The sequence below is a fragment of the Azonexus sp. genome (assembly GCF_047638095.1).
In the GTDB taxonomy this organism is placed as follows: domain Bacteria; phylum Pseudomonadota; class Gammaproteobacteria; order Burkholderiales; family Rhodocyclaceae; genus Azonexus.
In genome coordinates, this window is sequence record NZ_JBLJBW010000019.1 from 1 (window position 1) to 47,697 (window position 47,697).

Here is a 47,697-nt window from a genome sequence, read left to right on the forward strand (position 1 = left end):
GTCAGTGTCATTTCTACCCCCGACAAAAATCGAGAGTAGACCCGATTTGCCCAAGGTCCACAAGCCCCTGTCATAACTAATTGATTGTGAACGACTTTCTTTTAGGGTTTACGACATCTGCGTATGCGATAGCCCTGAAGCCATCATCACCCAGGCACAGTGGGATGCCGTGCACGCCCTGATCGCCACCGATGGCATTGAGCGGCGGCGCGACACCTGCGACCACCAGCGGGAACCGGTGTTATTGCGCGGTCTGCTGTTCACGCCCGACGGTGAACGGCTGGTGCCCAGTTACACGATCAAGAAGGGCAAGACCTACCGCTACTACACGCCGGTCAAACACCGGCGGTTTGGTGCGTGGGCCAGCCAGCACGGGGCGCTCCCTGCCGTACCGATTGAAGAACTGGTCACGCGGCAGATCGTGGGCGCGCTGTCGGCCCCGCACGTCGTGCAGTCGGTGTGGGATCGGATGCAGCAGATTCGGCCAGACCTCACCGAGCCACAGGTCGTGCTGCCGATGCGCAATCTGGCCGGGATGTGGCGGGAGCTGTTTCCGGCGGAGCAATGCCGACTGGCGCAATTGCTGATCGAACGTGTGGTGATTGGGGGCGGCGGGCTGGAGATCATCTGGCGCGATCAGGGTTGGCAGGAGCTCGCCGGTGAGTTGGCGCCCGGCACCATCGGCGCGGAATTGCAGGAGATGGAGGAAACCGTATGAAGCCGAAAGTGCAGGCCTTGGGTGCAGCCATCGCCCGTGAACGTAACGACGGCGGGCAGGTCAAGTTGTCAATCTTCATCCCGCTGAAGATCAGGAAGCGTGGCGGTAGCAAGGTGGTGGTGCGCCCAGACGGGGTGCCCGAGTCGCCGGGCAAGGTCTCCACCCAGATCGACCAGCCCTTACTGGTAGCCCTGACGCGGGCCTTCTACTGGCAGCAGCTATTGGATGATGGCGTGGTTGGCAGTGGCAGCGAGATCGCGCAGCGCGAAGGCCTGCACCACTCGACGGTCAACGAGCTGCTGCGTCTGACCTTGCTGGAGCCCGCCATCATCCAAAGCATTTTGGCCGGGCAACAGCCCCGATGTATGAGCCTGCTGTGGTTCCAGCGCAACCCGCTGCCGACCGACTGGATGGCGCAGCGGGAGGTGGTGGCGGAGTTTGATGCCTGAAATCAGGCCGTCACGATCTGGGTGTGAACCTCGACCTTGAGCGCACGCTTGATGGCGGCAAAGACCGCTGAGATGTTGCTCATGGTTGGGTTGCCCGACTGCGACAGCATCCGGTGCAGGCTCTTGGCGGGCTTGTGAATTTCTTCGGCCAGCGCCTCGAAGCCTACGGTGGCGTTCACGAGGTCACGCAGGATCAGCTTGGCCGATTCAGGTTCACCGTTGACAAACAGAGTGATGGCCTCGTCCAGAAGCGCCTGCGCGAAGGCCGGATCGTTCTGCACGCGCGCGGCCACGGTTTCTTTGAAATCACGGGTCAGTGCCATGTTCACTTTCCTTTTTGGGTTGAGGCTTTGCGGCGTTTGTAGTCTTCCCACAGCACCACCGCGTGGTCGATGTCCTGCTGCTGACGCTTCTTGGTGCCGCCGCCGATCAGGATGATGATCTTCAGACCATCCTTGGCCAGGTAGATGCGCAGCCCCGGGCCCCAGTCGATCTTGTACTCACCAATGCCGCGAAACCACTCGACGTTGGACAGGTTGCCCTGTTCCATTCGGCTGACGGCGACGCGTACCTTGGCGGCAGCCACTGCGTCCAGCGACCCAAACCACTGCGCAAAGGGGCTGTCGCCATCGTCCAGCAGGAGTTCGTTGATCTGGTAGCTCATAGATTAAATGGTAACGTATAAGTTCCCATTGTGCCAGTGTGGAAGGTTTGATGTTTGACAGCTGGCCTTGGTTGACGATGAACCGCCGCGCGTAAGTTGTTGATTTTTCAGGGCCGCCATCTGCGCCTACCCGCAGGCGAAACAGAGAATAGAGACGGCTCTGATCGAGAAAGTGGGCGATTCGGGGCGCTTTTTGTAAGCGCGCACGATATTTGGCACAGGTTTGAAAGATATTTGGCACAAGCCTGATGCAATTAAATTGCACTGCAGCGTAGAGAAAATAGCCAGCACTGCTGCCCTGATTCTATAGACTACCACTGCCCGTCCGGGAGAATCACAAGGCGCAGCGTGCCGACTGTTTTGCCGGCGCAGGACGCGGTGAGGATGGCTGTACCCTGGTTGTATTCCTTGACACCTTCGATTGTTCGCACGTGAATGATGGCAACCGGGCCGTCCGCTGAAAACTCGACATGCCGATTCGGCTTATAACCTTTCCATCCGAGAGACCATGTGAGTCCGCAGGATGGTCCGACGGGGATCGCCAGCATTGCCGCCGTCTGCACGACTTCGATTTTCCATTCGCTGCCTTCTGTTTTATAGCGGTCGTGGTTTTCAGGGGTTGTCCATGCAGTTCCGCTTTCTGTGAATTCAGTGCTATTCCACTCTTCGTCGTATCTTGTCTGGTACAGGCTGTAATCTGGCTCCCAGTTTTGGTACTCGCTTCTTTCCTCATATTTGCGCACTAAAAACGCTTTGCGCGACCCCCAGAAAAACCCAGTTGGCGCGCAAGGTGCCTTTCCATCTTTTTTAAGCTCCACCTCCACCTCCACCCTCTGCCCCGGTACTTGCTGGACTGTTTTTGCCGGGAAGAATCGCCTGCGGTCGGTCATAGAATCACCACGGTTTCTGAGGGCGGGTAGCCAGCTGCTTCGACCAGCAGGACATGACGCCCGCGCACGGTGGGGAAGCTGACGCGGCCGTTCTGGTCGGCGACGCGATGGATGCCGCCGTCGAGGGTGACTTTTGCGCCGGGTAGCGGTTTTCCGGTGTCGCCTCGGGCGGTGAAGATGATTTCGTTTTGGGCGATTTCGACGGTGATGCCGGCCTGAATGAGCGGGTCGAAGGCGCTGGATAGCTGGCCGGTGACCGTTTCCGGCACTGCTCCGGCGGCCGCTTCGACCATGCAGGCGATGGACTGGCCGGTGAAATTCATCTCAGCCTCGCTCAATCTGTGGCGGCCGGACACGGGCAGCAGCGGGTGCTGCAGATCGGCCCAGTCGCCGGGGGCAATGTCGGTGAGCGGCTGGTTCCAGGTGATGCGCCAGCGCGGGCGGGCGATGGCTTGCAGGATGCGGTGGCCGAGTTCTTCGGCGTGACGCGGGCTGCGCAGCCATCCGGCGTTCCACTCCATTTCGATGCGGCCGTATTCGCGGATGGCGTCGGGTGCCTCGATCTGCACGGCGCGGCTGGCGCGGCCGGCGGCGTGGTCGTAGTCGTAGAGCACGCGCAGGACGGTGTAGATGTCGTCATGCTGGCAGGTGGCGGTGGGCGATTCGGCGGTGAGTGGCGTGACCAGGTAGGCGGGTGCGGCGGGGTCGGCGGCGCTGGGCCACAGGTGCGCGATGCCGGGCATGGCGGCGGACCAGGCGCTGCCTGTGGATTGCAGCAGGGTGTCGATGGTGGCGCGGATAGTGGCGGTGGCGTCGTCGATCAAGCCCCCCAGCGTCAGCCCGGCGGTTTCGGCGCGGTAGTCGTCAAGATCGGACCACGTGACATCCATGCCGGCCAGGTTGGTCATGATGTCAAACAGGATCTCGGCGGGGGTTTCGATGGGGCGGGCGGTGTCCGGGTGCAGCCGTCCGCGCAGGGTGACGGCAAGCTGCTCGCCATCGGCCAGCGCCTCTGCCAGCTCCAAGAAAGCCACGGCGCGGCCTGTGCTGTCGAGGCCGTTGCGCCAGGCGTAGGCGGGAGTTTCCACGCCGTCGCGTTTGACGACATCAACGCCGGAAATGGGATGATCGAGCAGCACGAACATGCGCTGATCTGCGCCGTACTGGATGGGCGATACGGTGACGCGGCCATAGCCCCAAGGCAGCGTGCGGATATCACGCCAGCCGCCCCAGACGGCGCTGGTGCGCAGCGGCATTTTGTCGGAGAGCGGGCGGTCCAGGCCGGCGACGATGTCCAGTGTGGCGGCATTGGCCAGCGACAGGCCGGTGACGATGCCGGAAAACACCTTGCCGGCAGCGGTGCGTACCTCGGCGCGGCGGCGCATGGGTGGCGCGGCGGCATAGGCGCGGGTGATTTCTCCGTCGGCGTTTTCGAGGTCGGCGGAGAGCGATGCGGCGGGTGCGGACGATAGGCCGGGGACGGACAAGGCGCGGCGCATGGCGGATATGCCAGTCAGGCGCGAGAGCGTGACGGCGGCGCCGGTGGGCTGCGCGGCGCGGGCGAAGGTGTAGGCGGTGGTGTAGCCATCCTGCCCGCCATCGATGACCAGCCAGGCGCTCATGCGATCACCGCGTCCAGTGTCAGCGTGGCAGAAAGCAGACGGCGGGCGGCGTCGTTGGGCTGGTATTCGTGCAGGTCGTCAATTTCCAGCGCCTCTGGGCGGGCGGCCACCAGCGCGGCATCGGCCAGGTGCAGGTGGTGCGGGATCAGCACCAGCGGTTCGTCGTTGCGCTGGGCGTAATCGATGACGGCGAGCAGGTTTTCGGCGTCGTCGTTGGAGAGACAGTCTTCCCACGTCAATTTCCAACCGTCGCCCTGGCCGGCGTAGAGTCCGGATGGGTTGATGCCGCCGGAGCGGGAAACGCCCCAGCGCCGCTGGCGCGATGCGGCGGCGGAGAGGCTGGTGGCGGCGGGCACGCCGGCCCAGATTGCGCCGATCTCACCCGCGGGCGCATCGGTCAAGGTGATGCGCAGGTAACGGGTGGTAACCGGCTCGAACAGGTCAGCAGCAATGCCGTGGGTGATATCGAGCAGTGCTGGCGCTGACCACGTTGTGCCGTTGATCGATGTTTCGTAGCTGACCGCTGCGCCGACGGGCAAGCGGTAGCGCGCAAGGACGATGCCGCCGACGGGCTTTTCGCTGCCAATGTCGATCACGATGGATGCGGCATTGCCGGACCACTGCCACGCACCCTCGCGCATGTGACGCGTCTGGCTGGGTGCGTGCGGCTGGTGGGCGCGGAACGTGCTGGCGTCGCCATCCACCCAGCTGGGCGCGGCGCCGGGGTCGAAATGGGCGGCCACGCCATCGGCCAGCGCGGCGGGGCCTGAGACTGGGATATCGGTCGCGGCTGACCATGCGCCGCCATCGCGCCGCCATTTGTACTGCCCGGCCTCAATCGCCAGGCTGAAGGTGTCGCCAAGCGAGAACGGGATGCCGCCCGGCTCGATCTTGATCTCGGCACCGGCGCCAGACCATGCCGGCACGGGGCCGGAAATCGGCACCAGGTATTTTGCCAGAGGGCCGGAATCGCTGCCGGTGACATCCCAGGCGAGCCGGTCTGTGCCGTTGATGCCGCCGGCAAGATAGGCCGGGCCAGCGGCAACGGTTTGCAGCACCGCCTCATCGCCGACGGAATACGGGCGCTGGCCGTCGGTCTGGTTGATGTTTATAACGATGGTGTCGCCGATTTTGAGGCGGTCCGGGCAGGCCACGACCAGGCCAAAAGCGAACTCCTGCGTGCTGTAGGTGGCGCCGGTTTCCGTATCCATGCGGGTGGAAACGTAGGCGCGGTTCGTGAATGCCGGGCGGTAGTATCCCGCAGTATCTACCCACCAGTGAGTAGCCTTCGGGTCGTCTTGCCAGCAGCCCCCGGCGGCTGTGCTGCTGGCGTCAGATTTTGGGAAAATACCGGCCTCTACGCGGGCGTGATTGCACTGCGCGCGCACGCGGTCAAGGAAGCGGCTGGCGTCGTATTCGACCGTCGTCTGCTCCGGGTTGATGGGATCGACAGCGGGGCGCGCTTGCCATTTGTAGTCTTCGCGCATTTGGGCGGCGAGCTGGGTGACTTCGATGGATGCGTCGTTGTAAAACAGGGTCCATTCGGTTCGCTGCATTACGCCGGCATTCGGCCCTGATGTTACGGTAGCAACGCCAGAGTAGTGTTTTGTGTACACACTACTTCCTCCGACGGTTCCTACTCTGTTTTCAGACTCAATCGACGTTGATACGCTTGGGTACTCATTCCCGTCATCCCCCGGCACGAATCCGCTGATCGAATTGACTGACTCAACCAGTCGGAACGATCCAGATGCGTAATCCTGCACGGCCACCTTGACCGAGTTGATGTAGCCATCAAGCAAGGTCAGCGCGGTCGGGCTGTCGGCGATTTCGCGGATGCAGCCCGAGAATTCGCGGACGATGCCGTCGAGTAGGTCAAGATCGACGGTGTCGGCCTTGACGATGCCGGTGGCGTCGTCAAGTGCCTCAATCGGCGTGTTACTGGCTGCGGACTGTGCGTGCCATTGCATCAGCGCCAGCAGCCGCGTTTTTACTGCGGGTTCCATGTTGTCTGCTCCTTCGGGGTCGAGACCAAGGCAAGCCAGGTCGATGGTGGGGGTGGGCATATCGCGGCAGTCGCAATCTGCCGGCGGGCGGGCCTGGTAGCGGAATGACACCTGCTTTGCGCGGGCGTTGGGGCCAAACCGGAACGGGCGCACGCAAATAGCGGGAAAGCCCTCGCTGTCGGCACGGGCGGCAGCCTCGAACGTGAATGACCATTCCCCTGCGGCATCGTTGGCCGGCTTGATAACGGGAATGGTGAAGTTCGCGGCGGCGCTGGTGTAGGGAGTACCCGTGGTGGCGCTGGTCAGTACGCCAGAGACGCTGCCGGCGACTTCCCATCGCTCGGCGCCGACCTTGTCGGCATTGACGCATTTTGCGGTGACGGTCTGCGTCGGCGCGGCGGCGGGGACCGATACCGATGTCAGCGCCACTTTCCCGCCTTGCGACAACAGCCAGGCAGAGGTGCGCAGCGGCACATCGGTTGCGGCCTGCCCGCCCGGCTGGCGGTCGGCGACGACTACGCCGGCAACTTCGACCAGGGCGCTGGCCGCCAAGGCGGTGAGCATGTCGTAAAACGTGACGATTGGCGCTGCTGGTGTCACGCCATAGACTTCGGTGGAAACGCCATTGGTGACGGTGATTTCATAGCCGCCGGTGACGGCAAATGCCTTGGTGCCAGCGGTAATCGTGCGCTCCGGAGCGGGCGCCAGACCGTGCAGCCACTGGCCGTCCTTATACACACGGTACGGGCGGAACACTTGCGGATCGCCGCCGAATTGAATGCGCGGACTTTTCGCGTCGACTTCGCCGGCGGCGGTCATGGGCAGGCCGCCGAAATTCCACTGCTCGCCGGCCTGGGTGGCTTGACCAGCAGGCCAGTCGGCAATGAGCGAATAGTCGGTCGCGGTGCGGGTCAGCGCAGGCGTCACCACGATGTTGATGGCGTTGCCGGATTCGCCTGCGGTGCGGGCGCGGATTTGCACATCGCGCACATCAAGCCGCGCGGCTTCGGTGAGGATGCCCAGGTCGGACAGAGTGAAGGTGAGCGACTGCAGGGTGGCGCCGGCCGCCACCGACTGCACGGACATCTTGCCATTACCCACCCCGGCAAACACCGGCGCACTGGCGCGCGGGATGCCGCCGCTGGCCACAATCTCGATTTCAAAATCCGACGACTCATGGCCCATGTACTCGCCGGCCAGACGCACCCTGCCGCCACCCTTGCGCCGCGACGACGTGCGGCTGATGGCGGTGGATGGCGCCACGCTGCTCGCAGCCAGCGTGGCGTTACGGACGAGGTTGTCGCGGCCGGAGATGAGTCGTTGCACAGAGGTCATTTGGCGAGTCTTTCCAGTTTCTTTAATTCGGGTTCGACCAGGCGGGCGAGTTTTACCGGGTCGGTGACGCCATTGACGTTGATCGTGACGGCGTTCTGATTCAGTCGCGCTGGGCTGGCTTTCTGGTCTGTGGCAGTCTTTGCCGCCGATTCAGCGGCTTTTTTCTTGGCCTCTTCCTGTCGCTTTTTCTCGGTGGCGCGGGCGAGCTGGTCGGTCAGCTTGATCTGTTCTGCGAGATAGCCCAATTCGGTCTGGTAGTAGGCGGTTTCGGTGGCGTCGTTGTGGAGCTGGGCGCGGTGCAGTTCGATTTGCAACAGCGCCTTCTTGCGCTCCAGCTCGGCGATATCGCGGGCGGCGCGGGCGCGGGCAATTTGCTCTTCACTGCCGCTCAGTTCCAGCAACTTGAGGCGCAGTTCTTCCACGCCGGATGCGCCGGAGGATGACAGTGATTTCTGCTGCTCGTCCAGGCGCTCCATTTGGCTGGCGTAAGATCCAACTGCGCCCGCCAGGCCTGTAACTCCGACTACCGCGCGCGCTATTTCAGTGGTAAAACTTCCGCCGATTCGGTCAGTAGAGCGACCTGCGGCTTCTGCTGCGGCCACCACCTTGTCGGCAGAATCGGCTGCCGCGTCGCCGATCTTGCCCATGCTACCGGCGGTCTTGTTGGCCTGCTCTTCCAGCCGCTTCGTTTCCTCGCGGGCCTTGAGGAAGCTCTGCACGGTGACTTTTCCGGCTTCGTCGGCGCGCACCTGCAGGCCACGCATGGCGGCTTCGCTGCGCAGCGCGCTATCGACCACGCCACCGTTTGCGGCCACGGCTTTTTCGGCGTAGGCGGTAAAGGCAGCTTCGATTTCGCGGGCGCTGGCCTTGCCGCTCTCGGCAATCTGCCGGAAGGCATCGCGGGCGGCGGAGGCGCTTTGTTTCAGCGCGGCATCGGAGACCACGCCCAGCGCCTTGAGCGCCTCTTCGACAGAATTGATGCCTGGCGTCAGCTCGTCAAGCCTGCTCTTTGCCGCCGCAAGCCCTTGGGCCAGCCGCTCCCCCGCCACCAGGCCCGCCCGACCCAGCGCCTCCCATCGCTCAACAACTGCTTGCGCCGCAGCCGCCGTAGTTGCCGCGCCCGCCGCCTGATCAAGGCTTGCCGCCAAAGCGATGCCAGCATCCACCCCCCGCTTTTTCAGCTCAGAGTAACGCTCCAGCAGCACATCAAAGTCATTGATCGCCTGCTGCGCGGCCTGATTAACGCCTCCAGCCAGCGCGCCCGCGTCCAGTTTTGTGCGCCGCAATGCCTCACCCAGCTGCGCATCAAGCGCCGCCGCCAGGCGCCGCGCACCCAGCTCAGTATCACCAAAAGCAGCGCGGGCGTTCGCTTCGAACACCTGCAAGTCCATACCATCGAGCGCGCGCCGCCAGGCCTCCCCCACCTGGTCGGCGCCTATCTGCCCACGCACCGCCAGCGCATCAAGCGCAGCCCCCGCCTCGGAAATTCCGGCAACATCAGAAAGGTCAAGCGCCTCGGCAACTTTCTTTATAGCCTGCGCAGTGGTATCGCCGCTTTCTTTCAGCTTGGCAAAATCGGCAATAAGCCGCTGCGCCCGCGCCGACAACTCAAGCTTGGCATCGGCCGCCAGCCGGGCCTGTTGCGCCAACGCGGCGTCCGCATCTTTCTGCGCCTGCGTCGCCGCATCCAGCGCCCGCATTTTCCCCTCGGCATCCTCCAGCGCCTTGCCGTAGCCCATCGCTTTGGCAGCGGCCTCGCCAAGCCATTTGCCAATATCAACAAGATTGGTCAGCAAAAAGGCGAGGCCCAACCCCTTCACCAAAGCGAGCGCGCCAGCAAACCGGCCAACCGCAACCGCCGCCGCATCAGCCGCGCCAGCTACCTTGCCCGCCGCAGCGGCTGCGCCGGCTTTTGCCAAATTATTAGCCGCCTGCGCCGACGTATTGGCAGCGGTAGCTGCCGTATTCGCCACCGTCGCCGCAGTGTCGGCGGCCTTGGCTGCGGCGCTGGCGGCTACAGCGGTCTTTAGGCTCAAGAACTCAGCTGCGATGTTGTACGCTTTCCAGCCCAACCATGCTTGGCCGGCATTCATCAACGCAGACGCCAGCAGGTCAAAGTTGTTGGCCAGCAAATCAATCGCCTCTGCCGCCAATGAGCTGGCCCCGGTCGCCCCATCCAGCGAACCAATAAATAACTGCCACTGACTTTCGAGGTTCGTTAGCGCCCTACCAATGGTTGCCGGCAACTGCGCAAACTCGCCCTCAATCGCCAACGCCTGGCCGCGCAAGGCGCCAATCACAACCTCCGCGCTCAACTGCCCGGCCTCTGCCATTTTGCGCAGGCCACCCGTCGTCACGCCCAGGCCGTCAGCCATCGCCCTGGACAGGCGCGGCGCCTGCTCCATGATGGAATTGAACTCATCACCGCGCAAAACGCCGCTCTGCAACCCCTGTAGCAGCTGAACTATCGCCGCATCCGCAGCCTGTGCGCTCGCCCCGGAGAGCTGGATTGACTGATTCACCGTCTCCGTCAGGCGCAGCGCCTCTTGGCTGCTCATGCCAATCAACTTGCCCGCACCGGCAATCTTGGCAAAAAGAGTGCCCGTGGATTCGAGCGCGGAATTCGTGGCCAGTGCCACCTGCTGCACTCCCGCAAACGCCTCCTGAAGCGCCTGCCCGTCGCCCACCACCAATTTCAGCCGCGCCTGCAGATTGGCGTAGGCGTCCGCCGTGGCTGCAACGCCAGAAACCGCAGACAGCGCCTGCTGCGCCACCTGCCATGCCAAATAGAGTCTTTTAACCTCCGCCAGCTCGGCGCTGATCGACTTAACCCCGTCAGCGATACCGCGATGCGCGGGCCGCGCCGTCGCCTCGGCGCGCCTGGCGGCCGCGCCCATGCCCTCTATTTCAGCGGCGCCGGCGCGCCCAGATGCGGCTACATCAGCCGCGGCCTTGCTTATTTCATCAAGCCCATCCGCAGCACCCTTGATTGCTTGCTTTGCGCCGCCCGCATCAGCCTCGATGCGCAGCTTGACCTTGAGATCATTATTGGCCATGCTTGAACCTCTCAAACAAGGTCGTGCGCATGGCACTGATTCGCTTCGCCTGGCTATCCTGGCTGCTTGCTGTGATGCTGTTTTTTTCCGGCGTTCGTGGTAGCGCGTGGCTAGTCCTGCTGCTCCTGCTTGCCGGGTTTGCGCTGACGGCGGCGTATTTCATACGCGCGGCCGCCCGGCTGTTTTCACCCAGGCAATAACCCACCAGAAGCGAGCGCATCGCCAGCCCCGCCGCGCCGCCGGCCGGGGCAAAAACCTTGCTTTTACCTTCTGTCTGCGCCTTGATACGCAGGGCCGTTTCTGGCTGATTCATTGCGCGAGTCTGGTGGTGTAATCACCGCCATCTTCCGCGCCAGCAGAGTTTTAATCAGCAGGCAACGCTGCACCTGAGCGCAGCCTGTGTTTCACAAACAAATCACAGCCCCAGCGCCGCTCGTTGCTGCCGGCCCCACTCGCGTACCGACTCGACGTAAGCGCCATAGCTCGCCAGCTCCTGCATCTCGCTCTCGCTTGGCTGGTACAAGCCGGGCAGGGAGGCGATGCCGATGCGAGCAAAGTACAGCTCTTCGTCGATTGGGTATTTTGCGCGGATGTTGTCAATGATGGCCTGGCTGATAAGCTGGCCGGCGCGGCTTTCTGCCAGTATCCGGTCACGCAATCCGGCATCCACAATCACCGGCTCCAGTGTGATTTCTGCGTGCTGCTCCGGCATAGGGCCAGCATCATCAGGTACGGTGACGTAGGTCGCGCCGTCCAGTTCGCACAGCTCCATCCCGTGCTCCGGCAGGCGGGCGTAGATGGTGTATCCATTCGGCCCAGGCTCAACGACTTTGGTGTAGCGGTAAATTTGTGCAGGCATGGCGATGGCGCTCCGGTAGTTGATGGATGAGGTCTGGCCGCTCCGTTCTCATGCGGCGGCAAAAGTGGTTGTAGCTGGCGCTGTGCTTGGCGTTGCCCATGATCGAGACAATGCTCTGCAAGGCGCCCTTGCGAAGCGCCCTGGAAAAGTTGTGCAGGCTGCGCCTGCGCACGAAGCGGGTTTTGCGCCAGGTGCGCATCCCAACGAAATTCACACCGCGCTTCGATGGCGCAATCGTCCATTTGGAAAGCTCAAGCGCCAGGCGGTCTTTCAGCCACGCCTCGATTTGCACCTTTGCCTGACGTGCCTCACGCTGCGTCAGGCCAAACAAGATGAAGTCATCGACGTAGCGCACATAACGAGCGCAACCCATCTCGCGCTTGATGAACTGGTCGAGCGGATTGAGATAGACCAGTGCGGCCAACTGACTCAGCAGATTGCCAATGGGAATACCAACCGGGTCCGGGTAGCCGGCAAAGCATTCGAGCAGCGCAAGCACACGGGAGTCCTTGATTTTCTTGGCCCAAAGGGACTGCAGAATCGTTCGGTCAATGCGATAGAAAAACTTGCGGATATCGAGCTGCAGTGTGTAGCTATCCGCCGGCGACTGGCGCAAGAAGTGCTGCGCTCGATCAATGGCACGATGTGTGCCCATGCCGACGCGGCAACCATAGCTTTCGCGACTAAATGTCGCATCAAAGATCGGATAGAGCACGGCGTACATGGCGTGCTGCACAACAACATCCCGGAAGTGCGGCGCATAGATCAACCGGCGCTTTGGCTCGAAAACCTCGAAGGTTTTGTACGGACGTGGCACATATGAGCCGTCGTGCAACTCTTCGTGCAGCTTGTACAGGTTCGCGCCCAGGTTGCGCTCAAACTTTGCCACGGCGGATTTCTTGCGCTTGCGGCGCCGCGCCTTCAGATAGGCCGCATAAAGCGATGCCGTGCTGAACATTGATTCAAACAGACCACCCTGGCGTTTAGGCATGGCGGATGCTCCCTTTCGGTACTAAAACGCCATGCCTTGCAGATTTCGCCATGATGCAGGACGGGACCACCCCTATGTCGCCAGTGTTTGCTGTATGCAATATCAGGTCAGCGAAAGCGAAATAGTCGGCGGCACGAAAGCCAACGTTGTTGTTGTCATTCGACCGGTTGTTGTTCCAGTTACGGTAGAACACACCAGCCTTCGCGGCGTCATTCCAGTTGCCGGAAGCCATCGGAAAAAGCATTTTGATGGCCCGCCCTATTCGAACTGCGGGCTGCCCCGCAGACTCCGAATCCAGCCGCCGATCATCGCGCCAAGTTCATTGACCAGGATCGAGACGGCGGTGTAGCGACGCAGCGACTCTGCAGAGCTGCGCGCCCGTTTGTGATGCTCAAACTCAAAATACCCCATCTCAAAAGCGAGATTGATAAAGACTCGCAACTGCTCATGCGTCACGTCGAGTTTTCCGAGGGATGTCTTGTTGTGGTACTTCTTTTGGCACTCCACGATGCCCGCCAGAACGCCATAGACCGACTGGCGAATCTCTTGGCACAGCCCGTATTTTTCATGGCGCGGAAAGTGATTGAGGTTGATATTGAGCAGCATGATCAGCTCTCGGCACTTGTGGTGAATCGCGGCTTGGGGATTTTGGGTCATGGCGTGGTCGACCATGGCGGGGCTATCGCCCCGCCAACAAGTCACGATCCATAGGCGGCGGCACGAAAGCCAACGAAGTTGTTGTCATCCGACCGGTAGTGGTACCAGCTACGGCAGAACACACCAGCCCTCGCGGCGACACCCCAGTGGCCGGAAGCCAGCGGAAAAAGGTTGGCGCGCCCGTATTGGTAGCACCCATCGTTGCCGAACTGACTGGTGCCTGTCGCGTTGGTGCCGGCCAGTAGTGGGACGCCTGCACAACTCCGCAGCCAGTCAGTGCCCGATGTGTCCCCACTGAACACCTGGCTGGCGCCGTTGCCGTAGCAGATCCATCCTGTGGCCGACGTCCATGGAAGAAAGCCATTGATCAAGTCGTAGTTGGCCGCCAGGTTTGCCGCTGACCCCCAGGCATCATTTGCCCCGCCGTAGCCGCCCGTCAGGCTGGCCAGCGCCACGCTGGTTTTCAGGATATAGGCGTGGCCCGTGGTGTTTTGCGTGGTGTCCGTTGCGCTGGTGCCGGCCATGGTCACGCCGAGCATCGCCTGATACATCGAGCCATTCAGATCGGCAACGCCGCACTCCTGGCCGTTGTGCGTCGTCTTGGCGAAGTTCGCCGTGGCACGGGTTTTCGGCTTGGGCGAGATGGAGGCGACGGCATAGGTAACACTGCCGTCGTTCGTATCCGCCAACGCCCCGTTGTTGCACCCCTTGGGGAAGTTCGTCGTCAGGCTGGCGTCGTACCAGGCGCAGTGCGTCGTACCGGTTGCGGCTTGGCCATGCGCCAGCGCCAGCTTTGCCAGCGCGTCGTACATGAAAATTGACGCAACATTGAACACCCCGGCGGCACGGCTGCGGGCCAGCACCACGGCATCGGCAAGAATTCCAGTGCAGCCAGTCATGCCATTTGACGGGTTATAGCTGGCGCTTGTCGTCAGCGAGATGGGGTCAGCATTGGCTATCGACTTGCAGGATGTGGTGCCGGTTTTGCTGGCCAGGTACTTGTCGATGAAAAACCCGGACTTGTCGGCGCCGCCATCCTTGAAGGCGCGGTGCATGGCATAGCCTGCCGCGTTTGCCGCAGCCTCGGTGGCGAATGTATCAACACCCACAATGTCGATGGCGTTGGCGCCGTAGGTCGCGTAGCGCGGGCTGGCAGCGTGTCCGATGCGATAGTAGAAGCGCGGCACGAACACCATGATCGAGCCGTCGCTGTACTGGTAATTTCCGTAGTTGGCGCTGGCTTTGTCCGATGCGCCGGGCATGGCTGAGAAGCCGGCGGGCAGCGATCCGTTGTATTCGCCCACGCCGAATCCCTGCCCGCCCTGTGTCCCGATCAGGCCGCCGAATGATGCTGCCGTGGTAAAGCTGATTTCCGACCAGCCCGATGCGCCCAGCGCGGTGCCACGGTGCAGCTTGCGGTAGTAATAGGTTGTTGCTGTGGCGAGCAGGCTGCCCGGCATCGTCCAAGACGTTTCGCTGCCGGTGTCGGCGTAGCTGGATGCGATCAGCGTGCCAGTGCCATTTGAACCGGTGCGGACTTCGTGGTCGGCGTTCAGGAAGGTGTCGGCAACGCCGATGGTGTCGAATTCTGACGAGGTGAAGGTGGGCGCCTGACCCAATCCCGTGGCCCCATTGGCCGGGCCGGTGATCGTCGGTGCAACCACAAACGCAGCCTCGACCGTGATCGGCACGGCGCGGCCATTGACCGTAACGGCGTAGCTGCCGGCGGACGATCCTGCGGTGTAGGTGATCTGGTTGTCGGTAATGCTCGCAGTGCCGCCAGTGGCGCTCACTGTGTAGGTTGTGGCGCTGTCGAAATTGGTGATGGTCAGTGCGGTTGATTGGGTGGCGTAGAGGGTTAGGTTGCCGGTGAGGGTGACTTGTGCGCCGCCGCTGACTACCTCCGACCACTCGCCGTCCTTGCGCCCATACGTCTTATTGTCCGTCGGAGCATCCAGAAGCAGCTTTACCCAGGGAGTCCATGCGACCGACCAGTGCGGCTTAGTGCGTACGTATATCTTAGACTCTGCCGCTACACCTGCTGGCGCGCTGGCCCAGTGAGCCGTCTGCACCCTGGCAACCTCGTAGGTATCGCGTACGAACCATATTTTTTCGGTGTCACCTGCGTAGTCTACGGTTGGGCCGTTGAGGGGATCGGAGACTGTAAATAGCCCGTTTTCGAAGTGGTTGACGTTCGCGCCTACGCCTTGCCAGTTGGGCGTGTTGGCATAGATGATGCGCGGATCATCTCCTGCTGCGACCGTGTTCTCGTTGTATCCAACTGGCAGCGCGGCAAAGGGCAGTTTGTCGCCGGCAGGAAGCTGCTTGCTCTTCCCGCCGACGCGAACAAGCGGCTTCCGTTCTGCCATTTTTACAGCACCACGTAGCTGTCGTCGGTGGTAATCAGCTCAGTGGCTGACTTTGCCTTGCCGATGTACTGGCTGATTTTGTTGGCGTTTGCCACGTCGTTTTCATCGAGCGGCGTGTCGGTGACTGCGCCGGCGGCGCCAAGCCAGTATTCCGCGCCGGGGGTCAGGCCGCTGAGGTTGGCGTTGACGCCATCGAGCGGATAAACCAGGGCGTCTTGCGCCATGAGCACGGCGGTCTGGATGTAGCCATCGGCGGGGCGGCCGTTGGAGTTATCGGCCAGGCGCACGGCCAGGTCGCCACCGTCGGAATAGATATTGACGAAGCTGCCAGCGGCCAGGTTTTCGGTGGCGGTGATGAGCTGCGTTTCGGCGCCGATGCCGGGTGGCATCATGGTCGGGCTGAGGCGACCGTCGCTGCCCAGCGCGGGGATGCGACCGGCGTCTGCTACGCCGGCGCTGACGTCGGCGGCTTCGGCTTGGAGTGTTTTGCCGCCTTGACGAACGAGAAATTTCTGTGCCATTTTAGTGCTCCAGGTGGATAGGGTCGGTGAATGAAAGGTATAAGCGCTGACCGGACACCACGCGGCCAACGAGTACATCAAAACCATCGGTCGGCGGCGATTGGGTCAGCGCGCCGCTCGGGCCAAGCCAGACGCGACCAGGCGCCATACCAAGGCCGCTGACATCCACTACACCGAGCAGCTGGACCTGTACCGCAGCGCCCGCATCAGGGGCGGCAGTAATGGCGATGCCCGCAAGCAGATCGATGTGATCTGCATCTCGGCAGTCCAGGCCGCGCACCTCACCCGCCGGGTTTTCCCAGACGACGGTGAGCGCCGAAATCGGCATGCCGGCAATGCGGGAAAGTGTCGTACCGCCAGCCGGGCCTGGCTGGCCTTGTAGCACGGGCGCAAACGTCAGCGCCAGCGCATGGCCAGCGTCGCAGTCAAGAATTTCCAGCGTCAGGCAACTCATGGCGTCACTGCCTTGGCCAGCACGACTTCACCGCTGCGGCTGATGAGCACCACGCCATCCGGGCGCGTTAAGCGCACGTCAATAGCGTACCTCCCAGCCTGCCAGTCAGCCTGCTGATCCGCTGCCGTGTGCATACGCAACACCCCTTGCGCCGGGTCAAGCCACTCGCACACAAGATCAATCTGGCGTGCGCCGCTGCGCATGGCAGCGCGCACCCCCCAGCCGCTCATATCCTGCGCCGCACCCGCCAGACGCAGCCGGCCGGTGAGGTCAAAAGTCGCGCCGATCTTGTGTGTGTAACTCATGGCCTGCGCCTTAAATCAGATCCACGCGCATGAACGGGCCGAAGTCGGCATCCGTTGCCAGTTGATCGACATAGAGCGCCTGACCGGAGAGGCTCAGCGTGGCCTCCTCTTCCGCGATCCACGAAAAACCCCCATTCGGCGCCAGCGAGATGCGCGGAATCAGAATGCGGGCACGCTGGCCATCGCCGTTGATGCCGGAAAACAAAATGCCGCGCTCCACACCCGACTTGGTAAAAGCCGGGATGTTGGTGTACTCGCCGTAGCTGTAATCCATCTTCAGCGGCTCGACGTGGCCTGCCGGGTGAGCGATCAAGCGGCAACGGCCGTGCTTGGCGTCTTCAACTTCGTAGTGCGTGCCAGCCACATACACCAACGGAGTGATCGCAGTGCTGTCTTCGATCACCAGTGACGACACGTCCGGATGGCGGGTCACAAAATAATCACCTTCTTTCAGGGTCGGCAGCACCTCATCCGTAACCGTACCTGCGGCGGAAACGACGGCATCGCCATACAGCGCAATACCCAGCGTGCGGCCGGAAAACTGGATCATGTCCAGCTTTACCTCAAGCTGCTTCGCTGTTTCGCGCTCTTTCAGCGCCAGGCGCTGGCCAGAACAGGACTCCTTGATAATCTTTTTTTCCACGGAGAGCGACGTGGTCAGCGCCGAGGTGCCGCAGCCGATACGGTACACATCCACCAGGTAGCCCATCGCGGGGGTGCCGTTGACGGGGTCAAAGCGGCCAATCATCACCGGCCCCTGGCCGTCCCACATCATGTTTTGATTCGGGGTCATTGCGTTTTCTCCTTACGGGTAGTGAGTGAGGCAGTTTTTTCAGCAACCGGCGCCGGCGCAGCTTCCGCCACTCCCATGCCGATCAGCCATGCGGCCTTGTGCGCCGCCACGTCGATCTGCGCTCCCGCCGGGTAATTGCGCCCGGCATGCGTATGCGCTTTCAGTAACTTCAACTGCATTCCTTGCTCCTTCGAAAGCGTGAAACGAATGCAAACGGAACATACGAGCACCCTTCCACGGTCAGCGGCCCCAGGCCCGGCGTGGCGCTTTTTAGCGTGCCGTAGCCGCCACCAGGGCTCCAGCCATCCAGCGTATCCAGCACGGCATCACACAAGGGGCTTGCCTCCCCCCGTGCTGCCGCGCCTGCCTTGATATCGCGCACGTTGCGCACCGCCACCACAGCCAACCAGGTTTGCTCAACCATCGCCCAGCCTGGCGGCAAAGGCGACCCGTCAGCGATGATGCGATGCCCGCCATACACCACGCGCACACTCGGCTTGGGCAGACTAACCTCCCGCGCCTCGGACAAATCCTCGACGCTCAGCACGCGCGCCCCGGCGGGCAGGCTTGCGGCCTGCAAGCGCTCAACGATCAGCGCCTCCAGCCCCAGAAACGTCGGGCGCAACATCAGCGCAACCCGCCGTTCGGGCGCCGCGAAAACAAGCCTGGCGCCACGTCAACCACCTGCGCCAGCTGCGGATGCGACGGTGCCGCCGCGTCCTCACCCAGGCTGACACCGCCATCGGCCACCGACTTCAGCAAACGCACCGCGTCCTCATACCGCCGGCGCACCTCATCCGTTGCGCCGTCGTCATAGAGCCGATACCGCGCCACGTCGCAAGCCACGCGCACCAACAGCCTCGGCACCGGATCAGGCGGCACGCGGTAGCGCGTCGCCAAATACCCCTGCACTTCAGCATTGGCGTCTGCCAGCGCCTCACCCAGCGCGTCAGCATCGACCACATCCAGGCCATCGCGGTTGGTCAGTTGCGCAATTTCGCGCTCACCAAAGCGCGCCACCATGTCGTCAATGCGGGCGTAGCTCACCGTCACACTCCATCAAACGGCGGCTGCGGATCACACACCGGCGTCACCAGCAGATCAGGATCGTTCAGCAATCGCTCGACCTCAGCTTCGCTGAACTCATCGACCGCCGCCGTCACTCCAGCTGCCGGCCAGGCGCGCCCGCAACGACGGAAACCGTCATGGGCGGCACGCACGTGCAGGTGCGTGACCAGGTACTCCGCAGCGTCCGGCGTCAGTGCCAGCACCACATCACCCGGCGCCGTGGCAGTCGGCGCTGCCACCGGCGCCACCGGCTTTTCTACAGGCTTCGTGCGCGCCATGGCTTACTCCAGGTGCGGGCTGACGATCAGCTGCGTCGTGCCGCGATAGATGTTGGTGGCGCCGCTTGCGTTGCGCTCGGCCTGCAACAGCTCCAGAGCGGCCGCCTCGTTGGAAGGACCGACAATCAGGTGCGTTGCGCGCACCGCCAGCGGCGAACCGTCCGGGCGGTACTGCTGCGCCAGCGCCACGCGGCCTGCCTGGTAATTGGCCGCATCCAGATCATCCATGCTGCCAAAAGCCAGCTGGTGGAAGCCAAAACCGGCGTTGTAGCGCGCCGAAGCACCAAACAGCAGCTGGTTATCCAGGAACACGTTGTCGTCTTCCGGGCGCGTCTTGTAGACAAATTCCGGCGCCTTGCGCAGCTGGAACACCAGGGGCTTCATGTAGCTGCGCGACAAATCCATCAAGAACCAGGGTTTGCCGCTACCCGTTTGCACGTTGCTCCAGCTCGCTTCTTTGCCATCGATGTCGTAACCGGCGTGGTCCGCATCAAAGAACGGCTGGCCGTCAAAGCCCTTGGTGGTAAAGCCGTTGCGCAACAAACCCCAAACCAGGTCATCCGGGTGACGCGAAACGATCTCGCCCTGCTGGCTGAATTTCAGGCCGTAGATACCCAGGCGATCATCTTCCACGTCGTCGCGATTGACGCCGATGGTGTGCTCCCAACTCTTGTTGACCAAGCTGGCCCCGGTCGATTCCAGGTTGTTGATCACGCGCTGCCCCACCCATTCGCGCATGCCCGGCAGATCTTTCATCCAGCCGTAGTTTTCTGCGTTGGTCTGGCTATTCACCGTCATCGCGATCTGGTCATACGACACCTTGGTGGCCTCGATGCCACGCACAAAGGCCGCGTTGAAACCCTGCTGCAGGGTCTTGATAGTACTGGGCGTCAAAATCATGGTTGCTCTCCAAAAAACGTATCGTTACCGGCCGCTTACAGCCCGGGGCCTACTTGCACCCAGACGCCACCATCAGCATCCACAGCAAGCACAATGCCGGCCCGCGAGCGGGTATTGGTGCCGCTAGTCTTTGCCACCGTCTGGTCATCCACGATGTAGCAATCACTGCCCGCATCCGCCTGGGCGATGAGGTCGGTGGTGGCTGAATTGCCAAACTTGTACACGCCCGGCTGCACGCGCACCTTGACGCTGCCCGCAGCCACAGCGGTAGCGCTTTCTTCTGCGCGCCCCAGGGCCACCAAGCCGGTTGCCGTGCGCCCCGGTGCGGCGTAACCCGCATCCGCCACCACCAGGCTGCCCTGGTGAATCGTGGTCGCCGCCTTCACCGGCCATTCCAGAACCCGGCCCAGGCGCTCCGGCGTATTACGTGCTTGAGAAAGTGCGGCCATTATTTGCCCTCCTGCGATTGACGAGATTTCGTGTATTCATCCGCCGTCAGGCCCAACGCCTTGCACACGGCCAGCTCGGTCGCATCCAGCGCGGCGGACGACTTGCCGGCGGGCGCCGCGCCCTGCGACTGCATGCCTTGCAAGGCAGTTACCGGCTTCAGCGTGGCTACAAAGCCCTTCAATGCCGCCAGGTCGCTCTTGCCCAGGCTTTCCGCCCAGCTCTTCTGGTCAGGCAGCAGCCGGCCATCGGCCAGCGCGCCGTCAATGACCTCGGTCAGCTCTTTATTCAGCGCCTGCGCCTTCAGGGCGGCAATTTCGTTCTGCACCGCCACCATCACGTCCACCGGCACATACTTGGCCGGATCAGGGGCGGCGGCTTTCAGGGCAGCCAACTGTGTCTGCGCCGCGTCTGCGCCATCGGCTTTCGCCTTCAGCGCTGCCAGCGCAGTCAGCGCCTCGGCCTCGGTTGCAGTCTCCGGCAGGCCAGCGGCCAGCAGCAAAGCTTTTAGATCCATCGCATCGATCTCCTTGTGACCCCCTGTGGCAGGGGAAGCAAAAAACCGCGCCCGCAAAGCGGACAGCGCGGCATGAATGGGCGCGTCGATACCTGGCGTGTTGGTCAGGCCGACATGCAGCAAATCCAGCACTTCACCCGTGCCGGACGCATACGGAAAAACAGGGGAGAGATAGGCGTACTCGCCGTTCTTGATGTACTCGGCGGCGCGCGCCGTCCATTCGATGTCGCCATACAAGCCGGGCGCATCGCCCTCCGCCACCCAGGTCAGCGAACCCGGCTCAATCCAGCCGGCGGCGGGCGCCGGCAAGCCGTTCTGCTCTGCCAGTAAAGTCTGGTGTTCGTAATCCACCGGGATGCGGGTGGAGCGCGTCGCCGCACGGGCGATCACCTTTTGCGCAATCTGCGCATCGATCCGCCACGGACCGTTGCCTGCCAATGCGCCGCGCGGCGCATCGAACACCCCTGCTGGAAAAAGACGCTGCAGGCGCGCATCGGAGCGCACCTGCAACGCGCAAGCGGCGATTGCCGCAGAGGAGACATCAGGAGAAAGGTGAGTGCGTTTCATGCCGCCATCTTCCGGCGGCGCAGCCCTTGATTCAGGCCGCAAGGCTGCACAAGTAAACGCGCACCCACCCGGCGGCGGGGGGGCTGGTTTTTTTATTGCCCCGAGCGGCAAAAAAGGGCGGCGCTCACCCAGCCTGCAACGCGGGGGAAAAACATCGCTCCCGATCCCAGCAAAAGGCCGTTACTCGCGCCCGTACGCCGTTACTGGTTTTTTTATGAATGCAGACAGCCGCCAGAAAATAAAATCGATTGTGGCGCGATTACGCAAGCCTGCCTATTTTTTAAGCGCCCCTGCCAGGTGGCGGTTCAAGATTGCCATCACCCCAGTTTCGTCGGCGTCCGACAAACCGAGAAATGGCCGCGCCGGAATACGGCCGTCCCGGCTGCCGAATTGATGCACCGCCGCGCCGCCGTCCCATGCATCAGCAAAGCGATTGGTGCCTACCTCAACCCCGGTGCCGCCGGGCAGCAGTTGATGGCGGATCGATCCGGCCAGCTGCCCGCTGGCCACCAGCGGTTTTTTGCCCATTACCTTACTGACCCCCCGGGCGCCGACCTTGCCATCCTTCTTGCGCCCATCGCCCTTGCCCAGCAAGCCCAGGTAAGTACTTTCCGCATTCGGCGCCCAACGGCTGCCGTCCGGCGCGGTGCCTGCAGCAAAGCGCTGCCGGGTTGATTCGGCCAGCAGCTCACCGATTGCCGTCAGCGGCGCCTTCAGCCCCTCCGGTGACACGCGCCGCTCCAATTCGCCCAGCGCCTGAGCAATCGCCGCTGCATCAAAATCCACAGTAATCATGCCGCACCTCCGCTGCGTTCCTGCGTCAGTCCATCTGCCCAGCGCCAGGCCGCCGCCCCGGCACGCACCAGCTCACGCCCATGCTGCGCCATCTCGCCGTGGCCGCCGTAGTAATCCATGGTGGCGCCCAGGGCTTGCATTTCCACCGCCAGCTCGCGCAAGGCGTCAATGATTTGTTGTGGGGTCATGCGTTGTCCTATACTCAATCTGCCCGGCGCGGTGCCTGGAATTGGAAACAGGGCGGTCATTTACCGCTTATACGGGTTCGACTCCCGTCCGCACCGGGCGCCGTCATTGTGTTATGGCTTGACAATGCGCCACCTGCCGCCGCCAACCATGCCGGCCACATCCAGCGCCGTGGCGCGGTAGGCGCTTACGACACTCCCGGCGGCGTCCGCTGAGGCACTGAGCTCCACGGCCATCTTTGCCGGGCCGATGCCGTTGGCCACAAAAATAAGGTGCCCGTTGTCCGCCTCGTACAGCGCAGCGTCGCTCAGCCATTGCGGCAAGGCGCGCCACTCCTCAGGCAGCAGCCCGTCCTGGCGGTTTTCGTGCCGGCGCTGCTTGCGCCCGACAACCACGCTGTCAGCAATCGTCAGCGCTGCCGCGCCGGGCGCTTCCCTGCCCGCCGCCTTGATCGCTGCCAGCTGTGCCGGTGACAAAACCCCCAGCACGGCGCTGCGCCCACGTGGCAGCGGATCGGCCTGCCACGCGTCGAGCGTACGCCACCACAACCCCTGCTGCTCCAGCCCCAGGCTGTCCTTTAATTCGTCCCACAGCGCAGCGCCAATGCTCGCCGGCGCGCCCAGTAGTTTTTTATTCACCATCTCCGCCAGCGGCATCACGGTATGCGCGCCTGGCGCGTAATCCCAGCCCGGCGCTTGCGTCTTGTGAGCGGCATCAATAGCCTCCCACCCCTGCGGCAAGGGTTTGTCCGGATCGCCCCCCAGGGCAACGGCATCATCAGGGGTTTCCACCCCCACCACCCGGCAGCGGCACCCCCAGTGCGGCGGAATCTGCGGCGGGTAGTGCAATTTCCAGAACGGATGGTCGGCGGGCAGAATCATCCCGTCCCACGCCAGATGTTGCGCTCGCGCCTCAGTCACCAGCGGGTCATGCTTCCACATCCAGTAGCGCAAGCTGGGCGACTCTTTTAGCTGCTGGTAGCGCCCGGCGGCGTAGCTGGTGCGCAGGTTGGTCATGTAGGTTACACGGGTGCGCCAGGCCATACCGGCGCCGCCTTTGTCTTTCGGGTCGCTTGGTTTTTTTCGGTCGTCGCCGGTAAAGCCTTGCCAGCCGTATTGCTGAATGATCGCGTAAAAATCGCGCCGATACCCTTCCAGGCCCAGGTCGCCATCCATGTGCCGCGCAATGCTTTGCTTCAGGTCAGCCAGTAGATCGGCTTTCATTGCCCCAGCCACCACAAAGGCGCGGTCGTGCGCGCCCTGCCTGATATCGTCCCAGTGCGCCGTGGGCAGATTGATCTTCTGGGCAAAAAACTCGACCTGCTCCTTGAAGGGCAGCGCCAGCGCGCCCCGTAACGGGTCATTACCGGCCATTGACCACCTCGGCACGCCCCAGTAACTCAGAGGCAAACAGGGCGTCCGCCAGTGTATCGGCCAGCCCGGCGCCACCCAGCGCCGGCCAGGCGGCATCAAGCATGGCCGAGAACTCTTCCAGGCTTTCGGCAGCATCCAGCATGCGGCGCACCGTGGTGAGCATGGCCGCCACCTCAGCATCTGCCAGCGGCGCCAGCTGCGCCAGCTGACGATCCAGCGGCGCGCCCACCGCTTCCTTGTTTGCGCCCAACGCGGCAAGCGCCACAGCCGGCGTGGCGGCTTTCAGCGCCGCTGCGGGGAGCACCGCCGGGGCGGCTAGCACCGCCTCATCGCCGGTCGGCTGCGGAATACGCAGCTTCTCATGCGCCCAGGCGGCGGGAATGGTCATGCCCACCCCCACCAGCTTGGGCAGCGCCTCAGCGTACCGGCCCAAATCCTCAGCCTCATCCAGATCAAACACAAAACGCGGGCAGCGCCGGTAGCCATCCACACCCGGCCGGTTGAGCACAATCAGCGGATAAATCAGATCCCGCGTCAATGTCCCCGCCAGCTGCCGCGCATCGCTGCGCAGAATATCGCGCCGCACCTTGTCGTGCAGGTCCGCCACGCCGCTGCCCATGCCCGTGGACCGCGCCTCGGCGCTTACTGTTTGGCCCAGAACGGCCTTGCTTTGCGCCCGGTCTGCCCAGTCCACCATGGCCAGATGCTGGCTGACGCCGGCACCGGCGCCGGTCACGCTCTGAATTTCAAGCTCCATCCCCTGCGGCATGATGGCGCGCGCATCGTGCCCTAGCGACGCCACCGCCCGCAGCAGACTGGCCTTTTCTTCCGGGCTGGCGCCGGCCATGTACTTGCCCAGGATGATCGGCAGGCCATAGGTTTCCAAAAACTCAGCAAAGTCCCCAATGGCGTAGCTCTTGTAAACAAAGGGCCACAAACACGCGCGCAATAGCCCGGCGCGCCCCAGGTAGCCCGTTTTCACCTTGCCCGGTTGGTGCATGATCCAGCCAAACGACTGCAGCGGCGCGCCCTCTGCCGTGCCGTCCGCCAGCCGCAATTCGCGGCGGGTCACGTCGGTAGAAAACCACGTCTGGGGACGAGGATGGAAGGCCGGAATCCAGTCTTTTCCCCAGCGCTCCCATGCAATCTCTACCGCGCCATAGCCGTAGCCCGGCGCGTCTTGCAGCGCCTGCAGCACATCCTCCAGGTCATCCACCACGTCGCGTAGCATCTCTTCCGCAAACTCTGCCGCCGCCTGCTCGGCGGGCGTAGCATTTGCCGGCGGCACAATCGACCAATCCAGCCCCAGCGGCGCGCTGCGGCGCTTGTCGAACTCAGCGCGCAGATGCGCATCCCGATCAAGCATGTCATCAAACAATTGCGCCTGCGCGCTTAAATCGCCCTGGTCCGCTTCGCGCAAAATGCGCGCCGCACGGGCGGGGGTCAGCCCGTCCAGCTGCGAATCAATCAGCTGGTGGTGCAGGTAGGCTACTTTGCTGGTCTGCGTTTCGCGCAACGCGCTGGAGTCAAACGGCTGGCCGTTCGCATCTACGATTTTCATATCCGCCTCTTAAAACATCCGCCGGCCGCCCGCGCCAGCCATGAAATCATTGGCAAAGCCATCCGGCGTGTCATGCCAACCGCCAAAATGAGCCCCCCGCCCACCGTGACGGGCCAGCGACTGAAACCCCTCGGCGCCCGCGCCCATCGTGGTCGCCGCCATCCACAGCATGTGCAGCGCGTCGGGACCGTCGTCGTGGTCCGCTTTGGGGAAGTGGCGCAGCTGGTCAATCAGCGTGCTCTGGCTGGCATGCAGCCGAATAAGGCCGTTTGCCATGTGCGGCTGCAGGCTTTCAATGCGCAGCAGCTTGTCGGCAATAGGCTGCACGCCCCGCGCCGGCACCGGTATGCCGCGCGCGGCCGCCCGCTTGACCAACTCCGAATATAAAAATGCCTGAAACTGCACTGTTTCAACCACCCACAGCAGGCACTTGTATTGCGCCTGCAAGGCAATCACATCCTCAATGATCCGGTCTGGCAGGCGCTTCTTGATCGGCGCCTCCACCACGTCCAGCACCCCGGTGCGCCGATCCAGCCCGCCCACCAAAATCGCCGACGGGTCGCGCGATGCGCCCGCCTTGCCCAGGCTGGGGTCGACGGCGCCGAAGAAAACCCAGTCAGGATTGCGGCTCACCCAATACGTAATCACCCCCGCAAACGGGGCGTTATCGCCCGCTACCGGGTCGTTCTGATATTCACTATCGAATGTGTCGTGGCCATCGCGGGCGCGAATCATCATCAGCGCCAGCAGCGGCCGCGCCGCCCAGGAACACACCGCGCCGGCCTCCATCGCCTCGCGGTGCTCCCGGTAGAAGGCAGCCGCCGCTTCTTCGCCCGCGTTGCGCAGACGCTCCTCCCATACCTCCCAGAGCGCCATGTTGTCCGGCCACTTGAGCAGCGCCTTGAATCGCGCCGCCCGCCACAGCCGATTGCTCAGCGTACGACTCAACACGGAATCGTGGTGCAGAATAGTGCCGATATACACCACGTCGAACTTGGCCCCGGCACCACCCAGCGGCAACACGGTTTTAGTCAGCCAGTTTTGCAGCTTGTCACGCTGCTCCGGGTTTCTGACCTGTTCATCGTTTTCAATATCGTCAAGCACCGCCAGATCAGGCCGGTAAGGTCCGTGGCGTAAACCGCGCAGCTTTTTGCCGGAGCCCGCCACCTGCACCTTGGCATCGTTGCGCGTCACGATGGAGCCCGCCTGCCACACCCGGCCTTGGCCGCAGGCTTCGGAAAAATCCATAGCCAGGCGTGGGTTGAATTCCAGCTCGGCCTTGATGGCTTCCAGCATCGGGTACGCCTGGTCGATCGAATCCATGACAATGACCGGATAACGCTTTCTGCCCGTCACCAGGCACCACAGCACAAACAACTGGCTCACCAGCGTGGACTTGGCCTCGCCGCGTGGCGCGGCAATGGCGTCAGTCTCGCTCTTGTCGCTGGCCACGATCTCGGGCAGGCGCGCAAACAGGTACTTATGCAGCTCCGACAAATGCGGGCTGCGCACATAGTGCGGAAAATACGTACGCACGAAATAGCCGTAATCGGCAAACGCCGCCGCTCGCCGAGCCGCGCAGGCCGCCGGGTCCGGGTCAAAGCCAGTGACCTCGGCCTCGATGCGCGAGCGCATGCTGGCCGCCAGGGCGGCCATTTCGGCAAGGAAAGATTTACGGGTGGCGGTGGTCATGGCGCGGTATGCTTCCCGCTGCCATTAACCACGGGATAAACACCATGATTGACAGCATCGCGGGCGCGTTTGGCGCCATCAAGGGCGCGGCGGAGATTACGCAGGGTTTGCTCTCGCTCAAGACGGATGCGGCGGTAGCGACTAAGGCCACCGAGCTGACCGGTATCATTTTCGACGTTCAGCAGAAACTGATCGCCATACAGTCTGATTATGCGGCGGTTGTTGCCCGAGAACGCGACCTTGAAGCCAAGATTATGCAACTCGAAAACTGGGCGCATGAGCAGGAACGTTACCAGCTGCACGAACTGGCTCCGGGAACGCTGACTTATCGCATAAAGCCAGCGATGCAAGGCACCGAGCCCATGCATGACCTTTGCCCCCGCTGCTACCAAAATGGCATCAAGTCGATCTTGCAGAATAACGGAATAGAAAAGGGCCATCACATACTCCTTTGTCCACAATGCAAAACGGCGTTAATAGGTGAGCGCTTCAACGATTCAGCAGGCGCCGCCATGGCGGGATCGTTCCGCTCTCGGCGGCTGATCTGATCATCCATACACCCGCGCAATATCATCCCCGAACGGCTCCATCAGCTCCACGAACTCATGGGCCAGGGCGGGTTTCTTTTTTGCCACGAACTCAGCCATGCGCTTGACCACATCCATGGCCACGGCCAGCCTGTCGGTCTCGGGCATCAGGCGGCGATTGCCCGCCATCAGCTTGGCAAAGCTATCGGCCAGGCTGGAAAGCATCTTGGCTTTCACGTCCGGCGCTAGCGTAGTGTCGGCCTGCAGCGCCGCCGTAGTGGCCTGCACCTGCTGCACAAAGGCGGCGAGCGTTTGCCGGGCGATATCCTCAATACCGCCGCCGGCAAGTAATTGCGCCGCTTGCGCACGGTCCCAGTCATCCCCCGCCTGTTTGGCCTCCCGCTTCCAGCGCCGGGCCGTGGCTTCGGGGACGCCATGCAGCGCGCACGCGGCTTCCAGCGTCAGCTGATCAAATACAAAACTGCCGCGTACCGCCCGGACCTTTTCTTCTCCGTGCGCCATCTCACACCCCGGGCAAGGGGATGGACACGCCCGGCGTGCGCGCATTGCCGGTGGCTACATCCAGGCCGCGCTGCGTCAGCGTCACCACGTCGTTGTCCAGTGCCAACAAGCCCATCTCTTCCAGCCACGCAGCGTCCGCTCGTATCTGGTCAAGGCTTGCCACATAACCGATCACGCCCACCGTTTGCCGCAACAGCGGCACCGGCTGGGTATATCGAGCCGCCAGCGACAGCGCCATCAAAATCGCCTGCCGGCGCGCCTCCGTAACCACCTTATTAACCAGCTGGCTCATTTGCCCATTCCTTTTTCGGTAATGCGGTTCAGGATCAGGCGCAGCGAATCGCTCTGCCCCCGGCTTTCGCCCACCAGCTGATTCACCGTGGCCGAAAGGTTATTCACCGACTCATACACCTTGGCCAGGTCGTTATGGCTGGGCGCGGTTTCTGCCACGTTCTCCAGGCGGGCAATGCGGGCGGTGTCTGCGTCCAGCGCCACCTCCATCGAGTCCAGCCGGCTCACGATCTGCCCGTGGCGCAAGTTCGATTCGTTGCGGTGTTCGGCCAGCTGGTCGCGCAGCAGGTCACCATATTGGTTCAACAGGCTGCGCCCGGCGGCCCAGAGCAGGCTGCCCACCGCCGACAGGATGCCGGCGAAAAGCACAATGGAAAGCGGGCTGACTTCAATGTTCACGGGGTATCTCCTGTGGATTCGTTACCTGGGGCGTAAAACTGCCGGATGGCATCAAGCCGGCCCCGGCAGGTGTCGTAGGCATCGCGGCAACCTCTGGCCCATAGCCCGACATCGGTATCCGTGGCAAATCGGGCATCGGCTGATACAGGTTGGCCGCCGGCTGGGGGCACGGCGCCAGCGGTGTCGGCGGCACCGTTGAGCACCCGCACAGCAGCAGCATCAAGGCAGCGCCGGCCAGTGGTAAGCGCACGAAGGGCATGGTCTTTCTCCTGAGCAAGGGTTTTACGGGTCAATTCGCTCGCGGCCAAGCGCTGTGCGATAGCGTCATTGCGCCGGTTGGCGGCATCCAGCCGCGCCGTAGCCGCCTGCGCATCGCGCGCTGCCTGGTCGGCGTAAGCGCGCTCCAGGCGGGAAATTTCAGCCTCCGCACGCCAGCCATTGACGGCCCAGCCCGCAGCAAACGCCGCCGAAAGCGCAGCGCATGCCAGCGCCAGCGTCAACCACGAACGCATCTGCTCGGTCATGGCGCATCTCCCAGGCACTGCCGACGCTCAGCCTGGCGGCGCGCATAAAGGCCGCCGCATCGATTGGCGGGGGCCGCGCAATCCTTGCCCTGGTAGAAGCGCCAGCGCAAAAGCTCATTGCATGCACCGGCGTAATCGCCCGCGTTGAGCTTCTTCACCAGGCCGCTTTTACAAAAAGCCCCGCTGCCCACGTTGTAGGAAAACGACACAAAGGCGTCGTACTCATGTTGATGCAAGGGCACCTTGACGCACTCACGCAGCGCGCCCTCAAACACCTTTACATCGGCGTAAGCACGCACCAGCGCAGCATCCGGCGTGATCTTGTCGCCGATTTTCACCGGCTGACCATCGGCACGGGTAGTGCTGCCAAAGCCGTACGTCGGCTTGTCGCCCGGCAGAGGTTGGTTGGCTGTGCCGGAATACCCCTCAAAGGTCGCAATCCCCACCAGGCCGGCGGCGGAAAGCGACAGCAGCAACAAAGGCGCGCGCGTCCTCACGGCGCATCCCCCGTGCCCGGCGCGGCGGTTTGCGCATCATTTGGCACAACCGGCGCAACAAAGCGCTTGCTGAACCGCACCGGCCGTAACCAGCAACGGCCACCGGCGTTGAAAAACATGGATCGCCCGGTGCGGTTTCGCCCGGCGTTGCAATAGCCGTACCCCTCCATCCAGGCGCGCTGGCCGGCATCTTTGGAGGGGAGGTAGTGGGTGCAGTTGAGGCAGATCATGCCCAGATCATCGCAACCCGTCGCCCAGGGGCGAAGGTGCTGAACTGCACAAAACAAAACCCCGCACTCGGCGGGGTTGACTGCACCTTAAGCGAGGCCCGCGCCTATTTGGCGCCCAGGAAACGCTCGATGGCTTCGCGCATCAAATTTTCAGGGCCTTTTGAGGCAACCCAGACCAGGCCGGCAGCGCCAAGCGTAACCAGAGACGCAACCAGGCCCGCTACGAGATTCTCAAAAACCGACTTCGAGAACGGCTTGTTTACGGCATTTACGATTGCATCGTCACGCAACTGGCGCTGGTATTCGCCAACCTTGTGATACAGCGCCTGATCAAGAAAACGATCCAGCACCTGAACTGCTTGTTCGCGATAAACATGATGCTGTGATGCCATGTTTGTAAACTTTGAGAACCCGGCCTCTAGCTCTTCCTCGGTTGGATCAACATTGGCGTGCTCAGCACGGAATTTTTCGATCCATTCAATCTTTTGGCGCTTGTACAGGGTGTAAGCCACCATGCCAACCAGGTCGTTATCTGACTTGACCAGCGCCTCAAATATGAAGTTATAGCGCTGGGCCACGAATCAAACCTCTTCCAAGGCCTTACGCGCCTCAGCAAAGGCACGATTGATTTCTTCACTGGAAAGGCGCGAAGAAACCGTGGTTGCGCCGATTTTGCAAACATCCCCGGCGGACGCTGCAGAAATTACCTGAGGCCGGCGCTGCATCGCCTCATTGGCACGCAGCACATCATTTTTCGTAAAAATACTAGGCGTTTTCATACGGCGTGATTCTCAGCCAATCCACCGCTCAATGCAACAAACGTCCACAAAAAACCCCGCACTCGGCGGGGTTGGAACGGCGCGAGCGCGGCCTAGATGCCGGCGCGTTCGTGGGCGGCTGCGGCGGCGGTCAGGCAGATGGTGACGGCGCTGAGCAGGTTGGCCAGGCGGTTACTGCGCTCGGCGTCGGGCCCCAGCCGGATTTCATCCTGGGCCAGATCGGCGACGGCCTGCGCGGCGGCGGCACAGGCGGCGGCCTCGCTCAGGTGGCAAAACGCCTCGTGCGGCAAATCGTTCAGCATGCCTGACCTCCCAGCGCCAATTCACCCTGCTTGGACGGCACGCCGTGGCGGTCACGGTACACAATCTGGCGGATATGGTTCAGCGTCTTGCCGGTGCGCCGCGCAATCTCATCACGCGGCACGCCCTGCGCTTCCAGTTCCAGCACCAGCGCCTTGGCGTCAGCTGCCGCCTGGTTCTTGTGTATGCCGGCGAGACTGCCCAGCGCCCGCAGATGGCCCCGGCGCGCCGTATCCAGCCGGTTGTAAAGCGAGAGAATCATGCTGTTCTGGGCGCGCAGCTCATCGCGCAGGCTGCCGATTTCACGCGCCAGTGCCAGATCAGCAGCAGGCGGCGCCGCCACCACAGCCACCGGCTGACCCGCCAGCGTTTTCGAGGCCCAGGCGCGAAAGTCTTTGGCGCGCGGCGTGTTGGCAAAGAAGCCGAGTTTGATGCAACCGGTGGCGGAGAAGATGCGGGTTGGGCGCGGCCTTCCGTCACGCGCCGTCAAATTGACGGTGCGTGAATCAGTGTCAGAAAACTCGTCGCCGTGGCGCTCGAAAATCTTGGTGATTCGGTTGCGAGCGTTCGACTCATCGTAGCCTAGACACTGCCCGGCCTGTGATGCAGTCAGCCATTTCTGGCCGCTGTGATCGATAATGGAAAGCGGCATGCCGTTGAATTCGGCGGAAACAATATGGTCCATTCTTTGGTTCCTTTTGAGGGACAACCCCGGATGGCGGGGCGGCCAGGTGCTCAAAACCTGCCAAAGTCAGGCGGACGTATTCCCCCCTTGCGGGAGTATTGTATTAGTCACACACCCGGCCATAGGAAACCTATGGACGTAAAAAAACCGCAAATCTCTCGGGCGCGGAACCGCTTTGGGCAAGGTGTTTTGAGCACCGCTCCAGATTCTGCGCCTGATTTACCACTGATGTCAAATACGAGCCTCACCCTATCATCTGCGTTCTAATACCGGTCCAATCCCCGGGAAAAAGCGGGGGCAGGCGCATCTTGTTTTCCGGAGGGAAGCTCCAGCCCTTGGCCAGCTTCTTTGCAACAGGGCAGCTTTTGAGATCATCAAGACATACCCGCCATTTAATGATGTCGCTGCTTAATAACTCGACGATTTGATCGTACCGATACAAGTTGTTTGCTCGATGAGCGATGGCGCCTGCAAGCATCGTTCGTTTCGCAGTAACCCTAGCCCTGGCGGCACCCAACTCCGCTTCACGGCTCAAACCAGCAGCAATGTCTGCGACTTGCGCCCATTTCACCTTGCGTACCAGAGCAAAACGCAACTCTGCGACTTTTTTCACGCCAACGATGCTTATGTTCAAGTCTCGTGCCAATGAGCGCAGCTTGGGAGCGGTCAGCGACCTTAGTACATCGCTGACCTTTTTGTATGACGCTGGGCCATATTCATAATCCACCCATGCTTCAGGCCATTCCCCGGTAATCTCAAAACGCTCTTTCCACTCGTCGAACCAAGGCCAATCAAAATCATTACAACCAAGAAAAGACAACAAGGAATCTCGTCCGCCAAAAACTGCCGCATCAGCGATTTCTTTCCACAAAGCTTTTGGGATTTTTGAACCAACAAGAATGTGCTCAGCGGCCTGAAGGTTGTAGTCCATGCCTAGCCTCTCGCGTTATATGCAAAGCAATCGATTCTGCATCAAAACAGCACCCCTTGCCCACTTTGGCGCAACGGCATGGCCTCGGGGTCGTCGCCGCCTTTCAGGATGTAGTACACAGAGCGGCGCGACACGCCGTAGCGGTAACACAGTTCTTCCACGTTGACCCCCGCGTCAAAAGCCCTGCGAATATCACGGTTCCGCGCCCGCGCCATGGCGGCGGCGCAGCGCGGCACTTCAAAAATACCGCCCGCAATCGCCCGATACAGCGCCGCCGCGCCATGCTCTCCCGCAAGCTCCGCGACCCGCGCATAACGCGCATCCGCCTTCTGTGAGTGCTGTGGGCCGCGCTTTGGGCTATAGATACGAGCACCAGGCATCTCCCGGATCATGCTGATCGCGCCCTGCCAACCTACCCAGCGCACCAGGTCACGCGCCGAGGGAGGCAAATCCATCTCACACACCGCCAACTCACCAGCAACAGCCGTTGCCGAATGCTTAACCATAATTTACCTCCTTTGCCCCGGCCTTTTGCGCAGCCGCCGCGCCTTCGTCCTCATGCCGGCGCACAAACATTTCCAGCGCCTGCACCACTTTGCGCAGCTGCTCCGCAGAGCAGAATTCCAGCGGCTGCTCCGTGCCGCGCATTTGCTTGGTCACGCCTTCGATGTAGGCCTTGCTGGCCAGCGCCACCGGCGGCGACAGGAGCGGGCCAACCCGCTCTGCCAGGCGGTAAATCTTCTTCGCCACCACTTGCCGTTCTGCCGTCAAGCGGAACACGAAGCGCCATTCACCGCCTTGCTGCGCTTGGGCTACTTTTCGCCCACGGTTCAGGTGATCCAGCACTGTGTTCAGATCCGTCATACCCATTTCGCGCAGGCTGTATTTCCCAGTCAGCTGTTGCTGCATAGCGCGGCGCGCAGCGTCGTCGATACCCAGCACCCGACACGCTGCGTGGATAGCGCGGATGCGGTCGGCTTGTTGATGTCCGGCTAGGCTCATGATCTTCTCCAGTTCTAAAACCACCTCCAGAAACCCCGTTTTAACGGGGCTTGAAGCGGGGGTTTCGGGTTAAGCGGCAAGCGCCTCGGTCAGTACCTTGCCGGCCTTGAACTTGACGCTTTTGCGCGCCGGGATCGTCATAGCTTCGCCGGTCTTCGGGTTGCGACCAGGGCGCTCCGCTTTCTGCACTGCCACCAGCTTGCCCAAACCAGGCAACACCGCCTCACCCTCTTCGATCAGTGCGGCGGCGATGAAGTCACCAGCAGTTTTCAGGGCGTCCTCGACAGCCGTTTTCGGCAGTCCGGTAACCTGGGCGGTTTTGTTAATCAGTTCGGATTGGTTCATGGTGTTTCCTTTCAAGGTGATAAAAAAAGTGATTGGGATCGGTTTCATTACGCTCTGCTCATCATTCCGCTACCCCTTTGCAACGCTGTAGCCGTAGAAAACGCCGCACGCAGCAGGGACCAGGCTAAACATCAGGACGAAACTGGCCTTTTGCCACGACACGCCTTCCACTCCGGCAATGAAAAAAGAAACCCATACGACAGCGGCAACAAGTGGCGCCATTTCAATTCGTACCCAGTGCGCCATCACACTCCCTCCGCCAGCTCAGCCTCAAACGGCTGCACGATGAAATCCTCGCCCTGGATGATCGAGATGCCGGGCACATTGACCACAGCTTCCGGCTCATTGAGGATGGCCTCTTTGTTGACTTCATCCTTAACGCGGATGAAGCGCGCCAAGCGCATCCGGCGCAGGGCATCGAGCACGGCGGCCGGGCCGGTGATACGCACGCTCGGCGGGCGCAGACGCCAGACCAGTTCACCAGTCGTCAGCGCCGCCGTCTTGACCTTACCGTTTTGCGTCAGCACATCACGGTTGGCTTCGGCCCAAACGGCAATGCCGTCTGTCAGCGCCTGGCGCTGCGCGCGCAGCGGCTCGGCCAAGGCTTCGTGGCGCTCCTTGATGGCCGCCAGTTCGTCATTCATGTCCGCTTCCAGCCGGGACAGGTCGCGGGACAGCCGGCCAATGGTGGCGACATCCGCCGCCGCAGCCTCACGGGTTTGCGGTACGCGCACGGCGACAGCGGGTGTTTTGATTCGGGTTTTCTTTGCCATGATGCCTCCTAGAGTTGGCAATAGGTTTGCAGGGTGCGGCGCATGGACAGCGGGCCTTCGGGCGCCACCAGGGCGCGCCCGGCTTCGGTGAGCAGCCATGCGCCGGAGTTGTTTTCTTCTTGGACGATGAGGCCCTGCCGCGCCAGCCTCGGCAGGTGCGCGCGGGCGCCATCGCCGAAGCGCTCGATGAGTTGATTTACTTCGATGCGGCCGCATGCCCGCATGGCCAGCAGCGTTTTGTGCGCGGTGCCGCCGACCGTCACGCCAAACGCCTCATCCTTCTGGCGGCTTTCGCCAAAGCGCACCGCAAACGATCTGCCGCGCGCGGCGGCCACCGGGCCCACCCCCACCCCTTGCGCAACGAGGTAACGGATGTGTGAATCGATTGAGGTGTAGGGGCGTTCCAGCAGGTCGGCAATCTCCCTGCGCGTCCGCCCTTCAGCCACCAGCGCTTTCAGTTTGCGGTCCTCATCCGGCGTCCATTGCCGGAGCGTGTAGGTTTTCTTGGCCATGTCAGCGCTCCGATTTGGCCCAGGCCAGATGCCAGGAGTAATTGAGGTGGCGGTAGTAACGCAGCGCCAGCGACAAGCGGCGCAGCACGCGCAGCGGCAAAGCCACGAAGCGAACCAGGGGTCTCAATGCACGCATACTTCCTCCCATTCGATACGAATACCAAAGCGCTCGACAAACCAGATGTGCGTCACCAGCGCACCATCGCGCCGCTGCTTGAGCCACAGCGCATCACCAAACAAGGTGCGCAAATAGCCGCTGGGGGCCACCTGCACCGTCACCACATCAACCCCGGCCGCGTTCCTGCGGCCAGCAAAGCCGATCACATACACCCCGTTCTGCAGCAGATACGCCACCGCCTTCTGCAGGCCACCCAGCATCGCTTCCGACCTTTCGACCGCCGCCGCGCGCTTGTTCATTTCAGGGCCGCGCATCAGTACCTTGCGCGCCGGTCTCTTCATCGTTTCAGCCCTCATGATTCACTCCTTTCGGTTTATGTGAGCACGCCTGACACGCTGACCACCAGGCCAGCCGGGCAGCGCCGCCAAACGGGCGCGGTGCCAGGGCTTTTTTCTTGCATAACTCCGGCGTCACCACTTCTCCGGTATGCGGACACTCGCGCACCAGAAAGGCGTTGAGAATCGCCGCTTCGATCTCGCGCACTTCGCCATACGTCCCCAGCAAGTAGCGCGACACCGCCGGGCGGCTATAGCCAATAGCTTCCGCAATCGCCTGCCGGCTCTGGCCAGAGTTCAGCAAGGCTAAGCACAGGGCCATGGCGGGGCTTTGCAGGGCGCTCATACCCCCTCCCCGGCCGCCTCGGCACGCGCAAACATCGCGTAGGTCTTGTTCAGATTAGGGTCGTACACCACCCCCATCGAAGGCCGTACCACCGGCGCCAGGCGCCCGTTATCACGGGCCAGAAAGTAGCGTTTGCAGCCGTTACTGGTCGGTGCGCAATGCGCCGTGCGCTGCTGTTTCGCGGTCACGAACCCGGCGCGCTCCAGCGCCAGCATGTAGCGACTCAAGTTGCCCACCGCGTCCTTTTCGTGGCCATCAGCAAGCGTCGCCGCCAGCTCCTGCAAGGTGGCGCTCTTGCGCGCACGCATCACCCACCACACCCGCTGACGCAGCCCCCGCGCCGCCTTGCGCGGACGCGGCGTCGCCTGCCCGCCCTGGATCACCTTGCCACTCTCCACCCAGGCCGCGCCCGCTTCGGTGATGGCGTACGCACCACGCGCCTCGATCATCACCAGGCCGCGCTTTTTTAGCTGCTGCACACTGTTGATGACTGCCTCGCGGTCACGGTCAAGTGCCCCGGCAAGCGCGGCCAGGCCGGTTTTTCCGGTGTAAATCAGGGACAGAACCTCTTGCGCGATTCCCATTAGCGGCCACCTTTCGACTTGAGGATTTTTTCCCAGTCCTGACACAGCGGCATGCCGGCCACATCCGCCAGCGCCAGGCGGGTCTTGCCCAGGTTTTCCGCCGCCCTTTCCAGGTTGGCCAGTGCGTCCGCAATCAGCCGGTAACGGTGGCCGCTTTGCTTGTGCACCTCCGCCACCAGGTCGTCGTCAATATCAACCTCGCACAGCTCGCGGGTGTACTCCGCGGTGTCTTGCAGCGACGGCGGCTGCAGGTCGCACACGCAGCCAATCCGCGTCTTGATGTGCTCGTACTTTTCCAGCAGCCGGCTTTCCGAGCTGTGGCAGACAATAATCAGCGTGGTTTGCGCCTTTTCGGCAATCCGGCGCAGATATTCGATGCACTCCGCCTTGTTGTGGAAAGCGTGCTGGCACTCATCCAGGATGATCGCGCGCGGCTCGCCGCCGTTGGCAAAGTAATCCACAAAGGCCACGTCCTCGGCAAACTTCCCCTTGGCCCGCACCCCGGTTTCAGCCAGCAGGGCATCCCGCACATAACGCGGGCTCATCCCCGGCATGCCTTCCAGGAACACCGCGTCATTCAGGCTGCCCCAGTTATCCACCGTGCGCGTCTTGCCTACGCCCGGCTTGCCGATCACCGGCAAAATGCAGCGCTCAGGCGACGCGCGCCCGGCCAGCATCGCCGCTGCCGTCACGAACCGGCGGTGGTTTTCTGTTTTTACAAAGTGGTGCTTCATCTTATACACTCCCTTTCTGTGGTGTTTTACGGTGCTTCACGGTGTTTCGCGGGGTTCCCCACTTGCTGCAAATGACCCCGGCTAGCGGCAACTGGCCGGCGGTCAACTCCCTGGTTTAGCCCATCAGGGCATCGCCTTTATTCCGGTTATCCTTGTCCATCTCGGCAATTTCGTCGGCATACAGCCAGGCCGCCATTTCCAGCACGTCCATATCCTTTTTGCGCTGCGGCTTCGCTTCCGCCGCCGCTAGCGCTTCGTCGCTCAGGCGTGGCATCAGGTCGATCTCCGCCGCCTGCGGCTCCGGCAGCACGTCGTACACGTCACCCAGCTCAGCCTGCGCCTCGGCGATGATCTTTTGCCCGCGCCGAATCTTTCCGTCGGCCCGGCTCTTGCGGTCCATGTCCATCCCCGACACCGGGAACGCCTCGACCCGGTGGCCGTGCCACTCCGCCTCGCCCAGCGCCGTGCCGTCCAGACGGAACAGCCATACCCGCTTGGCGTCGTGCAGGTCATAGCGCACCCGCACCTTTTCCCGCTCCGCCAGCACATCCACCAGGTCACGCCGGAAATACTCATTGCCAAACAGCTGCACCACCCCGCGCGAAGGCGAGCGCAGCACTTCCGGCATCCACAATTCGTTCAGCTCGCGGTCATTCGGGCCAAAGACGATGGAATCCCGGTCAATCCGTTCCTGATACACATCCTCCGGCGCCTTCCCGCCCAGCTCGCGGTGCGCATGGTTCAGGTTGTAGTCATCCACCACCCGCGCCAGATCGTCGATCAGTTCCCGAAAACTCGGAATCCGCACCCCGCCCTGGTCCTTGCGGTTCAGCAGCTTCAGCATCTTGGTCGTGGCGTTTTCATCCGCGCCGCGCCAGGTGCAGGTGGGGTAAGTGCGCGCCAGTGGAATCGTCACCACCTGCCACAGCCGTTCCAGAATCCCCCGCGCCTGCGGGTTGCCCGGAATCCCCGTTTCGTGCCGAATACCCTGCCGCGCCAGCGTCCCGGCAATCGGGCAGTCAATGCGCTTGCCCGTCTGGCCGCTGCCGTTGTCCGAGTAATAAACCAGCGGCCGCGCCCGCGTCTGCATCTGCGCATGCCGGAAAGCATCCGAAACCGCCAGCGTCGATTCCGACAGCGCCACTGACCAGCCCACGATCTTGCGACTCACCCAGTCAATCACCATCGTGATTTCCGGCGTAAAAGGCTGCCCGTGAATCGGGTGCTGCACCTTGGCCTTGAAGCTATGCCCGTCACCCACCCAGATATCATTGGCAAAGAACATCGACACATCGCGCTCGACGTACGGCTTCAAGCTGCGCCAGGCGCTGCCCGTTACCCGGCCCCGGTACTTAACCGTCACCGGCAATTCGTTTTCAATGCGCGTCACCGTGCTGTAGCTCACCTCCGGCAAGCCGTTTTCAGCCAGGTACGGCACCATCTTTTTATACACATCGGTCACCGGCGGCTGGTGCGGGTCGCAGAAAAACCGCAGAAACGCCGCGACATGCGCCGGGTTATGCCCGGTTTTCTCCCGCTTGCCGGGCACCAGAAACCGCCCCACGTCACCCACCTTGCGACCCGCCTCGAAAAAACCGAACATCCGCTGCAAACGCCCCGCTAGCGCCTGCTCGCCACCCAGCGTCGGCGCGCCTTTGCGCGGCTTGCTGTAGGTCAGATAAGCCGCCGCCACCAGGTCGGCGTGCGCCTCACCCGCCACCAGCCGCGCCGCCAGTCCAGCACACGCCCGTTTCACGGAGCACTTCGTTGCCGCCACGGCATCCTCGATCGCACGGCACAAAATCACCCCCGCGTCGCGCTGGGCACGCTCCTTGTCGGTCAGCGCCGCATCGGCTTTGCCCGCCCGCACCTGCCCCCGCACATCGGCCACCGCCGGCAGGTCCGGCACGCTGCCGGGAACCAGGGCGGTTTCAGGGCGGGGCGCAGGCGGTGACACATGCAGCGCCGCGTGCAACGCGGCTTCTGCCGGGCCGCGCACCGCCACCGCCTTGCCTTTTACCAAGATGGATTCCGGCAGCGCCGACACCAGCCAGGCGTTTTCCGGGCGACCGGATTCCGGCTTGATCTGGCCGGACGGAGCCGGGAAGTCTGGATGGTCGGTGTAACGGCTGAAGGTCTGTTTCGGACACCCCATCGCCGCCATGATCGCCTTCGTCCCCAACCAACCCAGGCCCAGCGCCTCGGCTGCCGTCACGGTTCTGATTTCCGCCATGATCGCCCCGGCCCCCGCCTCAGGCCTCGATCCGTGCCACGGACACCGCTGCCGGCAAAACGCGGTCGATCAAGTCGCAAAGATCGTCTTCCAGGTCGTCAAGCTCGCCTTCAGTCATGGCTTCGCGGAGCGGGTCGATGACCATGCTGCGCACCCTGTGAGCCGCCTCACGGTCGGTCACCAGGTCACCGTCGACCAGCGTACAGTCATCCAGGTTTGCATCAGCAACATCCAGCAGCTGCCAGCCGTCGCGCTGGCAAGCCAGATAGCGGCCGAACGAATCCCAGTGCATTCCTAGGTGCCAACGCCCTTCGCCGATCGGGCAACATAGCCCGTTGGATGGCATGGCTTCGAACAGCGGCTCAAATCTCGTATCGGTGCCGGCAGATGAGCGCGTCGTTCCGTACTGGATGCGATAGCAAAACGCCTTGCCGATATAAATTTCAGCGGGCGATTTTTTCAGCAGGTAATCCATCAAGGCATTAAGTAGCTCAATGGACGGCTGTTGCGCCGGGTGATCTGCTGGCACGTGCGGCAAAAACATCTCGCGCGCCATCGCCGCCAGCACCATGCCGGCGACGCGATGATCCACGCCAACCAGGCACTCGATCGCGTCCAGCAAGGCCTTGCCAGACAAGTACGGACGCAATTCCAGGTAATTCATTTCGCTCGGCAGCGTCTCGATAAACGCCTTGGCGGCAGCGGTGTCTTTGAAGCTGCCTATTGCATCTTTTGACACAGCGGCCCAGAAATGAAAAAACCAGTCGTTCTGCCGCGCCAACATCAAAAGCGCCCGGAGGTTGACGCGCAGTGATTTGAGAGAGTCCATGATGCTTCCTTTATAAAAGTGCTGCGTTGAAAAACCCGTTTGAAACCGCTTAATCGACGATCACGCCGTCCTTGATGCCAAGCAGCACGGCGACCTTGTGTGCGTCGCCCCGCTCGCACTTCCGCTTGCCGTCCAGCACCCGATACACCGTTTCGTGGTGCACCCCGTGTTCCCGTGCCCAGGCCTTCATGCTCTTGCCAATCCGGCGGAACTCCGCGCGGGCCTCGGCCGGGGTCTTTAATTGGCGTTTCTCGTCCATTCGCTCTATCCTTGTTTGAGATTCAATGAATTTGTTTTTGTTGAGTGGATTATGGGAACCGTTCGGTTCCCTGTCAACTGATATTTGGAACCAAATGCACTCCTACGGCGAAAAACTACGCGAAGAAAGGGAGCGAACAGGTCTATCGCAGACCGAGTTCGGCGAAGCTATGGGCGTTACAAAGAAGACCCAGGGCCTTTATGAGCGTGGGGAGAGGGAACCGGACGGTTCCTATTTGCAGGCGGCAGCAGCGGCAGGGTGTGACGTTCTGTACATCCTGACGGGTCGGCGCGAGGTGAAATCGGGCTCCGCATCGCCCGCTGAAGAGGCCCGTCGCCTGGCCCTGGAAATCGTCCAGGAATGGCAGATCGAACACGGCAAATTCCTGCCCGTCGACAAGTTTTTACGCGCCGTCGAACTGCTCACCGAACTGGCCGCCGACGAGCCGGCCCAGGTCAAAAAACACGCTGCCAGCGTGCTCCGCCTGGCCGCCTGAAAGCCCGGTTTTTACGCTTAAAACCGGGCCGCGAAGTGGGACAAACCCCTATCCCGCACTTTGTCCCACTTGTTTACAAATCAACGAGTTGAACTTTGTCTCATTTCATATGGTGAAATGCGAAGTGGGACAAAGTACAAGGGGGTTTGTCCCACTTCGAAGCCGGCGTAATATGTCATACACATTCACCCAGAAAAGGAAGAGACATGACTGAGCGCGACAAAAAAACTGCCGAAATCAAATCCTTGTTTGCCGAGGCAAAACGCCCGCCAGCGCCCAAGCAGCCGCGCACGCCACGCGCCAAGCCAACGCCGCCAGCTGCTGGTAATGTCATCATCGTCAATGGCGACGGCGTGGCGGCACACCAGATCGCCGGCGGCGACATCCACAACCACACCCATGCCAAACCGCCGCCACGCCCTAAAATCGTTGTCACGCCTGGCGACAACGTGATTACCGAGGCGCAAAAAGCCGAGCTGACCGCAGCGCGTGCCGAATGGCTTGCCCTGCATCGCAGCATCAAAAAAACCCCGCTCAGTGACGGCGCCGCCTGGATGCGCATCAACAAGGCCGCCAAGGCCACCTCCTACCATCTAATCGCACCAGAGAACTACCCGCTCGCGCTGGCCTATATCAAAGGCCAAATGGCCATCTTGCGCGGAATGGCCTCAGCTCCGGCCAAGGATGACGGTTGGCGTAAATCCAGAATCGGCGCCATCAAAGCGCGTTGCAATAATGAGCTCCGCAACCCGGATGCTTACAAGCCCTACATAAAAAAGAATTTCAAGGCTGACTCGCTCGCAAACCTCTCTACCGATCAGCTTCGTAAGACCTACACGTACATCATGGGCAAAAAAGCGCCGGCCTGATTGCCCGGAGCGTAGACGCAAAACGGGCCAGGAATCACCCCAGCCCGTTACTGACCGGTTCCCCGGTCCAAATCCGTCCAGATCACACGCAGTCGCGTGCCAAATAACTTTCAAACCTGCGCACTATTTGAGCATTCCCGCCAAAACCCGTCGCAAATAACACCCCGCCAAAAAAACCCCCACCCCGCCCGGAAACCCGCTGTCCCGCTAGGTTCCGGCCAATCCCACCCAATCCCGCCCCCCTCTTGCCCCTGTGCCAAATGACACGCTCCCCCACATTTTGCGGCAGGCTACCCGCAGCACTGGTGGCCAGAACCCCGCGTGGCGCGGGGATTTCAGGCAAGAAAAAGGGCCCGGAGACTATCCGAGCCCTGATGGATGGTGGTGATGGGCAGAATCGAACTGCCGACCTATGGGTTATGAATCCATCGCTCTAACCGTCTGAGCTACATCACCACGCTGGGGTGCGACTTAAGGGCGCGAATTATAGGGGCGGGCGAGGGGGTGGTCAACCGGGTTATAATTCGCCCCCTCAATTTTCGCTCCTCACTTTCGCAACTCTCTGCGCTGTCGCGTCTACTCGTGGCGCGTTTTCCCGTATTTTCAAGAAATCATTCATGCCGAAAAAGTTATTCATCCGTACTTTCGGGTGCCAGATGAACGAGTACGACTCCGAGAAAATGGTCGATATCCTCCATGCCAGTGAGGAAATCGTCAGAACAGACAATCCGGAAGAAGCCGACATCATTTTGTTCAACACCTGCTCGGTGCGCGAGAAGGCGCAGGAGAAGGTGTTTCATGATCTGGGGCGGGTGCGCCCCTTGAAGGAAAAGAATCCCAACCTGGTCATTGGTGTGGGCGGCTGTGTGGCCAGCCAAGAGGGCGAGGCCATTGTGCGCCGCGCGCCCTATGTCGATGTGGTGTTCGGGCCGCAAACCCTGCACCGCTTGCCGCAGTTGATTGCCGAACGCAAAAGCAAGGGCAAGGCGGCGGTGGATGTGTCCTTCCCGGAGATCGAGAAATTCGATGCCCTACCCCCGGCGGAAATCAAGGGGGCGACGGCCTTCGTGTCGATCATGGAAGGCTGTTCCAAATTCTGCACCTACTGCATCGTGCCCTACACGCGCGGCCAGGAAATTTCGCGGCCATTTGCCGACGTGCTGACTGAAGTCGCCGATCTGGCGACGCACGGCGTCAAGGAAGTCACCTTACTCGGGCAGAACGTCAATGCCTATCGTGGCGCGATGGACGATACTCTAGGAAATAGCGAAGAAAAAGCCGACCTGGCACTGCTGATCGAATACATCGCCGAGATTCCCGGCATCGAGCGCATCCGCTACACCACCTCGCACCCCTGCGAGATGAATCAGCGCCTGATCGATGTCTACCGCACCGTCCCCAAACTGGTGTCGCACCTGCATCTGCCGGTGCAGGCAGGTTCGGATCGTGTGCTGGCGGCGATGAAGCGCGGCTACACGGCGCTGGAATACAAGTCGGTGGTGCGCAAATTGCGCGCAGCGCGGCCGGACATCGCCTTGTCGACCGATTTCATCGTCGGCTTCCCCGGCGAGACCGACGCCGATTTCGAAAAAACCATGAAACTGATCGACGAAGTCGGCTTTGATGCTTCCTTCAGCTTCATCTACAGCCCGCGCCCGGGCACGCCGGCGCTCGATCTGGTCGATGACACGCCGGCGGAAGTGAAATCGGCGCGGCTGATGCGGCTGCAAAAGCGTATCGACGAACTGGCACAGGCGGTCAGCCAGGCTATGGTCGGCACGGTGCAGCGGGTGCTGGTGGAAGGGCCGTCGAAAAAAGATGCCAATGAACTGGCCGGGCGCACCGACAACAACCGCATCGTCAATTTCGCCGGCGGCTCTGCCCACAGCGCGCGCCTGATCGGCCAGTTTGTCGAGGTGCGCATCCTGCAATCCCTGTCGCACAGTCTGCGCGGCGAAATCCTGACGCGGGAGATTTAAGGGCCGCCCGATGAACGAAAAACCTTCCCCCCTACCCCACACCGAAATCAGTCTGACACCGCTCGACAACAACCAGCTCGCCCAGCTTTGCGGGCCGCTCGACGAGAACATCCGGCAGATCGAAACCGGGTTTGATGTCAGCATCCGCCGCCGCAACGAGCGTTTTACGATCAGCGGCCTGAATGCGCTGCGCACGGCCGACGCCTTGCGCCATTTTTACGCCCTGGCGCGCCAGCCTTTGTCGATCGACGACATTCAGCTGGGCTTGATCGAGCTACTCAACGCCCCGGTGCAGCGCATCGATCCGGCAAGCGACAGCCCGAATCTCAGTCTGAATCTCAGCCCAAGTACCGGCCCGCGTCTGATCACGCGCAAAAATGAAGTGCACGGGCGCACGCCGCGCCAGGTGGAATACCTCAAGCACATCCAGGCGCACGACATCACCTTTGGCATCGGCCCGGCCGGCACCGGCAAAACTTATCTGGCGGTAGCGAGTGCGGTCGATGCCTTCGAGCGTGAATTAGTCGAGCGCATCATCCTCACCCGGCCGGCAGTGGAAGCCGGCGAACGACTCGGCTTTCTGCCCGGCGACCTGACGCAGAAAATCGACCCCTACCTGCGTCCGCTGTACGACGCTCTGTATGACTTGATGGGGGCCGAGCGGGTGGCCAAGCTGTACGAAAAGCGCGCCATCGAAATTGCACCGCTCGCCTTCATGCGCGGGCGCACGCTCAACCACGCTTTCGTCATTCTCGACGAAGCACAGAACACCACGCCGGAACAGATGAAGATGTTCCTCACCCGTATCGGCATCGGCGCCCGGGCGGTGGTGACCGGCGACATCACCCAGATCGACCTGCCGAAAGGCCAGAAAAGCGGCCTCAAGGAAGCGCTCGACGTGCTGCACGATGTGCGCGGCATTGCCTTCACCCACTTTCGTAAGGAAGATGTCGTGCGTCACCCACTGGTCGCCCGCATCGTCGAAGCCTATGAAAACCACCAGCACACGTCTTGATCTGAGCGTGCAATATGCCTGTCTGAGCGTCTGCCCACGCGAAGATTTACCGCGGCGCGCCGATTTCCTGCACTGGGCGCGCGCCGCGCTCACGGGCGGCGGCAGCATCACCATCCGCCTGGTGGAGAGCGCAGAAGGCCAGGCCCTGAACCGCGATTACCGGGGCAAGGATTACGCCACCAACGTCCTCTCCTTCCCCTACGAATACGAGCCGCGCACCGTCGGCGACCTCGTTCTCTGCCCGGCAGTCGTCGCCCGCGAAGCCGCCGAACAAGGCAAGACGCTTGCCGCCCACTACGCGCACCTCACCGTGCATGGCATCCTCCACCTGCAAGGCTGGGACCACGAAGACGATGCCAGCGCCGAGGCCATGGAAGAAGAGGAAAGACAAATTCTCGCGCGCCTAGGCATCAGCGATCCTTACGCTCTCCCCTGCGCCACGGCCGCTCTTTGATTCGGTGCGCCATGGACAAACCTTCTTTCATCGAACGTCTTTCATCGCTCCTGCTGCGCGAACCCGAGGATAGGGCGCAGCTGCTGCAGATTTTGCAAGCGGCGCACGAAAAGAATCTGCTCGACGCCGATGCCCTGGGCATCATCCAGGGTGCGCTGGCGGCTTCCGAAACGCCGGTCACCGAGGTGATGATTCCGCGCGCGCAGACCGATGTGATCGACGTCAACGCCGCCTTCGAGGTGATCCGCCAAACCGTCATCATCGCCGGCCATTCGCGCTTTCCGGTGATCGAAGGCGACCGCGACAACGTGCTGGGCATCCTGCTGGCCAAAGATTTGCTGCGCCAGCCTGCGCCGGAGCATTTCGATTTACGCCAGTGGCTGCGCCCCGCCGTGTTCATCCCCGAATCGAAGCGTCTGGATGTGCTGCTGCGCGAATTTCGCGTCTCGCGCAATCACATGGCCATCGTGGTCAACGAATACGGCGGCATGGCCGGGCTGGTGACGATCGAGGACGTGCTCGAACAGATCGTCGGCGACATCGAAGACGAATACGATTTCGACGAAACCCACGACAACATCCGCGCCGACACGGGCGGCCGCTACCGGGTCAAGGCCACCACCAGCATCGCCGATTTCAACACCGCCTTCTGCACGAATTTCCCGGACGAGGAATTCGACACCATCGGCGGTTTCCTAATGGGCGAACTCGGCCACGTCCCCAAACGCAACGAATGTTTCGCGTTCTCCGGCATCCGCTTCCAGGTCTTGCGCGCCGACAGCCGCCGCCTGTACACCCTGCTGGTCGCCCCGCCTGCGCCAGAACCCGCCCCCGCCGGTTAAAGAACGCGCATGCCGCCCCTGCTACGCCACCCGATCGTTTCCGGCTCTCTGCTTCCCTTCGTTCTGGGCGTTACCGGCATCCTGTGTTTTGCGCCCTTCGAGTTTTTCTGGGCCGCGCCGCTCGTCTGGCTGGGGCTCTTTCTGCTGTTTGAACGCGCCGCCTCCCCCCGCCGGGCGGCGCTCGCGGGGGGGCTGTTCGGCCTGGGATTTTTTCTGGCCGGTGTCTCCTGGATTTTCGTCAGCCTCTCCGTTTTCGGCGGCATGCCCGCCGGGCTGGCGGCACCGGCCACTTTCCTCTTCTGCGCCGTGCTGGCACTCTATCCCGCCCTGAGCGGCTTCTTCTACCGCCGTTTCCGGCCCGCCACCTTCTGGCAGCGCGCGCTATTTTTTGCCGCCTTGATTGCCGGCGCCGACGGGCTGCGCGCCTGGGTTTTTACCGGTTTTCCCTGGCTCGCGCTCGGTTACAGCCAGACGCCGCCCAGCCCGCTGGCGGGTTTTGCGCCGGTTTTTGGCGTTTTTGGCCTGTCCTTCTTGCTCGCCTGGCTGGCTGCTGCCTTGGCCCGCCCCCGCCACGGCCTGCCGCTCACCGCCCTGCTCTGCCTGGCCGGTTTCGGCCTGCAACAGATCGAATGGAGCGAAGCGCACGGCCCGACGCTGAAAGTCGCGCTGGTGCAGGGCAATATCCCGCTGCAGATGAAATTCGACCCGGCCGCCTTCGGCCAGACGCTCGCCCTCTACCGCGAACTGATCGCCCGTCACCCGGCCGATCTGACCATCCTACCGGAAACCGCCCTGCCCGCCTTCATCGACCACCTGCCGGACGGCTATCTGGATGAACTCGCCGCCCTTGCCCGCCCGCACGGCGGCAATATTCTGCTCGGCACCCTCACCGGGCAGCCGCGCGGCGCTTATTTCAACAGCGCCGTCAGCCTGGGCGCGGCACCGATGCAGGTGTATAACAAACAGCATCTGGTACCGTTCGGCGAATTCATCCCGCCAGGTTTTGCCTGGTTCATGGCGCAAGCCAACATCCCCATGTCGAGTTTTTCCGCCGGCCCGGCACAGCAAGACAGCTTTGCCTTCGGTGCGGGTGATACGGCGTATCAGGTCGCGGCCAATATCTGCTATGAAGATGCGTTCGGCGAAGAAATCATCCGCGCCCTGCCCGCCGCCGGCATCCTCGCCAATCTTTCCAACACCGCCTGGTTCGGCGA

At 62.2% G+C, this 47,697-nt stretch carries 62 protein-coding genes and 2 tRNA genes; 12 read left to right on the top strand and 52 right to left on the bottom strand.

The genetic code is table 11. The features are described from left to right. Window positions 1-169: 169 nt before the first annotated feature. Window positions 170-718, top strand: coding sequence for a hypothetical protein (locus tag ACM62Q_RS06705; protein WP_415034839.1), 549 nt, complete (start codon window positions 170-172; stop codon window positions 716-718). Next, window positions 715-1,167, top strand: a complete 453-nt coding sequence (locus ACM62Q_RS06710) for a site-specific recombinase resolvase (RefSeq protein ID WP_415034841.1) — start codon at window positions 715-717, stop codon at window positions 1,165-1,167. The genes ACM62Q_RS06705 and ACM62Q_RS06710 overlap by 4 nt, the downstream gene beginning before the upstream one ends. Window positions 1,168-1,169: 2 nt before the next feature. On the opposite strand, the gene ACM62Q_RS06715 is transcribed toward ACM62Q_RS06710, so the two are convergent. From ACM62Q_RS06715 to ACM62Q_RS06740, 6 genes are all read right to left on the bottom strand, one after another. Beyond that, complete coding sequence (locus ACM62Q_RS06715; protein WP_415034843.1) at window positions 1,170-1,490, bottom strand: DNA-binding protein; 321 nt, start codon at window positions 1,488-1,490, stop codon at window positions 1,170-1,172. Window positions 1,491-1,492: 2 nt separating this feature from the next. Beyond that, entirely contained in the window at window positions 1,493-1,831 is a 339-nt protein-coding gene (locus tag ACM62Q_RS06720; RefSeq protein WP_415034845.1) for a type II toxin-antitoxin system RelE/ParE family toxin, read from the bottom strand. 311 nt (window positions 1,832-2,142) lie between these two features. Then, window positions 2,143-2,721: a hypothetical protein gene (locus ACM62Q_RS06725; RefSeq protein WP_415034847.1), complete on the bottom strand. Its 579-nt coding sequence runs from the start codon at window positions 2,719-2,721 to the stop codon at window positions 2,143-2,145. Beyond that, window positions 2,718-4,343 (bottom strand): hypothetical protein, encoded by a 1,626-nt coding sequence (locus ACM62Q_RS06730; protein WP_415034849.1) that lies wholly within the window; start codon window positions 4,341-4,343, stop codon window positions 2,718-2,720. The genes ACM62Q_RS06725 and ACM62Q_RS06730 overlap by 4 nt, the downstream gene beginning before the upstream one ends. After that, window positions 4,340-7,684, bottom strand: a complete 3,345-nt coding sequence (locus ACM62Q_RS06735; protein ID WP_415034851.1) for a discoidin domain-containing protein — start codon at window positions 7,682-7,684, stop codon at window positions 4,340-4,342. Before ACM62Q_RS06735 ends, ACM62Q_RS06730 begins: the two co-directional genes overlap by 4 nt. Beyond that, window positions 7,681-10,740 (bottom strand): tape measure protein, encoded by a 3,060-nt coding sequence (locus ACM62Q_RS06740; RefSeq protein WP_415034853.1) that lies wholly within the window; start codon window positions 10,738-10,740, stop codon window positions 7,681-7,683. The genes ACM62Q_RS06735 and ACM62Q_RS06740 overlap by 4 nt, the downstream gene beginning before the upstream one ends. Before the next feature lie 29 nt (window positions 10,741-10,769). Between ACM62Q_RS06740 and ACM62Q_RS06745 the strand changes: the two genes are divergently transcribed. After that, window positions 10,770-10,940, top strand: a complete 171-nt coding sequence (locus ACM62Q_RS06745; RefSeq protein WP_415034855.1) for a hypothetical protein — start codon at window positions 10,770-10,772, stop codon at window positions 10,938-10,940. A gap of 215 nt (window positions 10,941-11,155) precedes the next feature. Here the strand turns inward: ACM62Q_RS06745 and ACM62Q_RS06750 are convergent, their stop codons facing one another. The 18 genes from ACM62Q_RS06750 to ACM62Q_RS06835 form a co-directional block, all read right to left on the bottom strand. Continuing rightward, entirely contained in the window at window positions 11,156-11,599 is a 444-nt protein-coding gene (locus ACM62Q_RS06750; protein ID WP_415034857.1) for a hypothetical protein, read from the bottom strand. Next, the gene (locus ACM62Q_RS06755; protein WP_415034859.1) at window positions 11,562-12,590 is read right to left on the bottom strand and encodes a reverse transcriptase domain-containing protein; all 1,029 of its coding nucleotides are present in this window, start codon (window positions 12,588-12,590) and stop codon (window positions 11,562-11,564) included. The genes ACM62Q_RS06750 and ACM62Q_RS06755 overlap by 38 nt, the downstream gene beginning before the upstream one ends. Beyond that, window positions 12,583-12,834, bottom strand: coding sequence for a hypothetical protein (locus tag ACM62Q_RS06760; protein ID WP_415034861.1), 252 nt, complete (start codon window positions 12,832-12,834; stop codon window positions 12,583-12,585). The genes ACM62Q_RS06755 and ACM62Q_RS06760 overlap by 8 nt, the downstream gene beginning before the upstream one ends. Window positions 12,835-12,848: 14 nt before the next feature. Then, window positions 12,849-13,262, bottom strand: a complete 414-nt coding sequence (locus tag ACM62Q_RS06765; RefSeq protein WP_415034863.1) for a four helix bundle protein — start codon at window positions 13,260-13,262, stop codon at window positions 12,849-12,851. A 26-nt stretch (window positions 13,263-13,288) separates the two neighbouring features. Further along, a complete protein-coding gene (locus ACM62Q_RS06770; protein ID WP_415034865.1) occupies window positions 13,289-15,616 on the bottom strand; it encodes a hypothetical protein in 2,328 nt (775 codons plus the stop codon). Window positions 15,617-15,618: 2 nt separating this feature from the next. Beyond that, entirely contained in the window at window positions 15,619-16,137 is a 519-nt protein-coding gene (locus ACM62Q_RS06775; protein WP_415034867.1) for a hypothetical protein, read from the bottom strand. A 1-nt stretch (window position 16,138) separates the two neighbouring features. After that, window positions 16,139-16,591, bottom strand: coding sequence for a hypothetical protein (locus ACM62Q_RS06780; protein WP_415034869.1), 453 nt, complete (start codon window positions 16,589-16,591; stop codon window positions 16,139-16,141). Continuing rightward, window positions 16,588-16,896, bottom strand: a complete 309-nt coding sequence (locus tag ACM62Q_RS06785; RefSeq protein ID WP_415034871.1) for a hypothetical protein — start codon at window positions 16,894-16,896, stop codon at window positions 16,588-16,590. The genes ACM62Q_RS06780 and ACM62Q_RS06785 overlap by 4 nt, the downstream gene beginning before the upstream one ends. 10 nt (window positions 16,897-16,906) lie before the next feature. Next, on the bottom strand, window positions 16,907-17,689 hold the full coding sequence (locus tag ACM62Q_RS06790; protein WP_415034873.1) for a hypothetical protein: 783 nt from the start codon (window positions 17,687-17,689) through the stop codon (window positions 16,907-16,909). Next, window positions 17,686-17,868, bottom strand: coding sequence for a hypothetical protein (locus ACM62Q_RS06795; RefSeq protein WP_415034875.1), 183 nt, complete (start codon window positions 17,866-17,868; stop codon window positions 17,686-17,688). The genes ACM62Q_RS06790 and ACM62Q_RS06795 overlap by 4 nt, the downstream gene beginning before the upstream one ends. After that, entirely contained in the window at window positions 17,859-18,317 is a 459-nt protein-coding gene (locus tag ACM62Q_RS06800; RefSeq protein ID WP_415034877.1) for a hypothetical protein, read from the bottom strand. The genes ACM62Q_RS06795 and ACM62Q_RS06800 overlap by 10 nt, the downstream gene beginning before the upstream one ends. Next, window positions 18,317-18,736 carry a gp436 family protein gene (locus ACM62Q_RS06805; RefSeq protein ID WP_415034879.1) on the bottom strand — a complete coding sequence of 140 codons (420 nt, stop codon included), beginning with the start codon at window positions 18,734-18,736 and terminating at the stop codon, window positions 18,317-18,319. The genes ACM62Q_RS06800 and ACM62Q_RS06805 overlap by 1 nt, the downstream gene beginning before the upstream one ends. A 2-nt stretch (window positions 18,737-18,738) precedes the next feature. Then, a complete protein-coding gene (locus ACM62Q_RS06810; RefSeq protein ID WP_415034881.1) occupies window positions 18,739-19,035 on the bottom strand; it encodes a hypothetical protein in 297 nt (98 codons plus the stop codon). 3 nt (window positions 19,036-19,038) lie between these two features. Further along, window positions 19,039-19,935, bottom strand: a complete 897-nt coding sequence (locus tag ACM62Q_RS06815) for a Mu-like prophage major head subunit gpT family protein (protein ID WP_415034883.1) — start codon at window positions 19,933-19,935, stop codon at window positions 19,039-19,041. A gap of 35 nt (window positions 19,936-19,970) precedes the next feature. Beyond that, complete coding sequence (locus tag ACM62Q_RS06820) at window positions 19,971-20,384, bottom strand: hypothetical protein (protein ID WP_415034885.1); 414 nt, start codon at window positions 20,382-20,384, stop codon at window positions 19,971-19,973. Further along, window positions 20,384-21,466: a phage protease gene (locus ACM62Q_RS06825; protein ID WP_415034887.1), complete on the bottom strand. Its 1,083-nt coding sequence runs from the start codon at window positions 21,464-21,466 to the stop codon at window positions 20,384-20,386. Before ACM62Q_RS06825 ends, ACM62Q_RS06820 begins: the two co-directional genes overlap by 1 nt. A 273-nt stretch (window positions 21,467-21,739) precedes the next feature. Further along, entirely contained in the window at window positions 21,740-22,261 is a 522-nt protein-coding gene (locus ACM62Q_RS06830) for a phage virion morphogenesis protein (protein ID WP_415034889.1), read from the bottom strand. After that, the gene (locus ACM62Q_RS06835) at window positions 22,258-22,449 is read right to left on the bottom strand and encodes a hypothetical protein (protein ID WP_415034891.1); all 192 of its coding nucleotides are present in this window, start codon (window positions 22,447-22,449) and stop codon (window positions 22,258-22,260) included. The genes ACM62Q_RS06830 and ACM62Q_RS06835 overlap by 4 nt, the downstream gene beginning before the upstream one ends. A 25-nt stretch (window positions 22,450-22,474) precedes the next feature. Here ACM62Q_RS06835 and ACM62Q_RS06840 point away from each other — a divergent pair. Beyond that, window positions 22,475-22,545: transfer RNA gene (locus ACM62Q_RS06840), tRNA-Asn, on the top strand. Window positions 22,546-22,560: 15 nt separating this feature from the next. Here the strand turns inward: ACM62Q_RS06840 and ACM62Q_RS06845 are convergent. The 3 genes from ACM62Q_RS06845 to terL are packed head-to-tail and all read right to left on the bottom strand — an operon-like array spanning window position 22,561 to window position 27,073. Next, window positions 22,561-23,820: a phage minor head protein gene (locus ACM62Q_RS06845; protein WP_415034893.1), complete on the bottom strand. Its 1,260-nt coding sequence runs from the start codon at window positions 23,818-23,820 to the stop codon at window positions 22,561-22,563. After that, window positions 23,810-25,381: a DUF935 domain-containing protein gene (locus ACM62Q_RS06850; RefSeq protein WP_415034895.1), complete on the bottom strand. Its 1,572-nt coding sequence runs from the start codon at window positions 25,379-25,381 to the stop codon at window positions 23,810-23,812. The genes ACM62Q_RS06845 and ACM62Q_RS06850 overlap by 11 nt, the downstream gene beginning before the upstream one ends. Window positions 25,382-25,390: 9 nt before the next feature. Then, the gene (terL, locus tag ACM62Q_RS06855; protein WP_415034897.1) at window positions 25,391-27,073 is read right to left on the bottom strand and encodes a phage terminase large subunit; all 1,683 of its coding nucleotides are present in this window, start codon (window positions 27,071-27,073) and stop codon (window positions 25,391-25,393) included. Between the two features lie 44 nt (window positions 27,074-27,117). Here terL and ACM62Q_RS06860 point away from each other — a divergent pair, with 44 nt between their 5' ends. Beyond that, a complete protein-coding gene (locus ACM62Q_RS06860) occupies window positions 27,118-27,621 on the top strand; it encodes a hypothetical protein (RefSeq protein ID WP_415034899.1) in 504 nt (167 codons plus the stop codon). Here ACM62Q_RS06860 and ACM62Q_RS06865 read toward each other — a convergent pair whose 3' ends face one another. From ACM62Q_RS06865 to ACM62Q_RS06980, 24 genes are all read right to left on the bottom strand, one after another. Next, window positions 27,622-28,122: a DUF1804 family protein gene (locus tag ACM62Q_RS06865; RefSeq protein WP_415034901.1), complete on the bottom strand. Its 501-nt coding sequence runs from the start codon at window positions 28,120-28,122 to the stop codon at window positions 27,622-27,624. It abuts the gene before it with no gap. A gap of 1 nt (window position 28,123) precedes the next feature. Continuing rightward, entirely contained in the window at window positions 28,124-28,414 is a 291-nt protein-coding gene (locus tag ACM62Q_RS06870; RefSeq protein ID WP_415034903.1) for a hypothetical protein, read from the bottom strand. Continuing rightward, window positions 28,411-28,812: a hypothetical protein gene (locus tag ACM62Q_RS06875; protein ID WP_415034905.1), complete on the bottom strand. Its 402-nt coding sequence runs from the start codon at window positions 28,810-28,812 to the stop codon at window positions 28,411-28,413. The genes ACM62Q_RS06870 and ACM62Q_RS06875 overlap by 4 nt, the downstream gene beginning before the upstream one ends. Next, entirely contained in the window at window positions 28,809-29,336 is a 528-nt protein-coding gene (locus ACM62Q_RS06880) for a hypothetical protein (protein WP_415034907.1), read from the bottom strand. The genes ACM62Q_RS06875 and ACM62Q_RS06880 overlap by 4 nt, the downstream gene beginning before the upstream one ends. Further along, window positions 29,333-29,833, bottom strand: a complete 501-nt coding sequence (locus ACM62Q_RS06885) for a lysozyme (protein ID WP_415034909.1) — start codon at window positions 29,831-29,833, stop codon at window positions 29,333-29,335. Before ACM62Q_RS06885 ends, ACM62Q_RS06880 begins: the two co-directional genes overlap by 4 nt. Next, a complete protein-coding gene (locus ACM62Q_RS06890; protein ID WP_415034911.1) occupies window positions 29,830-30,063 on the bottom strand; it encodes a hypothetical protein in 234 nt (77 codons plus the stop codon). The genes ACM62Q_RS06885 and ACM62Q_RS06890 overlap by 4 nt, the downstream gene beginning before the upstream one ends. A gap of 104 nt (window positions 30,064-30,167) precedes the next feature. Next, on the bottom strand, window positions 30,168-30,641 hold the full coding sequence (locus ACM62Q_RS06895; RefSeq protein ID WP_415034913.1) for a hypothetical protein: 474 nt from the start codon (window positions 30,639-30,641) through the stop codon (window positions 30,168-30,170). A gap of 3 nt (window positions 30,642-30,644) precedes the next feature. Further along, the gene (locus tag ACM62Q_RS06900) at window positions 30,645-30,842 is read right to left on the bottom strand and encodes a hypothetical protein (RefSeq protein WP_415034915.1); all 198 of its coding nucleotides are present in this window, start codon (window positions 30,840-30,842) and stop codon (window positions 30,645-30,647) included. 92 nt (window positions 30,843-30,934) lie between these two features. Further along, window positions 30,935-31,144 carry a hypothetical protein gene (locus ACM62Q_RS06905; protein WP_415034917.1) on the bottom strand — a complete coding sequence of 70 codons (210 nt, stop codon included), beginning with the start codon at window positions 31,142-31,144 and terminating at the stop codon, window positions 30,935-30,937. Further along, window positions 31,138-31,827, bottom strand: a complete 690-nt coding sequence (locus tag ACM62Q_RS06910) for a BRO family protein (protein ID WP_415034919.1) — start codon at window positions 31,825-31,827, stop codon at window positions 31,138-31,140. Before ACM62Q_RS06910 ends, ACM62Q_RS06905 begins: the two co-directional genes overlap by 7 nt. Before the next feature lie 244 nt (window positions 31,828-32,071). Beyond that, on the bottom strand, window positions 32,072-32,758 hold the full coding sequence (locus tag ACM62Q_RS06915; RefSeq protein WP_415034921.1) for a hypothetical protein: 687 nt from the start codon (window positions 32,756-32,758) through the stop codon (window positions 32,072-32,074). 41 nt (window positions 32,759-32,799) lie between these two features. Beyond that, entirely contained in the window at window positions 32,800-33,264 is a 465-nt protein-coding gene (locus ACM62Q_RS06920) for a Mor transcription activator family protein (RefSeq protein ID WP_415034922.1), read from the bottom strand. Then, entirely contained in the window at window positions 33,257-33,760 is a 504-nt protein-coding gene (locus ACM62Q_RS06925) for a phage protein GemA/Gp16 family protein (protein ID WP_415034923.1), read from the bottom strand. The genes ACM62Q_RS06920 and ACM62Q_RS06925 overlap by 8 nt, the downstream gene beginning before the upstream one ends. A gap of 69 nt (window positions 33,761-33,829) precedes the next feature. Next, on the bottom strand, window positions 33,830-34,105 hold the full coding sequence (locus ACM62Q_RS06930; protein ID WP_415034925.1) for an HU family DNA-binding protein: 276 nt from the start codon (window positions 34,103-34,105) through the stop codon (window positions 33,830-33,832). Between the two features lie 245 nt (window positions 34,106-34,350). Further along, on the bottom strand, window positions 34,351-34,878 hold the full coding sequence (locus ACM62Q_RS06935) for a host-nuclease inhibitor Gam family protein (RefSeq protein ID WP_415034927.1): 528 nt from the start codon (window positions 34,876-34,878) through the stop codon (window positions 34,351-34,353). Window positions 34,879-34,886: 8 nt separating this feature from the next. Beyond that, entirely contained in the window at window positions 34,887-35,390 is a 504-nt protein-coding gene (locus ACM62Q_RS06940; protein WP_415034929.1) for a hypothetical protein, read from the bottom strand. 1 nt (window position 35,391) lies between these two features. After that, the gene (locus tag ACM62Q_RS06945; RefSeq protein WP_415034931.1) at window positions 35,392-35,526 is read right to left on the bottom strand and encodes a hypothetical protein; all 135 of its coding nucleotides are present in this window, start codon (window positions 35,524-35,526) and stop codon (window positions 35,392-35,394) included. Then, window positions 35,514-35,864, bottom strand: coding sequence for a hypothetical protein (locus ACM62Q_RS06950; protein WP_415034933.1), 351 nt, complete (start codon window positions 35,862-35,864; stop codon window positions 35,514-35,516). Before ACM62Q_RS06950 ends, ACM62Q_RS06945 begins: the two co-directional genes overlap by 13 nt. Continuing rightward, the gene (locus ACM62Q_RS06955; RefSeq protein WP_415034935.1) at window positions 35,854-36,189 is read right to left on the bottom strand and encodes a hypothetical protein; all 336 of its coding nucleotides are present in this window, start codon (window positions 36,187-36,189) and stop codon (window positions 35,854-35,856) included. Before ACM62Q_RS06955 ends, ACM62Q_RS06950 begins: the two co-directional genes overlap by 11 nt. After that, a complete protein-coding gene (locus ACM62Q_RS06960) occupies window positions 36,186-36,773 on the bottom strand; it encodes a hypothetical protein (RefSeq protein ID WP_415034937.1) in 588 nt (195 codons plus the stop codon). Before ACM62Q_RS06960 ends, ACM62Q_RS06955 begins: the two co-directional genes overlap by 4 nt. Next, window positions 36,773-37,465: an AAA family ATPase gene (locus tag ACM62Q_RS06965; RefSeq protein WP_415034939.1), complete on the bottom strand. Its 693-nt coding sequence runs from the start codon at window positions 37,463-37,465 to the stop codon at window positions 36,773-36,775. Before ACM62Q_RS06965 ends, ACM62Q_RS06960 begins: the two co-directional genes overlap by 1 nt. A 157-nt stretch (window positions 37,466-37,622) precedes the next feature. Continuing rightward, complete coding sequence (locus ACM62Q_RS06970; RefSeq protein WP_415034941.1) at window positions 37,623-39,740, bottom strand: Mu transposase C-terminal domain-containing protein; 2,118 nt, start codon at window positions 39,738-39,740, stop codon at window positions 37,623-37,625. 19 nt (window positions 39,741-39,759) lie between these two features. After that, on the bottom strand, window positions 39,760-40,569 hold the full coding sequence (locus ACM62Q_RS06975; RefSeq protein WP_415034943.1) for a hypothetical protein: 810 nt from the start codon (window positions 40,567-40,569) through the stop codon (window positions 39,760-39,762). A gap of 49 nt (window positions 40,570-40,618) precedes the next feature. Further along, the gene (locus ACM62Q_RS06980) at window positions 40,619-40,828 is read right to left on the bottom strand and encodes a DNA-binding protein (protein ID WP_415034945.1); all 210 of its coding nucleotides are present in this window, start codon (window positions 40,826-40,828) and stop codon (window positions 40,619-40,621) included. A gap of 25 nt (window positions 40,829-40,853) precedes the next feature. Between ACM62Q_RS06980 and ACM62Q_RS06985 the strand changes: the two genes are divergently transcribed. Both ACM62Q_RS06985 and ACM62Q_RS06990 read left to right on the top strand, forming a co-directional pair. Further along, window positions 40,854-41,324 (top strand): helix-turn-helix domain-containing protein, encoded by a 471-nt coding sequence (locus tag ACM62Q_RS06985; RefSeq protein WP_415034947.1) that lies wholly within the window; start codon window positions 40,854-40,856, stop codon window positions 41,322-41,324. Between the two features lie 206 nt (window positions 41,325-41,530). Then, on the top strand, window positions 41,531-42,193 hold the full coding sequence (locus tag ACM62Q_RS06990; RefSeq protein ID WP_415034949.1) for a hypothetical protein: 663 nt from the start codon (window positions 41,531-41,533) through the stop codon (window positions 42,191-42,193). Between the two features lie 379 nt (window positions 42,194-42,572). Here the strand turns inward: ACM62Q_RS06990 and ACM62Q_RS06995 are convergent. Beyond that, window positions 42,573-42,649 (bottom strand) — tRNA-Met (locus ACM62Q_RS06995). Between the two features lie 161 nt (window positions 42,650-42,810). On the opposite strand from ACM62Q_RS06995, the gene miaB reads away from it, so the two are divergent. The 5 genes from miaB to lnt form a co-directional block, all read left to right on the top strand. Further along, window positions 42,811-44,172: a tRNA (N6-isopentenyl adenosine(37)-C2)-methylthiotransferase MiaB gene (gene miaB / locus ACM62Q_RS07000; protein WP_415034951.1), complete on the top strand. Its 1,362-nt coding sequence runs from the start codon at window positions 42,811-42,813 to the stop codon at window positions 44,170-44,172. 10 nt (window positions 44,173-44,182) lie between these two features. Next, window positions 44,183-45,187: a PhoH family protein gene (locus tag ACM62Q_RS07005; RefSeq protein WP_415034953.1), complete on the top strand. Its 1,005-nt coding sequence runs from the start codon at window positions 44,183-44,185 to the stop codon at window positions 45,185-45,187. Next, window positions 45,162-45,641: an rRNA maturation RNase YbeY gene (gene ybeY / locus ACM62Q_RS07010; protein WP_415034955.1), complete on the top strand. Its 480-nt coding sequence runs from the start codon at window positions 45,162-45,164 to the stop codon at window positions 45,639-45,641. The genes ACM62Q_RS07005 and ybeY overlap by 26 nt, the downstream gene beginning before the upstream one ends. Window positions 45,642-45,652: 11 nt before the next feature. Next, window positions 45,653-46,483: an HlyC/CorC family transporter gene (locus tag ACM62Q_RS07015; protein ID WP_415034957.1), complete on the top strand. Its 831-nt coding sequence runs from the start codon at window positions 45,653-45,655 to the stop codon at window positions 46,481-46,483. Window positions 46,484-46,492: 9 nt separating this feature from the next. Continuing rightward, the coding region (gene lnt, locus ACM62Q_RS07020) for an apolipoprotein N-acyltransferase (protein WP_415034959.1) at window positions 46,493-47,697 on the top strand (1,205 nt) is incomplete at its 3' end.

What these genes read in the sequence shown, in the direction of transcription:
- ACM62Q_RS06915 (WP_415034921.1), bottom strand. Translation starts at nt 32,758, where the DNA reads ATGGACTACAACCTTCAGGCCGCTGAGCACATTCTTGTTGGTTCAAAA.
- ACM62Q_RS06820 (WP_415034885.1), bottom strand. Translation starts at nt 20,384, where the DNA reads ATGGCCGCACTTTCTCAAGCACGTAATACGCCGGAGCGCCTGGGCCGG.
- ACM62Q_RS06850 (WP_415034895.1), bottom strand. Translation starts at nt 25,381, where the DNA reads ATGAAAATCGTAGATGCGAACGGCCAGCCGTTTGACTCCAGCGCGTTG.
- ACM62Q_RS06960 (WP_415034937.1), bottom strand. Translation starts at nt 36,773, where the DNA reads ATGGGAATCGCGCAAGAGGTTCTGTCCCTGATTTACACCGGAAAAACC.
- ACM62Q_RS06790 (WP_415034873.1), bottom strand. Translation starts at nt 17,689, where the DNA reads ATGACCCCGAATCAAAACATGATGTGGGACGGCCAGGGGCCGGTGATG.
- ACM62Q_RS06940 (WP_415034929.1), bottom strand. Translation starts at nt 35,390, where the DNA reads ATGGCCAAGAAAACCTACACGCTCCGGCAATGGACGCCGGATGAGGAC.
- ACM62Q_RS06985 (WP_415034947.1), top strand. Translation starts at nt 40,854, where the DNA reads ATGAATTTGTTTTTGTTGAGTGGATTATGGGAACCGTTCGGTTCCCTG.
- ACM62Q_RS06740 (WP_415034853.1), bottom strand. Translation starts at nt 10,740, where the DNA reads ATGGCCAATAATGATCTCAAGGTCAAGCTGCGCATCGAGGCTGATGCG.
- ACM62Q_RS06865 (WP_415034901.1), bottom strand. Translation starts at nt 28,122, where the DNA reads ATGGCGCACGGAGAAGAAAAGGTCCGGGCGGTACGCGGCAGTTTTGTA.
- ACM62Q_RS06715 (WP_415034843.1), bottom strand. Translation starts at nt 1,490, where the DNA reads ATGGCACTGACCCGTGATTTCAAAGAAACCGTGGCCGCGCGCGTGCAG.
- ACM62Q_RS06800 (WP_415034877.1), bottom strand. Translation starts at nt 18,317, where the DNA reads ATGTTGCGCCCGACGTTTCTGGGGCTGGAGGCGCTGATCGTTGAGCGC.
- ACM62Q_RS06780 (WP_415034869.1), bottom strand. Translation starts at nt 16,591, where the DNA reads ATGAGTTGCCTGACGCTGGAAATTCTTGACTGCGACGCTGGCCATGCG.
- ACM62Q_RS06720 (WP_415034845.1), bottom strand. Translation starts at nt 1,831, where the DNA reads ATGAGCTACCAGATCAACGAACTCCTGCTGGACGATGGCGACAGCCCC.
- ACM62Q_RS07015 (WP_415034957.1), top strand. Translation starts at nt 45,653, where the DNA reads ATGGACAAACCTTCTTTCATCGAACGTCTTTCATCGCTCCTGCTGCGC.
- ACM62Q_RS06900 (WP_415034915.1), bottom strand. Translation starts at nt 30,842, where the DNA reads ATGAAAACGCCTAGTATTTTTACGAAAAATGATGTGCTGCGTGCCAAT.
- ACM62Q_RS06750 (WP_415034857.1), bottom strand. Translation starts at nt 11,599, where the DNA reads ATGCCTGCACAAATTTACCGCTACACCAAAGTCGTTGAGCCTGGGCCG.
- ACM62Q_RS06765 (WP_415034863.1), bottom strand. Translation starts at nt 13,262, where the DNA reads ATGGTCGACCACGCCATGACCCAAAATCCCCAAGCCGCGATTCACCAC.
- ACM62Q_RS06990 (WP_415034949.1), top strand. Translation starts at nt 41,531, where the DNA reads ATGACTGAGCGCGACAAAAAAACTGCCGAAATCAAATCCTTGTTTGCC.
- ACM62Q_RS06905 (WP_415034917.1), bottom strand. Translation starts at nt 31,144, where the DNA reads ATGCTGAACGATTTGCCGCACGAGGCGTTTTGCCACCTGAGCGAGGCC.
- ACM62Q_RS06735 (WP_415034851.1), bottom strand. Translation starts at nt 7,684, where the DNA reads ATGACCTCTGTGCAACGACTCATCTCCGGCCGCGACAACCTCGTCCGT.
- ACM62Q_RS06935 (WP_415034927.1), bottom strand. Translation starts at nt 34,878, where the DNA reads ATGGCAAAGAAAACCCGAATCAAAACACCCGCTGTCGCCGTGCGCGTA.
- ACM62Q_RS06925 (WP_415034923.1), bottom strand. Translation starts at nt 33,760, where the DNA reads ATGAGCCTAGCCGGACATCAACAAGCCGACCGCATCCGCGCTATCCAC.
- ACM62Q_RS06860 (WP_415034899.1), top strand. Translation starts at nt 27,118, where the DNA reads ATGATTGACAGCATCGCGGGCGCGTTTGGCGCCATCAAGGGCGCGGCG.
- ACM62Q_RS06770 (WP_415034865.1), bottom strand. Translation starts at nt 15,616, where the DNA reads ATGGCAGAACGGAAGCCGCTTGTTCGCGTCGGCGGGAAGAGCAAGCAG.
- ACM62Q_RS06785 (WP_415034871.1), bottom strand. Translation starts at nt 16,896, where the DNA reads ATGAGTTACACACACAAGATCGGCGCGACTTTTGACCTCACCGGCCGG.
- ACM62Q_RS06760 (WP_415034861.1), bottom strand. Translation starts at nt 12,834, where the DNA reads ATGCTTTTTCCGATGGCTTCCGGCAACTGGAATGACGCCGCGAAGGCT.
- ACM62Q_RS06835 (WP_415034891.1), bottom strand. Translation starts at nt 22,449, where the DNA reads ATGACCCCACAACAAATCATTGACGCCTTGCGCGAGCTGGCGGTGGAA.
- ACM62Q_RS06725 (WP_415034847.1), bottom strand. Translation starts at nt 2,721, where the DNA reads ATGACCGACCGCAGGCGATTCTTCCCGGCAAAAACAGTCCAGCAAGTA.
- ACM62Q_RS06945 (WP_415034931.1), bottom strand. Translation starts at nt 35,526, where the DNA reads ATGCGTGCATTGAGACCCCTGGTTCGCTTCGTGGCTTTGCCGCTGCGC.
- ACM62Q_RS06870 (WP_415034903.1), bottom strand. Translation starts at nt 28,414, where the DNA reads ATGAGCCAGCTGGTTAATAAGGTGGTTACGGAGGCGCGCCGGCAGGCG.
- ACM62Q_RS06730 (WP_415034849.1), bottom strand. Translation starts at nt 4,343, where the DNA reads ATGAGCGCCTGGCTGGTCATCGATGGCGGGCAGGATGGCTACACCACC.
- ACM62Q_RS06950 (WP_415034933.1), bottom strand. Translation starts at nt 35,864, where the DNA reads ATGAGGGCTGAAACGATGAAGAGACCGGCGCGCAAGGTACTGATGCGC.
- ACM62Q_RS06795 (WP_415034875.1), bottom strand. Translation starts at nt 17,868, where the DNA reads ATGCAGTTGAAGTTACTGAAAGCGCATACGCATGCCGGGCGCAATTAC.
- ACM62Q_RS06775 (WP_415034867.1), bottom strand. Translation starts at nt 16,137, where the DNA reads ATGGCACAGAAATTTCTCGTTCGTCAAGGCGGCAAAACACTCCAAGCC.
- ACM62Q_RS06830 (WP_415034889.1), bottom strand. Translation starts at nt 22,261, where the DNA reads ATGATTACTGTGGATTTTGATGCAGCGGCGATTGCTCAGGCGCTGGGC.
- terL (WP_415034897.1), bottom strand. Translation starts at nt 27,073, where the DNA reads ATGACCACCGCCACCCGTAAATCTTTCCTTGCCGAAATGGCCGCCCTG.
- ACM62Q_RS06880 (WP_415034907.1), bottom strand. Translation starts at nt 29,336, where the DNA reads ATGACCGAGCAGATGCGTTCGTGGTTGACGCTGGCGCTGGCATGCGCT.
- ACM62Q_RS06755 (WP_415034859.1), bottom strand. Translation starts at nt 12,590, where the DNA reads ATGCCTAAACGCCAGGGTGGTCTGTTTGAATCAATGTTCAGCACGGCA.
- ACM62Q_RS06825 (WP_415034887.1), bottom strand. Translation starts at nt 21,466, where the DNA reads ATGAAACGCACTCACCTTTCTCCTGATGTCTCCTCTGCGGCAATCGCC.
- ACM62Q_RS06975 (WP_415034943.1), bottom strand. Translation starts at nt 40,569, where the DNA reads ATGGACTCTCTCAAATCACTGCGCGTCAACCTCCGGGCGCTTTTGATG.
- miaB (WP_415034951.1), top strand. Translation starts at nt 42,811, where the DNA reads ATGCCGAAAAAGTTATTCATCCGTACTTTCGGGTGCCAGATGAACGAG.
- ACM62Q_RS06810 (WP_415034881.1), bottom strand. Translation starts at nt 19,035, where the DNA reads ATGGCGCGCACGAAGCCTGTAGAAAAGCCGGTGGCGCCGGTGGCAGCG.
- ACM62Q_RS06710 (WP_415034841.1), top strand. Translation starts at nt 715, where the DNA reads ATGAAGCCGAAAGTGCAGGCCTTGGGTGCAGCCATCGCCCGTGAACGT.
- ACM62Q_RS06815 (WP_415034883.1), bottom strand. Translation starts at nt 19,935, where the DNA reads ATGATTTTGACGCCCAGTACTATCAAGACCCTGCAGCAGGGTTTCAAC.
- ACM62Q_RS06890 (WP_415034911.1), bottom strand. Translation starts at nt 30,063, where the DNA reads ATGATCTGCCTCAACTGCACCCACTACCTCCCCTCCAAAGATGCCGGC.
- ACM62Q_RS06930 (WP_415034925.1), bottom strand. Translation starts at nt 34,105, where the DNA reads ATGAACCAATCCGAACTGATTAACAAAACCGCCCAGGTTACCGGACTG.
- ACM62Q_RS06920 (WP_415034922.1), bottom strand. Translation starts at nt 33,264, where the DNA reads ATGGTTAAGCATTCGGCAACGGCTGTTGCTGGTGAGTTGGCGGTGTGT.
- ACM62Q_RS06970 (WP_415034941.1), bottom strand. Translation starts at nt 39,740, where the DNA reads ATGGCGGAAATCAGAACCGTGACGGCAGCCGAGGCGCTGGGCCTGGGT.
- ACM62Q_RS06845 (WP_415034893.1), bottom strand. Translation starts at nt 23,820, where the DNA reads ATGGCCGGTAATGACCCGTTACGGGGCGCGCTGGCGCTGCCCTTCAAG.
- ACM62Q_RS06910 (WP_415034919.1), bottom strand. Translation starts at nt 31,827, where the DNA reads ATGGACCATATTGTTTCCGCCGAATTCAACGGCATGCCGCTTTCCATT.
- ACM62Q_RS06980 (WP_415034945.1), bottom strand. Translation starts at nt 40,828, where the DNA reads ATGGACGAGAAACGCCAATTAAAGACCCCGGCCGAGGCCCGCGCGGAG.
- ybeY (WP_415034955.1), top strand. Translation starts at nt 45,162, where the DNA reads ATGAAAACCACCAGCACACGTCTTGATCTGAGCGTGCAATATGCCTGT.
- ACM62Q_RS06745 (WP_415034855.1), top strand. Translation starts at nt 10,770, where the DNA reads ATGGCACTGATTCGCTTCGCCTGGCTATCCTGGCTGCTTGCTGTGATG.
- ACM62Q_RS07005 (WP_415034953.1), top strand. Translation starts at nt 44,183, where the DNA reads ATGAACGAAAAACCTTCCCCCCTACCCCACACCGAAATCAGTCTGACA.
- ACM62Q_RS06955 (WP_415034935.1), bottom strand. Translation starts at nt 36,189, where the DNA reads ATGAGCGCCCTGCAAAGCCCCGCCATGGCCCTGTGCTTAGCCTTGCTG.